The 56366-nt window shown below is 72.9% G+C and carries 47 protein-coding genes and 4 pseudogenes (1 of these 51 running past the window's edge); 18 read left to right on the top strand and 33 right to left on the bottom strand.

Annotated elements, in window-relative coordinates:
* On the bottom strand, positions 1-378 hold the beginning of the coding sequence (locus ACRWND_RS13945; RefSeq protein ID WP_431949057.1) for a PP2C family protein-serine/threonine phosphatase. 942 nt of this gene lie to the left of the window's left edge; the window shows 378 of its 1320 coding nt (coding positions 1-378); it begins with the start codon at positions 376-378; the stop codon falls past the left edge of the window.
* A gap of 378 nt (positions 379-756) precedes the next feature.
* Here ACRWND_RS13945 and ACRWND_RS13940 point away from each other — a divergent pair, with 378 nt between their 5' ends.
* Entirely contained in the window at positions 757-2349 is a 1593-nt protein-coding gene (locus ACRWND_RS13940; protein WP_431949056.1) for an MFS transporter, read from the top strand.
* A 261-nt stretch (positions 2350-2610) separates the two neighbouring features.
* Here the strand turns inward: ACRWND_RS13940 and ACRWND_RS13935 are convergent, their stop codons facing one another.
* The 16 genes from ACRWND_RS13935 to ACRWND_RS13860 form a co-directional block, all read right to left on the bottom strand.
* Positions 2611-3072 (bottom strand): DUF5709 domain-containing protein, encoded by a 462-nt coding sequence (locus tag ACRWND_RS13935; protein ID WP_431949055.1) that lies wholly within the window; start codon positions 3070-3072, stop codon positions 2611-2613.
* Between the two features lie 220 nt (positions 3073-3292).
* Complete coding sequence (locus ACRWND_RS13930) at positions 3293-3754, bottom strand: hypothetical protein (RefSeq protein ID WP_431949054.1); 462 nt, start codon at positions 3752-3754, stop codon at positions 3293-3295.
* A gap of 955 nt (positions 3755-4709) precedes the next feature.
* Positions 4710-5795 carry a hydrogenase expression/formation protein HypE gene (gene hypE, locus ACRWND_RS13925; protein WP_431949053.1) on the bottom strand — a complete coding sequence of 362 codons (1086 nt, stop codon included), beginning with the start codon at positions 5793-5795 and terminating at the stop codon, positions 4710-4712.
* A complete protein-coding gene (gene hypD, locus ACRWND_RS13920) occupies positions 5788-6912 on the bottom strand; it encodes a hydrogenase formation protein HypD (protein ID WP_431949052.1) in 1125 nt (374 codons plus the stop codon). The genes hypE and hypD overlap by 8 nt, the downstream gene beginning before the upstream one ends.
* Entirely contained in the window at positions 6909-7205 is a 297-nt protein-coding gene (locus tag ACRWND_RS13915) for a HypC/HybG/HupF family hydrogenase formation chaperone (protein ID WP_431949051.1), read from the bottom strand. Before ACRWND_RS13915 ends, hypD begins: the two co-directional genes overlap by 4 nt.
* Positions 7205-9580, bottom strand: a complete 2376-nt coding sequence (gene hypF, locus ACRWND_RS13910) for a carbamoyltransferase HypF (RefSeq protein ID WP_431949050.1) — start codon at positions 9578-9580, stop codon at positions 7205-7207. The genes ACRWND_RS13915 and hypF overlap by 1 nt, the downstream gene beginning before the upstream one ends.
* Complete coding sequence (gene hypB, locus ACRWND_RS13905) at positions 9580-10425, bottom strand: hydrogenase nickel incorporation protein HypB (RefSeq protein ID WP_431949049.1); 846 nt, start codon at positions 10423-10425, stop codon at positions 9580-9582. Before hypB ends, hypF begins: the two co-directional genes overlap by 1 nt.
* Positions 10426-10430: 5 nt before the next feature.
* Positions 10431-10829, bottom strand: a complete 399-nt coding sequence (locus tag ACRWND_RS13900) for a hydrogenase maturation nickel metallochaperone HypA (RefSeq protein WP_431949048.1) — start codon at positions 10827-10829, stop codon at positions 10431-10433.
* Between the two features lie 165 nt (positions 10830-10994).
* Positions 10995-11099 carry a DUF6893 family small protein gene (locus ACRWND_RS13895; protein ID WP_431949047.1) on the bottom strand — a complete coding sequence of 35 codons (105 nt, stop codon included), beginning with the start codon at positions 11097-11099 and terminating at the stop codon, positions 10995-10997.
* A gap of 66 nt (positions 11100-11165) precedes the next feature.
* The gene (locus ACRWND_RS13890) at positions 11166-11684 is read right to left on the bottom strand and encodes a hydrogenase maturation protease (protein WP_431949046.1); all 519 of its coding nucleotides are present in this window, start codon (positions 11682-11684) and stop codon (positions 11166-11168) included.
* On the bottom strand, positions 11681-13045 hold the full coding sequence (locus tag ACRWND_RS13885) for a hypothetical protein (protein ID WP_431949045.1): 1365 nt from the start codon (positions 13043-13045) through the stop codon (positions 11681-11683). The genes ACRWND_RS13890 and ACRWND_RS13885 overlap by 4 nt, the downstream gene beginning before the upstream one ends.
* On the bottom strand, positions 13042-13689 hold the full coding sequence (locus ACRWND_RS13880) for a DUF6084 family protein (RefSeq protein WP_431949044.1): 648 nt from the start codon (positions 13687-13689) through the stop codon (positions 13042-13044). Before ACRWND_RS13880 ends, ACRWND_RS13885 begins: the two co-directional genes overlap by 4 nt.
* Entirely contained in the window at positions 13686-14357 is a 672-nt protein-coding gene (locus ACRWND_RS13875; protein ID WP_431949043.1) for a DUF5947 family protein, read from the bottom strand. The genes ACRWND_RS13880 and ACRWND_RS13875 overlap by 4 nt, the downstream gene beginning before the upstream one ends.
* Positions 14354-14875: a hypothetical protein gene (locus ACRWND_RS13870; protein WP_431949042.1), complete on the bottom strand. Its 522-nt coding sequence runs from the start codon at positions 14873-14875 to the stop codon at positions 14354-14356. The genes ACRWND_RS13875 and ACRWND_RS13870 overlap by 4 nt, the downstream gene beginning before the upstream one ends.
* Positions 14872-16656 (bottom strand): nickel-dependent hydrogenase large subunit, encoded by a 1785-nt coding sequence (locus ACRWND_RS13865; RefSeq protein WP_431949041.1) that lies wholly within the window; start codon positions 16654-16656, stop codon positions 14872-14874. Before ACRWND_RS13865 ends, ACRWND_RS13870 begins: the two co-directional genes overlap by 4 nt.
* A 65-nt stretch (positions 16657-16721) precedes the next feature.
* On the bottom strand, positions 16722-17807 hold the full coding sequence (locus ACRWND_RS13860; protein ID WP_431949040.1) for a hydrogenase expression protein HypE: 1086 nt from the start codon (positions 17805-17807) through the stop codon (positions 16722-16724).
* Positions 17808-18164: 357 nt separating this feature from the next.
* Here ACRWND_RS13860 and ACRWND_RS13855 point away from each other — a divergent pair, with 357 nt between their 5' ends.
* Together ACRWND_RS13855 and ACRWND_RS13850 are read left to right on the top strand one after the other, a co-directional pair.
* Positions 18165-18410, top strand: coding sequence for a plasmid mobilization protein (locus tag ACRWND_RS13855; protein ID WP_431949039.1), 246 nt, complete (start codon positions 18165-18167; stop codon positions 18408-18410).
* The gene (locus tag ACRWND_RS13850; RefSeq protein ID WP_431949038.1) at positions 18407-18781 is read left to right on the top strand and encodes a fic family toxin-antitoxin system, toxin component; all 375 of its coding nucleotides are present in this window, start codon (positions 18407-18409) and stop codon (positions 18779-18781) included. Before ACRWND_RS13855 ends, ACRWND_RS13850 begins: the two co-directional genes overlap by 4 nt.
* A gap of 337 nt (positions 18782-19118) precedes the next feature.
* On the opposite strand, the gene ACRWND_RS13845 is transcribed toward ACRWND_RS13850, so the two are convergent.
* Positions 19119-20831, bottom strand: a complete 1713-nt coding sequence (locus ACRWND_RS13845; RefSeq protein ID WP_431949037.1) for a hydrogenase maturation protein — start codon at positions 20829-20831, stop codon at positions 19119-19121.
* Positions 20832-21416: 585 nt separating this feature from the next.
* Here ACRWND_RS13845 and ACRWND_RS13840 point away from each other — a divergent pair.
* Positions 21417-22611 (top strand): annotated as a pseudogene (locus ACRWND_RS13840) (alginate lyase family protein).
* Positions 22612-22822: 211 nt separating this feature from the next.
* Complete coding sequence (locus ACRWND_RS13835) at positions 22823-23182, top strand: nuclear transport factor 2 family protein (RefSeq protein ID WP_431949036.1); 360 nt, start codon at positions 22823-22825, stop codon at positions 23180-23182.
* A gap of 90 nt (positions 23183-23272) precedes the next feature.
* Here ACRWND_RS13835 and ACRWND_RS13830 read toward each other — a convergent pair whose 3' ends face one another.
* From ACRWND_RS13830 to ACRWND_RS13820, 3 genes are all read right to left on the bottom strand, one after another.
* Positions 23273-24154, bottom strand: coding sequence for an alpha/beta fold hydrolase (locus ACRWND_RS13830; RefSeq protein ID WP_431949035.1), 882 nt, complete (start codon positions 24152-24154; stop codon positions 23273-23275).
* Positions 24155-24497: 343 nt separating this feature from the next.
* The gene (locus ACRWND_RS13825) at positions 24498-25232 is read right to left on the bottom strand and encodes a PhzF family phenazine biosynthesis protein (protein ID WP_431949034.1); all 735 of its coding nucleotides are present in this window, start codon (positions 25230-25232) and stop codon (positions 24498-24500) included.
* 13 nt (positions 25233-25245) lie between these two features.
* Entirely contained in the window at positions 25246-25848 is a 603-nt protein-coding gene (locus ACRWND_RS13820; protein WP_431949033.1) for a DUF4328 domain-containing protein, read from the bottom strand.
* 338 nt (positions 25849-26186) lie between these two features.
* Between ACRWND_RS13820 and ACRWND_RS13815 the strand changes: the two genes are divergently transcribed.
* Positions 26187-27521, top strand: a complete 1335-nt coding sequence (locus ACRWND_RS13815; RefSeq protein WP_431949032.1) for an MFS transporter — start codon at positions 26187-26189, stop codon at positions 27519-27521.
* Between the two features lie 506 nt (positions 27522-28027).
* Positions 28028-28654, top strand: a complete 627-nt coding sequence (locus tag ACRWND_RS13810) for a TetR/AcrR family transcriptional regulator (RefSeq protein ID WP_431949031.1) — start codon at positions 28028-28030, stop codon at positions 28652-28654.
* A gap of 173 nt (positions 28655-28827) precedes the next feature.
* Here the strand turns inward: ACRWND_RS13810 and ACRWND_RS13805 are convergent.
* Positions 28828-29087, bottom strand: a pseudogene (locus ACRWND_RS13805) (transposase); the annotation flags it as partial.
* A gap of 640 nt (positions 29088-29727) precedes the next feature.
* Between ACRWND_RS13805 and ACRWND_RS13800 the strand changes: the two are divergent.
* The 5 genes from ACRWND_RS13800 to ACRWND_RS13780 all read left to right on the top strand — a co-directional run bounded on the left by ACRWND_RS13800 (position 29728) and on the right by ACRWND_RS13780 (position 34648).
* Positions 29728-30567: an oxidoreductase gene (locus ACRWND_RS13800; protein WP_431949030.1), complete on the top strand. Its 840-nt coding sequence runs from the start codon at positions 29728-29730 to the stop codon at positions 30565-30567.
* Between the two features lie 108 nt (positions 30568-30675).
* On the top strand, positions 30676-31557 hold the full coding sequence (locus ACRWND_RS13795) for an SDR family NAD(P)-dependent oxidoreductase (protein WP_431949029.1): 882 nt from the start codon (positions 30676-30678) through the stop codon (positions 31555-31557).
* 264 nt (positions 31558-31821) lie between these two features.
* Entirely contained in the window at positions 31822-33273 is a 1452-nt protein-coding gene (locus ACRWND_RS13790) for an aldehyde dehydrogenase (protein ID WP_431949028.1), read from the top strand.
* Between the two features lie 453 nt (positions 33274-33726).
* Positions 33727-33981, top strand: a complete 255-nt coding sequence (locus tag ACRWND_RS13785) for a hypothetical protein (RefSeq protein WP_431949027.1) — start codon at positions 33727-33729, stop codon at positions 33979-33981.
* Between the two features lie 280 nt (positions 33982-34261).
* A complete protein-coding gene (locus ACRWND_RS13780; RefSeq protein WP_319134278.1) occupies positions 34262-34648 on the top strand; it encodes a carboxymuconolactone decarboxylase family protein in 387 nt (128 codons plus the stop codon).
* 244 nt (positions 34649-34892) lie between these two features.
* Here the strand turns inward: ACRWND_RS13780 and sbnA are convergent, their stop codons facing one another.
* The 6 genes from sbnA to ACRWND_RS13750 all read right to left on the bottom strand — a co-directional run bounded on the left by sbnA (position 34893) and on the right by ACRWND_RS13750 (position 46236).
* Positions 34893-35987: a 2,3-diaminopropionate biosynthesis protein SbnA gene (gene sbnA, locus ACRWND_RS13775; protein WP_431949026.1), complete on the bottom strand. Its 1095-nt coding sequence runs from the start codon at positions 35985-35987 to the stop codon at positions 34893-34895.
* A gap of 226 nt (positions 35988-36213) precedes the next feature.
* Positions 36214-37284 (bottom strand): 2,3-diaminopropionate biosynthesis protein SbnB, encoded by a 1071-nt coding sequence (gene sbnB / locus ACRWND_RS13770; RefSeq protein ID WP_431949025.1) that lies wholly within the window; start codon positions 37282-37284, stop codon positions 36214-36216.
* Positions 37281-38315, bottom strand: coding sequence for a TauD/TfdA family dioxygenase (locus ACRWND_RS13765; RefSeq protein WP_431949024.1), 1035 nt, complete (start codon positions 38313-38315; stop codon positions 37281-37283). Before ACRWND_RS13765 ends, sbnB begins: the two co-directional genes overlap by 4 nt.
* Positions 38312-41569: a non-ribosomal peptide synthetase gene (locus ACRWND_RS13760; RefSeq protein WP_431949023.1), complete on the bottom strand. Its 3258-nt coding sequence runs from the start codon at positions 41567-41569 to the stop codon at positions 38312-38314. Before ACRWND_RS13760 ends, ACRWND_RS13765 begins: the two co-directional genes overlap by 4 nt.
* A gap of 31 nt (positions 41570-41600) precedes the next feature.
* Positions 41601-44207, bottom strand: a complete 2607-nt coding sequence (locus ACRWND_RS13755) for a Pls/PosA family non-ribosomal peptide synthetase (RefSeq protein ID WP_431949079.1) — start codon at positions 44205-44207, stop codon at positions 41601-41603.
* A 1714-nt stretch (positions 44208-45921) separates the two neighbouring features.
* Positions 45922-46236 (bottom strand): hypothetical protein, encoded by a 315-nt coding sequence (locus tag ACRWND_RS13750; protein WP_431949022.1) that lies wholly within the window; start codon positions 46234-46236, stop codon positions 45922-45924.
* A 1093-nt stretch (positions 46237-47329) separates the two neighbouring features.
* Between ACRWND_RS13750 and ACRWND_RS13745 the strand changes: the two are divergent.
* The 4 genes and pseudogenes from ACRWND_RS13745 to ACRWND_RS13730 all read left to right on the top strand — a co-directional run.
* Positions 47330-47458 (top strand): annotated as a pseudogene (locus ACRWND_RS13745) (HAD family hydrolase); the annotation flags it as partial.
* A 135-nt stretch (positions 47459-47593) separates the two neighbouring features.
* A complete protein-coding gene (locus ACRWND_RS13740; RefSeq protein ID WP_431949021.1) occupies positions 47594-48295 on the top strand; it encodes a TetR/AcrR family transcriptional regulator in 702 nt (233 codons plus the stop codon).
* A 149-nt stretch (positions 48296-48444) separates the two neighbouring features.
* Positions 48445-48981 carry a hypothetical protein gene (locus ACRWND_RS13735; protein WP_431949020.1) on the top strand — a complete coding sequence of 179 codons (537 nt, stop codon included), beginning with the start codon at positions 48445-48447 and terminating at the stop codon, positions 48979-48981.
* 5 nt (positions 48982-48986) lie between these two features.
* On the top strand, positions 48987-49685 hold the full coding sequence (locus tag ACRWND_RS13730) for a DedA family protein (protein WP_431949019.1): 699 nt from the start codon (positions 48987-48989) through the stop codon (positions 49683-49685).
* A 395-nt stretch (positions 49686-50080) separates the two neighbouring features.
* Here the strand turns inward: ACRWND_RS13730 and ACRWND_RS13725 are convergent, their stop codons facing one another.
* Positions 50081-50515, bottom strand: a complete 435-nt coding sequence (locus ACRWND_RS13725) for a DUF2267 domain-containing protein (RefSeq protein ID WP_431949018.1) — start codon at positions 50513-50515, stop codon at positions 50081-50083.
* Positions 50516-50756: 241 nt separating this feature from the next.
* Here ACRWND_RS13725 and ACRWND_RS13720 point away from each other — a divergent pair, with 241 nt between their 5' ends.
* Positions 50757-51356 (top strand): hypothetical protein, encoded by a 600-nt coding sequence (locus tag ACRWND_RS13720; protein ID WP_431949017.1) that lies wholly within the window; start codon positions 50757-50759, stop codon positions 51354-51356.
* Between the two features lie 153 nt (positions 51357-51509).
* On the opposite strand, the pseudogene ACRWND_RS13715 reads toward ACRWND_RS13720, so the two are convergent.
* Positions 51510-51874 (bottom strand): annotated as a pseudogene (locus ACRWND_RS13715) (aldehyde dehydrogenase family protein); the annotation flags it as partial.
* A gap of 248 nt (positions 51875-52122) precedes the next feature.
* On the opposite strand from ACRWND_RS13715, the gene ACRWND_RS13710 reads away from it, so the two are divergent.
* On the top strand, positions 52123-52668 hold the full coding sequence (locus ACRWND_RS13710) for a TetR/AcrR family transcriptional regulator (RefSeq protein WP_431949016.1): 546 nt from the start codon (positions 52123-52125) through the stop codon (positions 52666-52668).
* A gap of 27 nt (positions 52669-52695) precedes the next feature.
* On the opposite strand, the gene ACRWND_RS13705 is transcribed toward ACRWND_RS13710, so the two are convergent.
* From ACRWND_RS13705 to ACRWND_RS13695, 3 genes are read right to left on the bottom strand one after another with little or no spacing between them, the layout of a single operon-like run.
* Positions 52696-52953: a response regulator transcription factor gene (locus ACRWND_RS13705; protein WP_431949015.1), complete on the bottom strand. Its 258-nt coding sequence runs from the start codon at positions 52951-52953 to the stop codon at positions 52696-52698.
* A gap of 49 nt (positions 52954-53002) precedes the next feature.
* Positions 53003-55876 carry a SpoIIE family protein phosphatase gene (locus ACRWND_RS13700; protein WP_431949014.1) on the bottom strand — a complete coding sequence of 958 codons (2874 nt, stop codon included), beginning with the start codon at positions 55874-55876 and terminating at the stop codon, positions 53003-53005.
* Positions 55877-55913: 37 nt separating this feature from the next.
* On the bottom strand, positions 55914-56189 hold the full coding sequence (locus ACRWND_RS13695) for a hypothetical protein (protein ID WP_431949013.1): 276 nt from the start codon (positions 56187-56189) through the stop codon (positions 55914-55916).
* Between the last annotated feature and the right edge of the window lie 177 nt (positions 56190-56366).

The raw sequence follows: 56366 nt of genomic DNA, 5'->3' as shown, positions 1-56366 counted from the left end.
CGCGCGAGGATCCGCGGCCACATCCGCCACCCGCAGCGGCTGCTGCTCGTCCACCATCGTGTGCAGCAGCCCGTGACCCTGCGGCAGACCCATGGCGGCGCACGCCCGCGGGTCGTCGACGCCCACGGTGATCAGGTCGACGACCTCGCCGCTCTCGGAGAGCACCCCCAGCGCCCCGTAGCGCGCGGCGACCAGGTCTGTGGCGGCTTCCACGATGCGCTGCAGCACCGTTCGGGTGTCCAGGTCGGCGCTGACCGCACCGACGGCGTCCAGCAGGTGCCGCAGCCGGCACCGGTCCAGGGCGCGCTGCGGCACCCGCACGGCCACGCCGTGCTCGGCCTGGCCACGCCCCCGCCTGTGCCGCCGGCTGTGCGCCATGGTGCTTCCTCCCGGCGCCGACGGGCGCCGTCGTCACGTCACCCTGTCACGTCACCCTACGCGCCCGTCTGCCCGGAAGCACCGGAGCGGCGTGCGACACCGGTCCACCGCGCGCGTCCTGTGGGCGACGGCGCCGCGGCGCGTATCCCGTGCGCGGGTGCCTGGACGACTTCTCGCACCCGTGCGGCGCCCTGCCCGGGGGCACCGGAGCGGCGTGCGACACCGGTCCGGTGAAGCCGCGCCGTCCTCCGGCCGAAGGGCGCGACGGGCCTGCGACGACGCCGTGCCACGGACGCTTCGCACCCCCACGCGACCGCCGTGCCCCCGGGGTAGATTCGGTGAGGACCGCGGGTCACGGCGGGGATGGCGGAGGCTGCGATGACAGAGGCCGCGAACACAGCGGGCCGGACCGGGACGCTGACGCTGGGCGGGGCGGAGGGACGCTGGGTCCTCGTGGCGGTCGTCCTGGGATCGGGCATGACGCTCCTGGACAGCACCGTCGTCAACGTCGCCCTCCCGACGATCGGCAAGGATCTCGGCGCCACTCTCGCCGGCCTCCAGTGGACGATCAACGCCTACACCCTCACCCTCGCCGCCCTCATCCTGCTCGGCGGCTCGCTCGGCGACCGCTTCGGGCGGCGCAGGCTCTTCATCGTCGGCACCGTGTGGTTCGCGCTGGCGTCGCTGCTGTGCGGTGTCGCGCCCGGTATCGAGGTGCTGATCGGCGCCCGCGCGCTGCAGGGCGTCGGCGGGGCGCTGCTCACCCCCGGCTCGCTGGCGCTGATCCAGGCGTCCTTCGCGCCCCAGGACCGGGCTCGCGCGATCGGCGTGTGGTCGGGCCTGGGCGGCATCGCGGGGGCGCTGGGGCCGCTGCTCGGCGGGTGGCTGGTCGACGCCGTCAGCTGGCGCTGGGTGTTCTTCATCAACCTCCCGCTGGCGGCCCTGGTCGTCGCCGTCGCCGCCCGCCACGTCCCCGAGAGCCGCGACGAGTGCGCCACCGGTGGATTCGACGCGGCCGGCGCCGTGCTCGGAGCGGTCGGGCTCGCGGGAGTCACCTACGCCCTGATCGCCGCGGGCGGCAGCCACCCGGACGTCGCGGCCGTGTCCGTCGCCGCCACCGTGGGCCTGGCGGCGTTCGCCGGATTCGTGGTGACCGAGCGGCGCAGCCCGCACCCGATGCTGCCGCCGAGCCTGTTCGCGAACCGCCAGTTCACCGCGGCGAACCTGGTCACCTTCGCGGTCTACGCGGCACTGGGCGGCCTGTTCTTCTTCCTGGTGCTGGAGCTGCAGACGCAGGCCCGTTACTCCCCGCTGGCCTCCGGGACGGCGCTGCTGCCTATCACGGTCATCATGCTGGCGCTGTCCGAGCGTGCGGGCCGACTTGCCGAGCGCATCGGTCCTCGCATCCCCATGACGGTGGGCCCGGCGGTCTCCGCTGTCGGCCTGCTGCTGATGCTGCGGATCGGCGCCGACACCTCCTACGCCGCCGACGTCCTGCCCGCAGTGTGCGTCTTCGCCCTGGGCCTGACGGCCACCGTCGCCCCTTTGACCGCCACCGTCCTCGGCGCGGCCGACGTCCGGCTCGCGGGCACGGCGTCCGGGGTGAACAACGCCGTGGCGCGGGCGGCGGGCCTGCTCGCGGTGGCGGCCCTGCCGCTGCTGGCCGGACTCTCCGGCGACGACTACCGGGACCCTGCCGCCTTCGGCCGCGGCTTCCGTGTCGCCGTCGTGATCTGCGCCGGGATGCTGGTGGTGGGCGCGCTGCTGGCCTGGTTCGGCATCCGCTCCGACGTGCTGCGTGAGACGCCAGGGGAGCCGGCGGAGCCGGTCCCGGAGTGCAGGCACTACTGCGCGATCGACGGGCCGCCGTTGGAGAGCGGTGAGGCGCCCGTGCGTGGAACGCCGCCCGCGCGGGGGAAGGCGCCGGGCGGTGGGAGCGGTGCGGGGAAGGGCGGCCCTGAGGTCGGGTGAGCGGGCTCTCCGGCGAGACCACCGGGATCGGCCTGGTCGGTCTCCGGGTCGGATGTGCTGCGTGAGACGCCAGGGGAGCCGGCGGAGCCGGTCCCGGAGTGCAGGCACTACTGCGCGATCGACGGGCCGCCGTTGGAGAGCGGTGAGGTGCCCGTGCGTGGAACGCCGCCCGCGCGGGGGAAGGCGCCGGGCGGTGGGAGCGGTGCGGGGGAGGGCGGCCCTGAGGTCGGGTGAGCGGTGCGCTGCCTGGACGGGACGGGGTCAGTAGTCCTCGGACTCCGGGAGGAGGTGCATCGCGGCCTCTTCGGCGGAGGCGGCCGCCCCGTCGATGCCGATGTCCTGGGCGACCAGCCCTTCGGTGTCGTAGTGGGTCCCCTCGTCGGGGGCGAGCAGCCGCCCGGCGCGGGGCCCGCCGACCTCGCCGTCGATCAGCTCCCCGTCGGTGTCCCAGGTGTCCCCGATGCCGTCGCCGTCGGGGATCGGCAGGTCCGGGAGTTCCTCGGCCAGGCGTTCGTCGAGTGTCTCGCCCCGCAGGCGGCCCGCCGCTGTGGTGGCGGGCTTGTTCACCGCCCAGGGCCGCTCCGGCGGTGAGTAGCCCTCGTCGAGTATCTGGTCGACACCGTGGTAGTCCAGGGTGTCCTCAGGTTCCAGCAGCCCGGCGTCGTCCTGGACCTCTGACCCGTCCGGCTGGTAGACCTCGTCACCCATCTCGTTCTCTCGCATGTCCGTCTCCTCGTTCACGCGCCGCCACGACCGCGGCGGGCCGCCTCGCGGGCCGCGCGCCCCCTCTTTCCTCCACATTCATCCGTCCGGACGCCGATCGCCACCTGGAAGCGTGAAAGATGTCGGTGCGGGGTGTCCGCGCGGGCCCCGCCGCCCCGGCCGCGCCACCGTCTGGGTGCGCGGCGGCCGGGGCGGCGATCCGAAGAGCCGGGCCCCTTGATCAGCGACCGCCGGACCGCCGGCCGGCAAGGCCGAAGTCGTCGCAGTCGAGGCCGGAAAAGCCTCGGCCCGAACCCGAGAAGCCGCGGTCCAGGCCGGAGAATCCGCGCCCGAATCCGCCGACCACGCGGAAGGACGCCTTGGTCTGGATGCGCGGCGGGCACCGCACCGTCACGGTGTACCAGCCGGGCCGGGTGTTCTTCGGCACGCGGAAGCTGCCCGCCAGCAGGCCGCTCCTGCCCAGGGGCAGCAGGTTGACCTGGCCGCCGGCTTCGGACTGGCCCTTGGAGTAGTTGGCGTCGCGACCGCAGGCCGTGGTCGTGACGGTCAGCCGCATGCCGGGGACGGCGTAGTAGGGGGTGACCCACGCATCGGAGATGTCGCTGGCGGAAGCAGAGGGAACAGTGACACCGATGAGGGCCGCGGCCATGGCGACACCGCCAAGAACGCGTGTTGTAGGCATGAGGCAGCCTCCGAGTCGAAACAGTGGGAGAGAAGAGCCGTCCCGTTGACGGGCGGCTCACGCGGAGCAAAACAGCGGCCCGCTCTGCGCGCCACTCGAGGACGACGCCGTATCCCACCCGCACAGCCGAGCGTGCCTGCCGGCGCCGCGCGTCCCTCCAGGTCACACGCGTGCCTGGGCATCGCCGGCAAGCAAGCGGGGGCTTCCGGCGTACAGGTGACGCGGTGCCAGATCCGCGACGACGAAGGACTGACGCACAGTCACGAGCGTGTCGGCCGACCCGTCGCCCCCGCCGCGCCGTCCCACCGCATGCCTCCCGTGCCGCGCGGGTGCGGCGCGCGGCGCGCGTGCGCCGAGGGCGTCGCCGGGACGGACGCCGCCCGCCCGGTCGCTTCGGTCCGGCTACCCGGTCCCCCTCCGCTGCCGCCGTTCTCGTGGGGCCCCTGGGATACGTCCCCGACGGCGCGGACGCCCCGGCTGACCCTTCGGAACCCACTGTCCACGCCGTTGATCGCCATGCGGAACCCGCTCAACACCATGACGGCAAGCCGGAGTTGTTCCGCATCGGGGCGGGGCGAGGGCGCGGCGACGAGGACCACGGCGATCCCCAAGGAACGTGCCGTGCCGCGATCCGCGGCTCAGGCCGCCCGCTCCGCCGGCCATCGGGCCCCCGGTCCGGAGCAGTGCCTTCCTCAGGCGCACGGAGTCCCCGCGGCCCTCAGCGCGCGCACCGGCGAGATCGTGCCCGAGGGGCGGTGGGCGCCCTCGGGGCCTGTCGCGATGGCCGGCGTCCCGTTGGGGGAGGGGCGGCCGTCGGCAAGGGAGACCACCCGGTTCCCCCGGTCTCCGGCGGCGCGAGGAGCCCGCGACGACCCGGCAACACAAAACGCAGGGGAGGGCCGGGCGGGGACGGCACCCGCCCCCGCCCGGCCAGGGTGCCCGCGTGGCGGGAGCGTCAGCAGATACGGGGCAGCTGCTCGCCCAGCGGCAGGTCCACCACGCGCGTCCCGCCCAGGCCCGTACGGGCGACGACCATGCCCGCGTGCTCCGCCACGCACTCGCCGATGACGGTCGCGTCGGCCCCCAGGGGGTGCGCGCGCATCGCGGCCAGCACCTCGTCGGCCACCGCGCGGGGCACGAAGGCCACGAGCCTGCCCTCGTTCGCGACGTACATCGGGTCCAGACCCAGCACCGCGCAGGCGTTGGCGACCGCGGGCGGCACGGGCACCGCCCGCTCCTGCAGGGCCACGCCGACGCCCGAGGCGGCCGCGATCTCGTTCAGGGCGGCGGCGAGACCGCCGCGCGTGGGGTCACGCAGCACGTGCACGTCCTTCGTGACGCGCAGCACCGCCTCGACCAGGCCGCCGAGCGCCGCCGTGTCGCTCGTGATCTCGACCCCGAACTCCAGGCCCTCGCGCACACTCATCACGGCGACGCCGTGCGCCCCGATTTCCCCGCTGACGATGACGACGTCACCCGGCGCGGCCCGCTGCGGACGGATGTCGACCCCCTCGGGGACCAGCCCGATGCCCGCGGTGTTGATGTACAACCCGTCCCCGTGACCGGCCTCGACCACCTTGGTGTCCCCGGTGACGACCTCCACCCCCGCGGTGCGCGCGGCCGCGCCGAGCGCCTCGGCGACCCGGGCCACCACCGGCATCTCCACGCCCTCCTCCAGGATGAAGCCGCAGGAGAGGAAAGCGGCCCTGGCCCCGCTCATGGCCAGGTCGTTGACGGTGCCGTTGACGGCGAGGTCGCCGATGCTGCCGCCGGGGAAGAACAGTGGCCGCACCACGTACGAGTCGGTGGAGAACGCGATCCGGGCCCCGCCCAGCGTCACGGTCGCCGAGTCGGCGAGCGCCGACAGCGCCTCGCCGCCGAAGGCCGGGGCGAAGACGTGCCGAACGAGTTCCGCAGACAGCACGCCCCCGCCGCCGTGGCCCATCACCACCCGCGGCTGGTCGCGCAGCGGCACCGGGCAGGTCCAGCCGGAGAAGTCCGGGGCCGCGGGGGTCCTCGCGATGTCGACGCTGTCAGCCAACGGGGCTCGCCTCCAAGGGTGTGGTCGTCCCGCCGAGCCGGCGGTAGAGGTAGTACGCGGCACAGGCCCCCTCGCTGGAGACCATCGTGGCGCCCAGCGGGGTGCGCGGGGTGCAGGCACCGCCGAACGCCTCGCACTGGTGCGGCTTGATCAGCCCCTGCAGCACCTCGCCGCTGCGGCAGGCCGCCGGTTCCCTCGTGGTGATGCCGGTGACGGAGAACCGGTGCTCGGCGTCGTACTCCCGGTAGCGCTCCGACAGCCGCCAACCGCTGTCGGGGATGACGCCGATCCCGCGCCAGGCGCGGTCGGTGACCTCGAAGACGTCCGCGAGCATCGCCTTGGCCGCGGGGTTGCCCTCCGGGCGGACGGCGCGCGGGTAGGCGTTCTCCACCCGGAACTCACCGCGCTCCAACTGCCGCACCGCGCGCCGTACGCCCTCCAGGATGTCCAGCGGCTCGAAGCCCGTGACGACGATGGGCACACCGAAGCCGTCCGCCAATGGCGGGTACTCCTCCGTCCCCATCACGCTGCAGACATGACCGGCCGCCAGGAAACCCTGCACGCGGCAGTCCGACGAGCGCATGATGGCCTCGATGGCCGGGGGGACGCGGACGTGGGAGACCAGCATGCTGAAGTTGCCGATGCCGAGCTTGCGCGCCTGGTACACCGTCATCGCGTTGGGCGGGGCGGTGGTCTCGAAGCCGATGCCGAAGAAGACGACCTGCCGGTCCGGGTTCTCCCGGGCGATCCGCAGCGCGTCGAGCGGCGAGTAGACGACGCGCACGTCACCGCCCTCGCCGCGGACGCCGAACAGGTCGCGCCCGGTGCCGGGGACGCGCAGCATGTCGCCGAAGGAGCAGAAGACCACCCCGGGGCGGGAGGCGATCTCCAGCGCCTTGTCGATGACCTCCAGCGGGGTCACGCAGACGGGGCAGCCGGGGCCGTGGATGAGTTCCACCTCCTTCGGCAGGAGCTGGTCGATGCCGTGCCGGATGATGGTGTGGGTCTGGCCGCCGCACACCTCCATCAGCGCCCAGGGCCTGGTCACCGTCGCGTGGATGTCGTCCAGCAGTCTCCGCGCCAGCTCCGGGTCCTGGAACTCGTCGATGTACTTCACCGCTCCGCCTCCGCCGTCGTTCCCGCCTCGGCCGACGCCTGCTGCCAGGCGTCGCCGAACTCCTCCTCCAGCAGCCCGAGATCGCCGAAGAGGGCGAGCGTCTGCCGCGCCGACTCCTCGTCGAGCCGCTGCAGCGCGAAGCCGACGTGGACGATGGCGTACTCGCCGACCCGCAGGTCGGGCAGGTACTCCAGGCACACGTCCTTCACCACGCCGCCGAAGTCGACGGTCGCCATCCTGGTGCCGTCACGATCCTCGATCTCCAGCACCTTGCCGGGTACCGCCAGGCACATCAGCTGTCTCCTCGCTGTGGGTGGGGGGTCGGGCGGCCGCCGCGGGCCGCGACGACGAGCTGGCCGAGCGCCAGACCGCCGTCGTTGGGCGGCACGAGCCGGTGCCGCAGCACCGTGAACCCGTCGGCGCGCAGATCGCGCGCGCACGCGGAGGACAGCGGCGCGTTGGCGAGGACACCGCCGCTGAGCACCACCGTCGAGACGCCCTCGCGTTCCCGCAGGGCGGCGCACACACCGACGACCAGGTCGGCCACCGCCCGGTGGAAGCGCCCGGCGATCACCCCGGCGGGCACTCCCGCGGCCAGGTCGGCGACGACAGCGGCCAGCACCGGCCCGGGGTCGCAGGCGGTGGCCCCGGCGGCGCCGGCCCCGGAGCGCAGCGCGAAGGCGTAGCCCCCGGCGGGCAGCCCGCCCGCCGCCACGGCCGCGGCCTCCAGCTCGACGGCCGCCTGCGCCTCGTAACCGGCCTCGTGGCACACGCCCGCCAGGGAGGCGACGGCGTCGAAGAGCCGGCCCATGCTCGACGTCGGGACGCAGTGCAGTCCGCGCTCCAACTGAGCTGCCAGAATCACGCGTTCGGCCTTCGGGCAGGCGTCCGCGCACGGCAGGCCGGGCGACCACGGCAGACCGGCCGCCCGCAGATGAGCCAGCGCCATACGGTAGGGGCGGCGTACCGCCGCGTCCCCGCCGGGCAGCGGCACATACGCCAGGTGCGCGGGCCGCCGGAAGCCGTCGTAGTCGGCCAGCAGGAACTCGCCGCCCCACACCGCGCCGTCGTCGCCGTATCCGGTGCCGTCGAAGGCGACCCCGATCACCGGGCTCGTGCCGTCCAGCCCCGCCTCGGCCATCGCCGCCGCGACGTGCGCGTGGTGGTGCTGCACCTGCCGCAGCGGCCGGTCGCCCGCGGCGCGCCGCGCCCAGCCCACCGAGCGGTAGCCGGGGTGCCGGTCCGCGGCGAGCAGCGCCGGCCTGACCCCGGTGATCTGCTCCAATTGGCGTTCGGCGGCGGTGAACGCGCTCAGGGTCGCCAGGTCGTCCATGTCGCCGACGTGGGCCGACAGCCAGGCGTGCCGGCCCTCTCCCACGCAGAAGGTGTTCTTCAGGTCGCCGCCCACGGCGAGCGCCGGCCGGACGGGCACGGGCAGCGGCACCGGGAAGGGGGCGTAGCCGCGTGAGCGGCGCACGGGCAGTTCCTCCCCGTCGCAGATCCGCACCACCGAGTCGTCGCACGGCACGTGGATGGGCCGGTCGTGCGCCAGCCACGCGTCGGCCAGGCCCGCCAGCCGCTCCAGCGCCTCCTCGTCGTCGGTGACGATGGGCTCCCCGCCCAGGTTGCCGCTGGTCATCACCAGCAGCCGGGGCCCCGGGGGATCGCCCGGCAGCCCCAGCAGCAGATGGTGGACGGGCGTGTACGGCAGCATCAACCCGAGATCGGCCACCCGCGGCGCCACCGCCTCCGCCACGTCGCGCGCCCCCGCGCGGCGCCGCAGCAGGACGATCGGCCGGCGGGCGCCGGTCAGCAACGTCCGCTCCGCCGGTTCCAGGTGGGCCAGCCGCTCGACGTCCGCGAGCTCCCGCGCCATCAGGGCGAACGGTTTGTCGCCCCGGCCCTTGCGCCGCCGCAGCAGCCGCACGCTCTCCTCGTTGTCCGCGTCGCAGGCCAGGTGGTAGCCGCCCAGGCCCTTCACCGCGACGACGGCGCCCGCCGCCAGCAGCCGCCGCGCCCGCGCGACCGGATCCCCCTCCTGCCCGGCACGTTCCGCGCCGGGCAGGACGAGCCGCAGGCGGGGACCGCAGTCGTGGCAGGAGATCGGCTGCGCGTGGAATCGGCGGTCGGCGGGATCCTCGTACTCGGCCCGGCACCTCGCGCACATCGGGAAGCGGGCCATCGTGGTGTGGGGGCGGTCGTACGGCAGGCCGGTGACGATGGTGAAGCGGGGGCCGCAGTGCGTGCAGGTGATGAACGGGTGCCGGTGGCGGCGGTCGGCGGGGTCGCGCAACTCGGCCAGGCACGCTTCGCAGGTGGCCGTGTCGGGGGAGACCAGGGTGCGGGAGGACGCTCCACCGGGGCGCGAGGCGCTGATGGTGAAGTCCGTGCCGCCCGCCGGGGGGAGCGGGCGGTGGGACACCGACTCCACCACCGCCAGCGGCGGCGCCTCCGACCGCAGCCGGTCGCAGAAGGCCGCGACGGCGGCGGGCGTGCCCTCGACCTCGGCGACCACCCCGTCGCCGGTGTTGCCGACATGGCCCGCGAGCCCCAGCTCACGGGCGAGTCCGAACACGAACGGCCGGAAGCCGACCCCTTGCACGACCCCCTGGACCAGCACCTGGCGGCGTTGCGCGCTCGGGGCCGCGGACTCCGGCTGAGCCGGCATCAGTTCGTGTGGCCCGGAGAGCGGGTGGGGTCGACGACGTCCCCGTGCGGGCGCGCGTGCGGGTGCCGGTGCTCCTGCGGGTGTGCATGCCCGTGTCCGTGCTCTGTATCGTGCGCGTCCCCGTGTCCGTGGGCCTGCCCGTGGCCGTCGGCCACCGCGGTACGCGCCATTACCGGGCGGTGCACGGGTGCTCCCGCGTGGACGGCCAGCGCCCGCTCCAGCAGCACACCCGCGCCCTCGCCGGCCCGCGAGGACGTGAGCACCACCTCCACACCCGGGTTGACCTGGGCCACGGCCCCGCGGAAGGCCGCCTCGTCGAAGCCGACAGCCTCGGCGATGTCGTACTTCGTCACGACCACCAGATGCGCCAGGCCGAAGGCCGTGGGGTACTTCAGCGGCTTGTCCTCGCCCTCGGTGACCGAGGCCAGCACGACGCGCAGCGACTCCCCGAGGTCGTACGAGGCGGGGCAGACGAGGTTGCCGACGTTCTCCACGAACAGCAGGCGGGTGCCCTCCGGCAGCCAGGTGTCGACGTGTGCGCGCACCATCGCGGACTCCAGGTGGCACAGCCCGTCGGTGAGCACCTGCCGCACAGGCGCGCCGGAGCGGGCCAGCCGGGTCGCGTCGTTCTCGGTGGCGAGGTCGGCGGTGAGTGCCGCGACGGGTACCCCCCGCAGCCGGGCCAGCCCCAGTTCCGACTCCAGCAGCGCCGTCTTGCCGCTGCCGGGGCTCGATAGCAGATTCACCATCACGGTCCCGCGGGCGGCCAGTTCCTGCCGCAGTGCCTGAGCGCCGCGGTCGTTCCTGGCGAGCACGGACTGGCGCAGATCGGTCACCTTGCACATGGCTCTCAGCGCTCCTCGGGGAGTGGGGCGGCCGGCCGGCTCCGCTCGGCCCACCGCACCTCGGTGATCCGCAGTTCGCGGCCGGACAGCAGCTCGGTCGCCGCGCCGTCACAGCCCGGGCAGCTCAGCCGCGGGGGCATGCCGGTGGGCCAGACCCGTGCGCAGCGCGTGCAGCCGGCCCGGCCCGCGACGGTGTCGGTGGTGAGGGCCGCGCCCTCCAGCACGGTGCCGGCGCAGGCGAGGTCGAAGCTGAAGAGCAGGGCGTCCGCCACGACTCCGGCGAGTTCCCCGACCTCCAGATGGACGGACTGTGCACGGGGAACCGCACCCGTGTCGTCAGCGAGCCGGGCGGCGGCCTCCTCGACCTGCTCCACCACCGCCACTGCGATGGACATCTCGTGCATCGGTCTCTTCTCCGGTGTGCGGGGCCGGCCGGACCCCGGCTGCCGGTGGCCGGCGGGCGGTCCGGCGTGCGGTGCCGGCGGCTCACGCGGCTCCATTGAAGGCCCGCCGGCCGGGGGCCCCGGACCGCCACGCCGCCGGGCCGGCGACGGCCTACCCGTTCGGCCTCACATCGACCGGATGTGCAGGTAGCGCTTGACGTCCGGCAGGACGCGCGACACGGCGAGGGCGGCCACGGCCGCGCCCACCACGCCCAGGGCGATCTTCCACATGGCGGGGTGCTCCTTTCTGCTCGTCGCTGGTTTGCGATGTCCGGGTTCCGCTGCCGCGGCGGCCGCTCAGGCCACCGTGTGCGGGTCCGCGGGCCGGCCGCACTCCTCGCCGACGACCCGCAGCACCAGGCGCACGGCCTCGTCCACCGCGGCGGCGACGGGGGCGCTCAGGCCGATGCCTTCCTCCAGGCAGGCCGGCTCGCAGCCCACCACCAGGACCCGCGAGGGCTTGGGGGCGCCCGTTCCGGCGCTGAGGGTGTCGAGCAGCGCCAGCACGGTGTCCGGGGTCATCCGGTGCCCGTCGACGAGGAGGTCGCCCGGGCCGTCCGCGCCCGGCGGCGGCGTCTCGATGACGTGCAGTGTGCCGGGGGCGCCGCCGCGCGCCACGGCGTCGACCAGGACGACGCTGCGGTACCCGTCGAGGAGCTGGTACGCCAGGTGCACGCCCCGTACGCCGGTGTCGGTGACGCGGACGCCGTCGGGCAGCGGCTGCCGCGACAGCCGGCGCACCACCTCCACACCGAAACCGTCGTCGCCGAGGAAGATGTTGCCGATGCCCGCGACGAGCACGCCTCCGGCGCTCATATGTCCTCCAGGGGTGCGAGTTCGTCCGGCTGGAAGTAGAGGAAGCGGCCCTGCTCGCGCCGGATCTCCGCGCCGGGGTCGCCGTCGACGGTGACCGCGAGGTGGACCCCGCCGTCCACGTCGTGCAGTACGGCCTCCACCTGGGCGCTGCGCCCCTGCAGGAAGAGGTCCTGCGCGTCGGTGCGCCGCAGTCCGGGGCGCAGCACGACCCGGCTGCCGGCCGACACCCAGGTGCCGCCGACCAGGGCGCGGTCCCGGAGCGGGTCGGCCGAGCCGTCGGCGCCCGGGTCCCACCAGGGGGTCTCGGGCACCGCGCCGGAGGGCGTCTGCGCGGTGGCGACCGCGCGCCGCCCGCGCACCGCGCCGTGCAGACGCTCCATCACCTCCGGCGGCATCGAGTCGGCGAGGTCGATCACCGCCGCGGCGCGGTCGTCGGTGCCGCGCGCCTGCAGCTTCTCCTCGTCGGTGAGGGCGGCGGTTCGCAGGGCCAGGATCTCGTCGATCTCGGTGGCGTCGTAGAGCGCGCCCGGGCTCTCCGGTGCGATCCGCGGATGGTCCTCGAGGATGATGGGGGAGGACAGCACCACGTTCGCCGCGGCGTCGTCCCCCGCCAGCACCGGCCAGGTGTTCTCGTTGCGGCACTCGGCGACGGCGGCCTTCGCCCACTCCGGCGGGTCGGTCATCGACACGAAATAGCCCGCGGTCAGCCCGAGCATCAGATGGGCCGAGACCAGCGCGTGCGGCAGCGCCTCCTCCCGGCAGGCTGCGACGGCGCCCCCGGTGTTCTCGGCGACCGCGGTCAGCCGCAGCACCCGGTAGGGGCCGGGCAGTTCCTCCGCGGAGATCCGCAGGACGCCCTCGAGAGGGGCCCGGCGGCGCATGACGCGCCCGGCGGTGAGGCCGTAGGCGTCGGTCAGGAGCTCGGTGTCCTCCGTCGCCGGGACGGTGAAGGGCAGGACGACGTCCTGCGCGGTGAGCGCCGCGATGTCGACGGACACGTCGACGCGTTCCTCCACGCCCTCGTCCCAGGGCACCAGCACCCGGTCGGGCAACCGGAGCTCGTCGGTCGGCTCGAACTCGCCGTCGAGCAGCATCCGTTCCACCGTGCGCCGCTGGGCGTGCAGGAAGCGCAACTCCGCGTGGAGCACGGCGTCGGCGCGCGGCTCCATGAGGATCTGGGTCCGCTGCAGGACGGGTTCGCCGGACGCTGCCGCCCACGCCGGGGGCATGAGCACCCCGAACTGCCAGCGCATCCGGTTCTTCGCCGCGGACGCCCGGTACGGATAGAGCACATAGCCCTCGAACAGCACGGCGTCGGCCGCCTGGCGGGCGGTCGCGAAACGATCCTCGGCGGCCGTCACCGCGTACCCCCGGCCGTAGCCGCGGCGCGGGCGAGCAGGGCGTCGACGGTCGCCTCCCACGAGGGCAGGGCGTGCGCGCTGCGGAAGGAGCGCAGCGACTCCAGCGCGGCGCGGGGGAGCCGGATCCAGCCGCACCCGGGGAAGTGGGCGTCGATCGCCTCGCGCCACACGGCCACCGGCATGCGGCACACGGCCTCCTTGTCCCAGGGCACCGGCCGCACCTGGAAGCCGCCGGGCCCGGCGAAGGCCGTGCCGGAGAAGAGCAGGAGCAACGGCGCCTCACCGTCCTCCAGGGACTCGAAGTACTTCGTCGAGGCGACGTCCATGTCGTAGGTGCACGGCACCGGCAGGTCCACCTCGGTCTCCCCGGTGAAGCCCGGCACCATCAGCGCCACCTGCGCGAACTGCAGCGGCTGCAGCGTGCTGCCCCACCGCTCGCGCCCGCCGAACAGGTCACGAAGACCCCGCTCCTCCGTGTGGCCGTACGCCCGCTGCGCCGGCTCGATGCGCAACTGGCAGCGCAGCGCGAGGGCGTGCACCCGCTCCCCGCCGTGCGCGGTGATCCGCAGCCGGAAGACCAGCGTCGGTCCGGCGGCGTACGGATCGGCCCGTACCCCCGTGCAGCCGAAGTCCAGCTCGGTCACGTCGGCAACCCCTCCCGCGGCGCCGAGGCGGCCCGCTCTCTCACGTCGTCGAAGAAGGCGGCCAACTCGGCGCGGGCGCCGGAACCGCCGTCGAATCCCTGCCAGTTCAGACGGAGCCGGCCCACCAGCTCATAGGCCCGGTCGACCGGGAGGAGGAAGCACTCGCCGGAGCCACCCGTGCCGCCGCTGTCGTCTCCGCCGCCGTCGCGGTCCCGGCGGACCAGCAGCGCCTCCACGTCCGGTCGCAGCGCGTCGGCCAGCGGCGAGCCGCCGAATACGGCCCGCCAGGTGTCGGGGTCGACCTCGCTCTCGGTGGCGCCGGCCGGGCTCGGGTAGAGGACCACGGGCCGGTCGAGCGCCGAGTTGTGGAAGAAGAAGGCGACCGAGACGGGGATGCGCAGCCGCTGCCATGAGGCCGCGTCGGGCACCGAGCCCGGGTCGCTCAGCACCCGGTCGGGCACCGAGGCGAAACGCCCGCCGCCCGCCCCGGGCCGTTCGAACAGCAGCGCGCACGGGACGCAGGCGCAGGCCAGCGCGCGGTTGCCGGTGTCGACCAGATGCCGGTGCGGGCCCGTCAGCTCCACCCCGCACAGCTCGCAGCGCTCGGGCGCGGGCTGCCGGGGCGTGACGAAGCGGCGCAGTCCTGTTCCGCGGGCCCGCCCGCTCACGGCGCCCCCGGCGGACGGTCGCCGATCTGCAGCAGCGCGGGCTCTCCCGCCGCCGGACCGGAGCGCGGCATCTCGACCACCGCCACCTCCGGGGCGAAGCAGGACAGCGCGGCCTCGATGCGCTGCCGGGTGGCGTCCATGGTGCTGGGGCAGCCGCAGCCGCCGTCCTCGCGGGCACTCAGCCGCAGCGTGCCGGTCTCCGGGTCGAAGTGCTCGATGCCCACCGTCGCGCCGGCACGGGCCGCCTCCACGGCGCGCCCGACCCGGGTGAGGGTGTCCTCGGGGTGCAGGTCGTGCAGGGTCAGCAGCCCCGCCACCATCTCGTCGGCCATCAGCACGGCGAGCGGGTCGGCCGCCCCGTTCTTCAGCAGCGAGACCGCGCGGGTCAGGCCCGCGCCGTAGAACTCCATGAGGGTGCGCACCAGTTCCTCCGCGGCGCGCGCCGTCTCGTCGTCGCCAGTGGCCGCGAACGCGTCGAGGATCTCCTCGACGCGCCGCGCCGTCTGCTCGGCGCTCATCCGGCCATACCGCTCAGGCCGGTGGGGACGTGGAGCTTCTCCACGGTGCGCCCGCCGCCGACGTACATGTGCACGCCGCACGGCAGACACGGGTCGAAGCTGCGCACGGCCCGCATGATGTCGATGCCCTTGAAGTTCTCCGGCGGGTTCTCCTCGAAGATCGGCGTGTTCTGCACCGCGTCCTCATACGGGCCCGGGGTGCCGTAGCTGTCGCGGACGCTGGCGTTCCACGGGGTCGGCGGGTACGGGTGGTAGTTGGCGATCTTGCCGTCGCGGATGACCATGTGGTGCGAGAGCACACCGCGCACCGCCTCGGTGAAGCCGACGCCGATGCTCTCGTCCGGGACCTCGAACTTCTCCCACGTCTGGGTGCGGCCCGCGCGGACCTCCTCCAGACCCTTCTCGGCGAAGTGCAGGGCGCAGGCGGCGGCGTAGGCCTGGAAGTAGGTGCGGGCCCGGTTGCGCTCCAGGGCGTTGCTCCACTGCGGGATCTTCCACTCGAGGGTGGTCTCCGGCTTGGTGAGCGTCCGGGGCAGGTTGATGACCACGCTGTGGCCGGTGGCCTTCACATAGCCCAGGTCGACCAGGCCGTTGAGGGCGGTCGACCACAACCGGGCGAGCGGGCCGCCGCCGGTGTCCAGCGCCAGGTGGTCCTTGCCGTCGAACCAGCGCGGCGACATCACCCAGCTGTACTTGTCGCCGAAGTCGCGCTTCTGCGGCGCGGGGATGGTGTGCTGGTTCCAGGGGTGCCGCGGGTCGACGGCGTTGCCGAGCGGGTCGTGGGTGACGAACTGCTGCTGGCCCTCCCAGTCCTGGTAGTAGGAGCTGCCCAGCAGGATGCGGATGCCCAGGTTGATCTGCGTGAGGTCGTTGGTGACCAGTTTCCCGTCCACCACGATGCCGGGGGAGACGAACATCCTCCGTCCCCAGTCGGTCATGTTGGCGTAGGTGAAGTCGCAGTGATCCGGGTCGTTGAACGCGCCCCAGCAGCCCAGCATGACGCGGCGGCGGCCGACCTCCTCGTAGCCCGGCATGGCCTCGTAGAAGAAGTCGAAGAGGTCGTCGTGGAGCGGCACGACGCGCTTCATGAACTCCACATACCGCATCAGGCGGGTGAGGTAGTCGGTGAACAGCTGCACCGACGCGATGGTGCCGACACCGCCCGCGTAGAGGGTGGAGGGGTGGACGTGCCGGCCCTCCATCAGGCAGAACATCTCGCGGGTGTAGCGGCTGACCTGCAGCGCCTCGCGGTAGAACTCGCCCTCGAGCGGGTTGAGCGAGCGCATGATGTCGCCGATGGTGCGGTAGCCGTGGTCGGCGGCGTGCGGGGCCTCGGTGCGGTCGGCCTGCTCCATGACACCCGGATTGGTCTCGCGGACCATCTTCTCGCAGTAGTCGACCCCGACCAGGTTCTCCTGGAAGATGTTGTGGTCGAACATGAACTCCGCGGCCTCGCCGAGGTTGATGATCCACTCGCCGAGGTGCGGCGGCTTCACCCCGTACGCCATGTTCTGCGTGTAGACCGAGCAGGTGGCGTGGTTGTCGCCGCAGATGCCGCAGATGCGGCTGGTGATGAAGTGCGCGTCGCGGGGGTCCTTGCCCCGCATGAAGACGCTGTAGCCGCGGAAGACCGACGAGGTGCTGTAGCACTCCGCGACGCGCTTCTGCTTGAAGTCGATCTTCGTGTGGATGCCGAGGCTGCCCACGATCCGGGTGATCGGATCCCAGGACATCTCCATCAGGCCGCTGCCGTCTCCGGCCGTCCTCGTCTTCGGAGCCATGGTGTGTGCGTGCCCTTCGTCAAGCGGGGGAGGTGGGTGTCAGCGGCCTGGGCGGTGCCATGGGCTCACCAGGGAGCCTTGTAGCCGGTGGTGAGCTTCCGGCCGGTGTGGCGCCACTTGGGCTCCTTGTCCACGGTCCTGGCCGTGATGGAGCGCAGCCGCCGGATCGCCGCGCCGTACGCGCCGCTGGCGGCGCTGGACAGCCGCGCGCCGGGCGGCTCGTCCATGAACGGCATGAACATGTCCGGGAACCCGGGCATGGTGCAGGCGATGCAGATGCCGCCGACGTTGGGACAGCCGCCGATGCCGTCCATCCAGCCGCGCTTGGGCACGTTGCACTTGACGACCGGGCCCCAGCAGCCGATCTTGACCAGGCACTGCGGCGAGTCGTAGCGGTCGGCGAACTGGCCCTGCTCGTAGTAGCCCGCGCGGTCGCAGGTCTCGTGCACGGTCGCGGCGAACAGCCACGCCGGGCGCAGCTTGTCGTCGAGCGGGATCATCGGCGCTGAGCCGGCCGCCTGGTAGAGCAGGTACGTCAGCGTCTCGGCGAAGTTGTCGGGCTGGATCGGGCAGCCGGGCACGCAGACGATCGGGATGCCCGCCTTCGACTTCCAGTCCCAGCCCAGGTAGTCCGGCACGCCCATGGCGCCGGTCGGGTTGCCCTCCATGGCGTGGATGCCGCCGTAGGTGGCGCAGGTGCCGATGGCGACCACGGCCAGGGCCTTGGGCGCGAGACGGTCGATCCACTCGCTGGTGGTGATCGGCTGACCGGTCTCGGGGTCGTCGCCGAAGCCGCACCAGTAGCCCTCCGCCTTGATCGCCTCATTGGGGATGGACCCCTCGACGACCAGGACGAACGGCTCGATCTCGCCTCGTTCGGCCTTGAAGAACCACTCGATGAAGGTGTCGGCGCCCCCGACCGGACCGCACTCGAAGTCGATCAGCGGCCAGTGCACCTGGACCTTGGGGAGGCCGGGAAGGCCGCCCAGGGCGATCTCCTCGATGCTGGGCAACGTCGCGGCGGTCAGCGACACCGAGTCGCCGTCGCAACTCAGCCCCGCGTTGATCCAGAGGATGTGGATCGGGGCTTCCTCGTCTCCGGCTGCCGGGGTCCGCGTGGCGTCGTTCTGGGTCGAAGCAGTCGCACCCATCGGGATGCCTCCTCATCGAGCGACAAATGCCACATAAAGGCATCTATTCCCCTTCATAGCGAGTGGCTCGCCGGGACGGGACGTCGAAGAGGGCCAATACGGTGACCGCACCGCGATCGCGGGTCTCGCCGGTCGGCCTGCTGCTCTCTTTCCGCCGGTACGGCGTCGCTGTCGGGCCGCCGTTCCCGGCCGGGGGTGCTCCGCACCGCGCGGTCACCGGTCGGCCGGGCGTGAGGCCGGCGGAACGCGAGGCTGTGCCGGGGAGACGCAGCGAGCTTGGCAGTGGTGCGTCCAGCACGGGGAGAGCACCCGCCGAAAGCCCATGTAGCGGCGCGTACCAGCCGCTACTGTGGGCGCATGAGCAGCCAGAGGCAGATCAATGTGCGGGTGGACGCGGAGACGGCCGCCGGGATCGAGGCGCGCGCGGCGGCCGCCGGTATGAGCGTGACGGAATACGCCCGGCAGGTTCTCGCGGACGAGGCGAACGATCTGCGGCACCGGTTCCTCGGCGCGGGCGCGCACTTCGCCGATGCCTGGGGCGACACCTTCGCCGAGCAGTTCGGGCACCCCAAGGCCGGAGACGATGCCGGGGCCGCCGCGTGATCGTCCACATCGACCGGGCGTGGCTGCTGGACCTCACCCACCGGAACATGCCCGGTGACCCCGACGTGACCGACTTCGGGTCGATGGCGGCCGCGGTGGCGAGACACGCGGACAAGGTGATGGACACCCCGGTGTACGCGGAGGCGCACCATCGTGCGGCCGCGCTGATGCACCAGCTCATCCGGGTGCCGGCGCTGGAGCACGCGAATGAGCTGTTCGGTGCTGTGGTCGCGGCGGCGTACCTGACGGCGAGCGGGGCGATCGTGACGGTCGGCGCGAAGGAGGCGGCGGAGCTTGCGGCACGCATCGACCGGGACGCCCTGAATGTGCGGGCGGTGGCGGAGGCCCTCCGAGGGTGGGTGGCGGCGTAGGAGGGCGCACTGGGTGAGCGAGGAAGACACGTCATCGGCATCGACAGCGGCCGCCGCGCAGTCGGCGACGTGTGGCCGGACGGTCACGCGAGCTCGGCTCCGGTCGCCGTGCTGCAGGCCTGCCTCCGCGCGTGTGCTCGTCCTTGCCGGGAGGGTCCAGGTGCTGCCCGCGACGATGAGGTCGGGGTCGGTGAAGTGGCGGCCGGCGGGCAGGACTTCGAGCCGGTTGACCGGCTGGAGGCGGAGCCGGCTGACGGCGGGTGGGTCCTGGTGGTCGCGACTCGGAGAAGCGTGTCCTTGAGACGGCCCCCTGAAGACCCGACCGGGCGGTGCGTGCTCACGGGCAGGTGGCGTCCGGTGCGGCGCGCAGGTGGGGCGGGGTGCCGGCGGGCGCGCGGCGGTGCACGAAGGCGGAGCGCAGCGCGTGGTAGGGGGAACCGGGGTCGAAGAAGGCCTCGCGCATGCGGGCGAGTTCCGTCGCGCGATGGTGTGCCAGGGGGCGCTCTGCCTCACGGCGGTCCGCCTCCGCCTTCTTGGCGGCGATCCTGGACTGGATCCCGGCCGAGCGGGCCAGGCGGGCCGCGAGGCGGGCGACGTCGGCGCCGAATTCCTGCGGGCCGCACATCAGCAGCCGGTCCACCAGGCCGATCCGCAGGGCGGCGGCCGCGCCGACCGGAAGGGCCTGCTCCGTCAGGCGTGCGGCCGTGGCGGGGCCGACCCGGCGGGGCAGGGTGTACGTCCAGTACTCCGAGCCGTACAGGCCCATCAGCCGGTAGTGCGGGTTGAGCACCGCGCCCTGGCGGCACCAGACCTCGTCCGCGGCCAGGGCGAGCATCACGCCGCCCGCGCCCGCGTTGCCGCCGAGTGCGGCGACCACCAGGCGGTCGGTGGTGGTGAGGACGGCCTCGACCAGGTCGTCGATGGCGGTGATGGCGGCCCAGGACTCGGCGCCCGGATCGGCGGCGGCCTCGATGGTCTTGAGGTCGATGCCGTTGGAGAACACGTCCCGGGTGCCGCCCAGCACCAGCACCGAGGTGGGCCGTGTGCAGGCGTGGCGGTACGCCGCGAGGAGCCGGCGGCTGTCGGCGGCGGACATGGCGCCGCCCGGGAAGGTGAACGACAGGACGCCTGCCGTGCCTTCCTCGCGGTAGCGGATGTCGGCCCAGGTGTCCCGGTCGCCGGCGGACTCCGGGGGCAGCGGGTCCTCCGGCAGCGGCGGCAGGCGGTCGCCGAGAGCGGTGACGGCGGGCAGCGCGAACGTGGGCGGGCCGTCCGGAGCGGGGCGGGGCCGCAGACGGGGGATCCACACCGCGCCGTCGCGGGTGGCCCGGCACACCGCGCCCGAGCGGGTGGCCAGCAGTCTTCCGGGTGCGCCGCGCAGCCGGTCCTCGGGGTGGCCGCCGTGCAGGAACCACGGGGCGCCGAGGAGTTCGTCCAGGACGCCAGGCCTGGAGTCTGCGGCGCGTAGCTTGCGCAGCACGGTCGCGGTCGGGTCGGCGGTCCAGTCGATGCGCCGCTCGTCCTGCCGGAGCGGGGGCCGGACGCTCACGACCGCCCTGAGCGCCGGGTCGTCCTGCTGTCTGGGGACGTACGCGCCCGAGGCGAACCGGTCGACGGCCAGCAGGACGGCCTCCATCGCCGCGTCCGACACCTCGCCCCGGTACAGGTCGCTCTTGCCGACGGGCGGCACCGCGCAGTCCACCGAGGCCCACACCGGGCCCGCGTCCATCTCCTCCTCGGCCTGCAACACCGTCACGCCCCAGACCGCGGCGCCCTCCTGCACGGCGCGGTCGAGCGAGGACGGGCCGCGGTCACCGGGCGGGCCGGGGTGCACGATCAGGCAGGTCCGGGCGGCCCGGACGTCCGCGGGGATCGCCGTCGTGAGCATGGGCGCGACGACGAGTTCCGGCTCGTGGCGGGCGACGGCCGTGCGCATGGCGTCGGCGTCCGGGGTCACCTCCACGGCGACGGTGTGGCCGAGCTCGCCGAGTTCCGCGTAGGCGCGCTGCGTCAGGCTGTTGAACGCCGACGCCATGAGCAGGATGTGCATGACGACCTCCCGGGCCGCCCGGCACGATCGGGGAGGGGGAAGCACCGGCCCCGGCCTCCAGCGATGATGCCCGTCCGGAGGGCGACCGGGGGTGCGGCCCGGCCGCCGGTTCACCCGATCGCCGCCTGGGGTGCCGCTTCGGGGCCGCGGGACCGGCGTCGCCGGGCGGGCGCCGAGGGCGGCGGCGCCGCGCGGCCTGCCGTACGGGCCTGCGTGGTCGCGCGGTCGGCGCCGCGAGTTCCGCGTGGGCGCGCTCGGTGACCTGGGTGAGGACGCGGCCGGTGGCGGCCAGGTCCACGGCGGGTGTCCCGCCTCCGGACGCGGGGGTCGTGGGTGCGCTCGCTCAGGCGGGGACGACTCCAAGGCGCGCGGGCGGGGCCCGCGCCTCAGCGGGACGTCACGCGCCCGGCCCCCTGGCGGCACGGCGGGACCTGCGTCGCGCCGTCACGGGTCATCGGCCGTGTGTGCAGGGAGGCTTGACGGGGCATTGGTCTAGTCCTACCGTCGTTTCTTCATCGCCATGTTCACAAGGGCACCCATCATTCACGCTTGTGAACGCGCCGTCTCCTGGGAAGGCGTCCCCCCATGCCCCTGAGAGCACGAGGTCACCTCACCAAGGGCGTCATCGCCCTCGTCGCGGCGCTGGTCGCCGCCCTCCTGACCGCCCTGCCCGGCGGCGGCCGTGCCGAGGCCGCGCCGGCCGCCTTCAGCCACCCCGGCGTCCTGGTCAGCCGCGCCCAACTCGACTTCGTCCGCGGCAAGGTGCAGGCCGGAGCCCAGCCGTGGAAGGGTGCGTACGACCAGATGATGGCGTCGCGGTACGCCTCGCAGTCGCGCCCCCAAGCCGCGCGCCATCGTCGAGTGCGGTTCCTACTCCAACCCCAACAACGGCTGCACCGACGAGCGCGAGGACGCGATCGCGGCCTACACCAACGCCCTGGCCTGGTACATCACCCGCGACGCCAGGTACGCGCAGAAGGCGATCCAGTTGATGGACGCCTGGTCGGCCACCATCGCCGACCACACCAACAGCAACGCCCCACTGCAGACCGGCTGGGCCGGCTCCGTGTGGCCGCGCGCCGCGGAGATCATCCGCTACACCTACACCAGTTGGCCCAATGTGAACCGCTTCGCCACCATGCTGCGCGACGTCTACCTCCCCGAGGTCGCGGGCGGTTCCAGGAGCAACGGCAACTGGGAGCTCACGATGATGGAGGCCGCCGTCGGCATCTCCGTCTTCCTCGACGACCGCACCTCCTACGACAGGGCGGTCACCCGCTACCTCAACCGTGTCGCCGCCTACGTCTACCTGGACACCGATGGCGCGCTGCCGAAGACGGTGCCGGGTAGCGGGCTCGACACCCGCGACGAGATCATCAACTACTGGCAGGGGCAGTCCACCTTCGTGACCGGTCTGAGCCAGGAGACATGCCGCGACTTCACGCACACCGGCTACGGCATCTCATCGATCGCCCATGTCGCGGAGACCAGCCGCATCCAGGGCGAGGACCTCTACCCCCAGGTCGGCGAGCGGCTCCGGCACGCGCTGGGCTTCCACGCCAAGTACCAGCGGGGTGAGGCAGTGCCGTCCTGGCTGTGCGGCGGGCGCCTGACCCTGGGGCTGGGGCCGGTCACCGAGGTCGGCTACAACGCGATGCACAACCGGCTGGGCTACGCCATGACGAACACCCAGGCGCTCACCGAGTCCCAGCGCCCGGCCGGCACCAACAACCTCTTCGTCGCCTGGGAGACGCTGACCCATGGCGACAACCCGGCCTGAGCCGGGTCGAGTTGATCGGCGTCGTCAGCCGACCGGCGCGGACCGTCCAACGGGGGCCGATCCGCGCCGGTCACCCGGCCGACCCGCGGCCACCCCGACTTCCGTGGAGGTCACCGCCGCGCCGGCCGGCGCGGCGCACCGCTGTGGCCTTCGCTCGTCCGACTCCGGCGTCAGCGTCGACCGGCCCGCGGGCCTGCGGCAGACTGCAGCCATGACGCCGACCGACGCCACCGCGGTGGTACACGCACACGTGCGGGCCTTCAACGACCGCGACCTCCACGCGCTCATGGCCGGGTTCACCGACGACGCCGTATGGGTCACCGGCACCACGACGGTGAGCGGCCGCGCCGAGCTCACCGCGCTCTTCGCCGAGGCCATGCGCGGGCTGCTCCCCACCCTGCAGATCCACCACCTGATCACCGGGGGCGACCGCGCCGCCTGCGAGATGACCGAGACGCTCACCTACCACGGCGAGCGCCGCACCTGCCCCATCACCGCCTTCTACCGGCTCCGCGACGGCCGGATCGCCTCGGCGAAGGTATACCGCGAGGGCAGCGCGGACGTGGTCTGACCGGCGTCGTCAGGGCGGTGCGCCCTACCTCCACGGCCCGCGGCGACCGCGGAGCTCAGCGCGTGTTCCCGGCCCGGCGGACTGGTGACGTCATGGTGTGACGTCGGCGACGAACTCGCCCAGCACGCGGGCGAAGTCCGCCGGTGCCTCGACGTGCGGCGCGTGCCCGGCACCGGTCATGACCTGCACCGCGCCGCGCCACAACGAGGGCGCGGCGACCGCGCGGAGATAGTCGAGGCTGACCAGCTGCTCGCCCTCGCCCTGCACCACCGCCAGGGGCTGGGCCAGCCGGGACACGATCTCGACCTCGTCGGTGAAGTCGCCCGACCCCAGGCAGGCCCACAGGCCCACACGGGCCGCGCCGTCCGTGGCGAGGATGTCCGCGACGAGTTCGGCGGTCGGGACGTCGGACCCGGGAGCCAGAAAACTCTGGGCGTAGGACAACGCCGTCGCGGCGTCCACGTCACCGGTGAAGCCCGTCTGCACGGCGGGATTCGGCAGGAACGCCTTGCCGAAGTCGGCGAGGCCGCCGACGGGCGGGGCGCCGAAGAGGAAGAACCCGGCGGCCTCGGGCAGGCGGGACGCGGCCTCGAGCACGATGTGCCCGCCCAGGCTCCATCCGGCGACCACGGCGTCCCGGGCGTCCAGGGCGGTCGCGAAAGCGGCGAGAAGCGACGCGTAGGACCGGATCGAGTAGTCCTCGGGCCGCTCGTGGCGGGCCGACCTGCCGTGGCCCGGCAGATCCAGGGCCAGGCAGCGGTACCGCTGACCGAAGGGGCCTTCCAGCAGCGGGCGCCAGACCCGCGAGGACGAGGAGTTGCCGTGCACGAGGACGACGGCGCGTCCCGTGCCCTCGGATTCCGCGTAGGCGATCTCCTGCTGGGCGATGGTGATGGTGCGTTCCCTCACGATGCTTCCCTTGATCGTGGACAGGGCTGTCGGCAGCATGCGCCGCCGGCTGCGCTGACCCATGGTGTCGTCGTCCCGTGCGCCCGAGCCGCTTCCGCCGGTCCCGGCCCACGGACCCCGGCCCGCCCCGTCCGCACCCACCGGTACCTCGGGAGCGCGCGGTCCGCCCGCAGGTGGTGCGGGCGCGCGGAGGCGTCTTGATCATAGATGGCACATGCGCTCTATGCGCACGGGCCCACGGTCGCGGTTTCGCGGCAACACCGTTCATCGGGCCGCGAGTTCGTGACCGGTGGCGTGTGCGGTCGCCTCCGTTCCGGGGGAGCGGGCGCGGGCGATCGGCTCGGCGGTCGCCGCATGGGCGGGGTCCGGCGAGGGGCGCACCGACGCCGGATCCGCCCGGCGCGGGTCAGAGGTCGAGCAGATGGATGCGGCGGCGGGGCGATGCCGGGCTGCCGAGGGTGATCGCCGGACGAGTGGCGGCGGAGGCGCCGGGAACGGCGCGTTCGAGGTGGACCCGGCCGGCGAGCTCGACCAGGCCGTCCCGTCCGGGGGCGGTGAGGACCTGGGAGCCGCGGCCCTGGGAGATGTTGAGGGCGCGATGGAGGCGGTCGGTGAGCAGGAGCGCCGCCGAGCCGGTGGCCTCGACCTCCTCGACGCCGTGGCCGCGGCCCGGGAAGCCCCGGGCGCGGACGCGTCCGGCGGGTTCGTCCTCCCAGGCCCAGGCGCAGACCCACTCCCCGGGCGGCGGCACGGGCAGCGCGTCCACCTCCCCGGGTGAGTCATACTGCCGCAGCGTGCGGGGCGGCGCCCAGGAAGGGCGGGCCTCGAGCCAGGTGAACTCGCCGTCGAGGCGGACGCCGACGACGCCGGCCGGCGTGATCAGTTCCGGGGCGTCCAGCAACCAGGCGGCGCCGATGCAGGGGGCGCCGGCGAAGGGCAGCCGTCCGTCGCCGGAGTGGATGTCGATGACACCCCGTTCGGGGTCGTCGACGAACACGGTCGCGGTCAAGCCCGACCGCCGGGCGAACGCGACGCGGTCCTGCTCGCCGGTGACGGCGCTTCCGTCACGTACGACGGCGATCCTGTCGCCGCCGTCGCCGTCGGGTCCGCAGAAGACCCGCACGATGTCGTAACCGATCATGGTTGAGCCTGCCTCACGCCTGCGCGACGGGGGAGGAGGGAGCCGGGGCGGCGAACGCGGCGCCTTGGAGCGTGGTGATGCGCTCGATGACGAGGCACAGGAGCCCCCCAGCGGCGAGCATGAGCGCTTCGGTGACTGCCAGGGCGGCCCGGGAACCCGGGGCGGCCTGGGTGGTGAGCGTAAGGGCGATTCCGTGCCCGACCCAGGCCGCCCACCAGAGGTTCACCAGTGCGGAGTCGCGTCCCGGGTTCCAGGCCGGTGAGCTCGCGCGCCCGATGCCGAGGACGAACCGCCGGGGCACGAAGAGGTTCACCACGGGGATCAGCCAGGCCCCGATCAGCCAGCCGCCACCCGGGAGCGCGGCCTGCGGTGCCAGCGCCAGGGCATTGCGCCGGGACCGGGCCAGCCACACGAGGAAGAGCACGACCGCGAGTGTCATCAGATAGACGAAGATCTGGGACACGGAGCCGGAAGTGTGCAGGGTCGCGGCCGAGGGATGGATCCGCCGGTTCTGGACGGCCACCGCCCGGAACACGTCCAGGACGGCGGCCGCGGCTATCGCCGCCTGCGCGCAACGAGCAAGGATCAACGGGGATCCGGGGGGTTTGCTGGACATGGTGGAGGGCCTGTCTCGGGTCGTGCACGGCTCTGGTGGACACGGGAGCGGAGTGATCATAGGGGCTGAGGGGGGCACGTGCGTGCGAGTTCGGGTCTTCGGGGATCAGTGGTCACCGGATGCTGTCGCCGAGGCTGCCGAGGCTGCCGAGGCTGCCGAGGCTGCCGAGGCTGTCGAGGCTGTCGAGGGTGCGTCGGGGGTCGCCGCCGGTCGTGCCGTCGCCGCCGGTCGGGCCGGTGTCGCCGAGCGGGGCCGGTGCGAGGGGTGGGAAGAGAACGCGGCGCGGCGGCGTTGGGCGATAAGTGAACAGACTGGTCTACCTGGAGAAGGATGGTCGCATGCAGCCCGCCCCGCAGGACCACCACGGCGTCATCACCCTGGCATCCGGCACCGGCTCGGCGGGCGGTAGCGAGCGTCCCGCCGGCAAGCGGCCCGGCGGGCGGGGACGGCACGCATCGGCGGAGCGCCGCGGAGGCGTCGCGGGCGTGCTGCCTCAGCGCGCGGCCTTCTACCTGCTGGCCTCGATCGTCGTGTCGTTCCTGGCCGGCTCGAGCGCCCCCACCCCGCTGTACGCGGTCTACCAGGCGGAGTGGGGCTTCGGACCGGTCACCACCACGCTGGTGTTCGGCGTCTACGCGATCGCCGTCCTGGTCGCGCTGCTCACGATGGGACGGCTCTCGGACCACCTGGGCCGCCGCCCGGTGCTGCTCGGGTCGCTCGCCGCACAGGTGGCCGCGATGGTGGTGTTCGCGACAGCCCACGGGGTGCCGGAGCTGATGGTCGCCCGCGTGATCCAGGGCCTTTCCACCGGTGCGGCGCTGGGTGCGGTCGGCGCGGGCATGCTGGACATCGACCGCCTCCGCGGCACCGTCGCCAACTCCTTCGCCCCCGGTGTCGGCACCGCCGCCGGTTCCTTGGTGTCGGCCTTCCTGGTGCAGTACCTGCCCGCCCCGACGCACCTGGTCTACCTGGTTCTGGCCGCCGTGATGGCGTTGCAGGCACTGGGCGTGGTCCTGATGCGAGAGACGGTCACACCCGAGCGGGGAGCGCTCGGCTCGATGGTCCCGGACGTCAGGCTGCCCGGAACCGTGCGGCGCGCCGTCCTCACCGCGGTCCCCATGCTCATCGCGGTCTGGGCGCTGGCGGGCTTCTACGCCTCCCTGAGCCCGGCGCTCGTGCGGACCCTCAGCCACTCCACGTCCGCCGTATACGGCGGCCTGGCCCTGTCCGTCCTCGCAGGGGTGGGCGCCGCCACCACCCTCCTGCTGCGCTCTGCGCCCGCGCGCGGTGTCATGTTCACCGGGATCGCCACCACCGTCGCGGGCGTCGCCGTGACCCTGGTCTCGGTCCAGAACGGCTCGCTCGCCCTGTTCTTCGCCGGTTCGGTCATCGCCGGCATCGGCTTCGGCGGCGGCTTCCAGGGCGGCATCCGCACGGTGATGCCCCTGACCGCCGCCCATGAGCGCTCCGGGGTGCTGTCCCTGCTGTACGTGGTGTCCTATCTGGGCATGGGATTGCCCTCGGTGATCGCCGGCTACCTCGTCGTCCACGCGGGCGGCCTGATGGTCACCGCTCGCGAGTACGGCACTGCCGTCATCGTCCTGGCGCTGCTGGCCCTGATCGGACTGCTGACGGATCGGCGCGGCGGCCGCTCGCGACCCGTCATCGTCTGAGACGGGCCAAGGGGGCCGGGGAGCGGCGCCGGCCGAAGGGGGCGCGACGGCGATGGGGCGCGCGACACGCACCCCGGTGGCCGGAGCGCCGGCGCGGGGCTTCGTCAGGCCCGAGAGAGCGGCTCACTCCGGTGCGCCGCCCTGTCAGGCGGTCGGTGACCCGCAGGGCCCGCGTGCTCCGGCCGGATCCCCGCCGCCCTTCCGTCGCCGGGTCGGCTTCGGCCTCCTGCGGAACGAGCACTGCCGGCAAACCTGCGGCATCCCGATGGGACAGCCACGAGCCCTGCTGAAGCCGTTCCGCTGCCTGAGCAGGGGTGTCGTAGTAGCCAGGCTCCTCCGGCTCGTCGTCGGCTGCGAACGGAAGGGGCCGAGCAGATCAAGGTGCACGCCCGATGCTGAGGCCGGATGGGTCATCGCCCCCGCCGGTGGGCGGCTGAACGGAGCTGTCGAGGGAGCCCTTCCCTGAAGTAGAATGAACAGACCTGTCTGCGGGAAGGGTGCTTGCCATGTCAATCAAGACTGCGGCCAAGGTGTCTGCGCGTGAGCGACTGCTCGAGGCGGCTGATGAGCTCTTCTACGCCGAAGGCGTGCGGACCGTCGGCATCGACCGGGTGATCGAGCGTGCCGGGGTGGCCAAGGCTTCCCTGTACAACAGCTTCGGCAGCAAGGAAGGCCTGGTCTGCGCCTACCTCGAAGAGCGCTTCGCGCGCCGGAAGGACCGGGTCGCCCGTACCCTTACCCGCTTCCGTACCCCGCGCGAGAAGCTGCTCGGCGTCTTCGACGCGTTGGGCGAGGCGACCACCGAGCCCCGCTACAACGGCTGCCCCTTCGCACGGGCCACCTCCGAGATGCCTGTCGACAGCGCCGTCGGCAAGGTCGCCGACGACTACCGTGTCTGGTTGCGCGGCCTGTTCGCGGAACTGGCCGGCGCGGCCGGATGCGCCGACCCCGGGACGCTGGCCGTCCAGCTCCTCATGTTGTACGACGGTGCGGGGCAGGCGGCACGCATGGACCGTGATCCCTCCGCCGCCACGACCGCCCGCGCCGCCGCGGCCATCCTGCTGGACGCGGCACTGCTCACCTCGGCCGCGCCCGCGGACTCGATCCGGCCGACCACGAGGTCGTCGGTGTAGGAGGCCACACGGATAGGCGGGCCGGCGTCGCGGGTCGATGGCTCTCGCCTGGCGGCGTTGTCGTCGGTCGCCGCAGCTCGGCTGCGTCTTTCTTCTCCACCTTGCCGGACTCGGCCCGGTCACGTCCGTTGGAGGGGTGTATCGCCGGGCACTCGGTGATCTCTTCTTTGACGTCATGCGGTGAGTGCGGTGGGCAGGACGGTGTCGTCGGTATCTGACTCGATCGGGTGGAGCCGGGCCGTGGCCGGCAGGTCGCGGCCCATGTAGCGGCGGGCCTCGGTCCGCTCGTCGTTCTGGTCGGTCAGGACCGCGCCGACCAGGCGGATCACGGCGGTGCGGTCGGGGAAGACGCCGACCACGTCGGTGCGGCGCCGGATTTCTTTGTTCAGCCGTTCCGGGGGGTGTCGGACCAGGTCTGCCGCCAGACGCGCTGTAGTGGGTGTTGAGGTAACACTCCCGGTCACCACCCGCCTCGCCGTGGATGGTGGAGTGGATCTGCTGGGTGTGGGCGCCGGTGTCGGCACGAAAACCCGGGCCCAGCCGTTCAGGTTCTGGCCGAGCGTCCAGGTTCCGGTGACGGTCATCACTCCGTTGTCGCCGCGGAAGGGCGTCCAGGAGCGTGACGCCCGAGTCCTTCAGCTGGGTGCCGACGGGCTCCCCGGCGAGGAACCTCTGGCCCTCGGTGCCCTGGCGCAGGTCCACATCACCGAGCTTGCCGGGGGCGATCACCGAGTAGGACAGCCACCGGCCGCGGGCGGACAGCCATGCGGCCCGCCGCTCCACCCCTCCCGGCGCACCCCTGCCCGCCCCGTTCGGCCTCGGCCCCTTCCGCTCCCGGCGGGGCCGCGGCGGCGGCCGGGGCGTACGCCAGGACCACGAAGGGGCTGCCAGGGAGCACGCATGGGCGCCTTGACGTCCATGTTTCTGCCGCACTTATACCCACTTAACTGCAATGTGAGATGTAGTACACCACTTCAATGCAACACCAGCGTTGCATTTCCAGGGACTTTGTCTACAGTGAAGTTGCCGCCCCAATCGGGCGGCGCGCGAAACGACGAAACGAGGAACACTCAATGTCACGGAATTGGCTGATCACCGGTGGCTCGCAGGGGCTGGGCAGGGCTCTGGTTCTCGCGGCCCTCGATGCCGGCGACCGGGTCGTGGTGACCTCCCGCAAGCCCGGCTCCCTGGCCGACCTCCAGGCCGAGTACCCCGAGCGCCTGTCGGCCGTCGCCCTGGACGTCACCTCCCCGGCCCAGGCCAAGGACGTGGTGGCCGCCGCGGTCGAGCGCTTCGGCTCGATCGACGTCGTGGTCAACAACGCCGGCTACGCCACCAGCGGTTCCATCGAGGACTTCCTCGAGGACGAGTTCCGCGCCCAGATCGACGCCAACATGTGGGGCGTGATCAACGTGACCCGCGCCGTGCTTCCGGTGATGCGCGGCCAGCGCTCCGGCCACATCGTGCAGATCTCCTCCATCGGCGGCCGCGTCGGCGGGACGCCGGGCCTCAGCGCCTACCAGACCGCGAAGTTCGCGGTGGAGGGCTTCTCCGAGGTGCTGGCCAGCGAAGTGGCTCCCTTCGGCGTGAAGGTCACCATCGTCGAGCCGGGCGGCATTCGCACCGGATGGGCGGCAGGCGCCGCCGAGCCGTCCGGTCCCATCACCCCCGACTACGAGCAGACGGTCGGTGCCTGGCTGGGCAACTTCGCCGAGTACGCGGGCAACGAGCCCGGCGACCCGGCCCGCATGGCCCAGGCGATCATCGAAGCGGTCGAGGCCCCGAAGCCGCCGCGCCGTCTGCTGCTCGGCAGCGACGCCCTGGGCATCGCGATCGCCTCCGAGGAAGGCCGCCTCGCCGAGGCCAACGAGTGGGCCGAGGTCAGCCGTTCCACGGACTTCCCGAAGGCCTGACACACGAGCACGGCACCGGTCGGAACGCTCGCCGGACCGACCGGCGCCGGACCCGCGGCCCGCGGCTCGCGGGCGACCGGGGCCCCTGAGTACTGAGGGCAGGAAGCAATGACCAAGACCTTTCTGATATCCGGCGCGGCCGGCGGCCTCGGCGGTCGGGTCGTGGAAGCGGCTCTGGCCGCGGGCCACAACGTGGTGGCGACAGACCTCGCGCCGGACGCCGTCACCGTTCCCGTCGAGCACCGCGACCGACTGCTGGTGCGGGCCATGGACGTGACCGACCTGGCAGCCGTACGCGGCGCGGTCGCCCACGCGGTGGCGGAGTTCGGCACGATCGACGTGCTGGTGAACAGCGCCGGCACCCGCGGCGTCGGCTCGATCGAGGACATGTCCGAGGACGAGTTCCGCCGCAACGTCGAGGTCAACTTCTTCGGCGCGGTGAACACCGTGAGGGCGGTGCTCCCGGTGATGCGGCCCCGCCGTTCCGGCAGCATCGTGAACGTCTCCACCATCGGCGGCCGCCGCAACCAGCCCGGGCTCGGCGCCTACCAGTCGGCCAAGTGGGCGCTGGGCGGCTTCACCGAGATCCTCGCCCGTGAGGTCGCCCCCATCGGTATCCGCGCCACCCTGGTCGAGCCCGGAGGCATTCGGACCCCCTGGGCGGCCGCGCCGATGCCGGTGCCGGACATCCACGCGGAGTACGAGGAGACGGTCGGCAGGTTCGCCCGTACCTACAGCAACAACCCCGACGTGCAGCGCGGCGACCCGGCAAAGATGGCCGCCGTCATCCTGCGGCTCACCGAGGAACCCGAGCCGCCGGTGCGGCTCCTGCTCGGCTCCGACGCCGCCTGGATCGCCCCGCAGATCACCGAGGCGCGGGCCGCGGAGGACGCGGCCTGGCGCGAGGTCAGCGCCTCCACCGACCTGGACGGACTCGGCGACTTCGCCGACACCGAGGTCGCGCGGATGGTCCGCCCCGCCGGGAACTGAGCCCCGCCCCGCACGGGTGAGCCGGGCACGCCGCACGGCGGACGGCCCGCCCCCTTCACGGACTTCTGCGTGCGTCCGGGCGTGCGCCTCAGCGCCTGCGACCACGGACCCGGACGGCGGCGCAGACACCCGGTCGCACCGGCAGACCCCCCCTCCAGCCGGTGAGACTTCGCCCGGCGCGCGCATCTCACGGAGTGCGCGCCCCCCGATATCACCCCTCCACATCCTCACCCCCCACGTTTCACACGAAGGAACCGCAAAGACATGTCTGTTCGCGACAAGCTCTACATCGGCGGAGCCTGGCTCGCCCCCAGCAACCCCGACATGCTGCTCGACATCCGCTCCCCGCACGACCAGTCCGTGCTGGGCAGCGCCGCCCAGGCCGCGCCCGCCGACGTCGACGCGGCCGTCGCCGCCGCCCGCAAGGCCTTCGACCACGGCCCCTGGCCGCACACCACCCCCGAGGAGCGCCAGGCGATCGTCCGCCGTTACGACGAGCTGCGCGCCGCCCGCGCCGACGAGGTCGCTCTCGCCATCTCCGTCGAGAACGGCTCGGCCCACTGGTTCACCAAGGTCGGCCAGCCCTTCCTGAGCCGCCAGGTCAAGGCGTACCTGAAGGCGGCCGAGGAGTTCGGCTGGGAGGAGATCGTCGAGCCCTCCGACGACTCCGTCGCCTTCGACACCATCGTGCGCCGCGAGGCGATCGGCGTCGTCGCCGCCGTCATCCCGTGGAACTCCCCGTTCTCCGCCGCCACCGCGAAGTTGGTCCCGGCCCTGCTGGCCGGCAACACCGTGGTGCTGAAGGTCTCCCCGGAGAACTCCCTCAGCATGGCGCTGCTCGCCGACCTGTGGCATGAGGCCGGTCTGCCCGAGGGCGTCCTGTCCGTCCTGCCCGCCGACCGTGAGACCAGCGAGTACCTCGTCTCCCACCCCGGCATCGACAAGATCTCCTTCACCGGCTCCACCGGCGCCGGCCGCCGCATCGGTTCCATCGCCGGTGACCACCTCAAGCGGGTCGGCCTGGAGCTGGGCGGCAAGTCCGCCGCCGTCATCCTCGAGGACGCCGACCTGGAGGCCGCGATGGGCGGCCTGCGCTTCGGCTCGCTCGGCAACAACGGCGAGGCCTGCATCCTGCAGACCCGCATCCTCGCCCCGCGCAGCCGGTACGAGGAGGTCGTCGAGGCCGTCAAGACGATGGTCGAGTCCCTCAAGGTCGGCGACCCGGCCGCCGCGGACACCTTCATCGGCCCGATGATCCGCCGCGACCAGCAGCAGCGCGTCATCGACTACATCAACATCGGCATCGAGGAAGGCGCCCGCCTGGTCACCGGCGGCCCGCAGATCCCCGAGGGCCTGGAGAAGGGCAACTACGTCACCCCCACCGTCTTCGCCGAGGTCGACAACTCCATGCGCATCGCGCAGGAGGAGATCTTCGGCCCGGTCCTGGTCGTCATCGCCTACGAGGACGAGGACGACGCCGTCCGTATCGCCAACGACTCGGAGTACGGCCTGTCCGGCGGTGTCTGGAGCGCCGACCCGGACCACGCCCTGGCCGTTGCCCGCCGCCTGCGCACCGGCACCGTCACCATCAACGGCTCGTCCATGAGCTTCGACGGTCCCTTCGGCGGCTTCAAGGCCAGCGGTCTGGGCCGTGAGTACGGCAAGGTCGGCCTGACCGGCTACGTCGAGCACAAGACCATCACCCGCAACCGGTGACACCGGCGCCGTCCATGTCGAGCGGCGGCGTCTGTCGGGAGGGGCTCGGGTGTGCCCCTCCCCACCCCTCCAAGGCGTCCCGCGCGTGCCGCACCGTGCGCGGGAGGCCACTCTCCCCCGAAGGAGACGACCATGTCCGACCGAGGGAGGTTCCTCTGCCGCAGGGTCCTCGGTGAGCTGCGGTTCCACGCCCTGGGCATGTCAGGGGACGAGCCGCTCCCGGCACGCGGAACCGAGCCGCCGGCCGGCGGTCCCGGCGGCGGCCCCGCCCGGCGGTCCCGGCCGCGGCCCCGCCCGGCCGGCCGGCCGTACCGTCACCACCCCGTCCGCCCCAGGTTTCGCCGGCCTCACCCGTACAGCTGACGCCTGGTCGCATGACCGCTGCTGAGACCCTCTTGCCCCGCCACCGTACCGCCCTGTCCACCGGGCGGTCCTGACTGAGGATTCCACCCCATGCAGTCCGTACCCCCCGGCCGTCCACGGCTGCGCCGCGTTCGCCTTCCCGGCACCGTGTCCCTGCCGGCGCTCCCGCGCACCGACGACCCGCGCACCGACGACCCGCACTCCGGGCACCGCGCCGGCGACAAGCCCGCGCGCGGCACGGCGGGTGGGACGGACGTACGCCACGCATGCCGGGCGGGGCCGTCGACCACCGACCCGTTCCCCGACGGACCTCAGCCGTTCTCCGAGGCTCCTTCGATCGGGTGAGGCCCTCGGTGCAGGCGGCGTGTGGCGGATGCGCTCCGTCGGACATCCGTGCGAGGGGAGGGGGGAGGGATGTGGCGCGCCAAGAGCCGAGCCGTCGCTGCGTGTCTGCACTGCGGGTACGGCGCTTGCGGCACCCGGAGGGCCGGGAGTCACCGAGGTCCGGAGCGACGGTTGCGCGCGGCTTCGGTGCGGTAACGATCGCGAGTGCGGGCGGTACCGGACGCCGGGGCACCCGCTTCCGAACGGCTCACCGGAGAACCCGATCGAGGAGAGGTACAGGATGAGTGCCGACGAGGAGTACGAGACCGCGCTCGCGACCGCCGGGGAACTTCTGGGGCAGCGGCTCGAGTTGCCGCTGGCACCGGGTGAGCCCGCGGCGGGGGCCGACTTCCGCAAGGTGGCGACGGTGCACGCCTTCGCCGACTCCTGGACGCGCACCGCGCTGTCCACGCATGACCGGTCGCTGGTGTCGGTCGCGATCGCCGCGACGCTGGGCGCGGAGGAGCCGCTGCGCGGCCAGTTGCGCATCGCGCTCAACAACGGGGTGACCAAGGAAGAGGTCGTCGACCTGTTCATCCATCTGGCCGTCTACGCGGGAGTCGCCCGCGCCTTCGAGATGTACCAGGTGGCCGTCGCGGTGTTCGCGGAGCACCCCTCCGGCTCCTGAGTCCGCGCCGCCCACCGGATCCTCCGGTCCCGGGCAGGCGGCATCGTCACTCCGGCCGCCCCTGTCCCGGGGCGGCCGTACGGCGTTCAGGGGGTCCTTGGCACCGGCGAGCAGACCGGCGGCCGAGATTCCACGATGCCCCGCGCGCAGGCGGCGGCGGAGGTGGACGCGGACGTGCTGCTGCGGCGGTCGGGGACCGCCGCAGCAGCATGGGGCCGACGGGGGCGGCGGTGCCGCCCGGCCGTCAGTGCAGTTGGCCGTCGGGGGAGACCGACGGCGTCGTCGCCGGTTCGGCGGTGCCGGTCGCCGAGGGCGAGGCGGCCCAGGCGGCCTCGGCCGCCGCCGCCCACGCGGGGTCGGCCCAGGAGGCGTCGGCGCGTTCGTCCGGTTCGAGGACGTCCTCGCCGTACAGGTCCTGCAGCCAGTTGCTCTGGTAGATCGTGTCGAGGTAGCGCTCGCCGAGGTCCGGCGCGATCGCCACCGACGTGAGGCCGGGCGCGCCGTTCTTCTCGAGCCAGCTGGTCGCCCCGCTGACCACGGTGCCCGTCGAGCCCCCGAACAGGAAGCCGCGGCGGGCCAGCCGGTGGCAGGCGCGGATGGTGTCCGCCTCCTCGACCAGCACGACCTCGTCCACGAAGGACTCGTCGAGCAGCGGCGGATGGACGCTCATGCCCAGCCCGGGGATCATCCGGCGGCCGGGTGCCCCGCCGAAGGTCACGGAGCCGACGCTGTCCACCGCGACGACCTTGACCGGCCGGGACCACTCCCGGAACCAGCGGGCGCAGCCCATCAGGGTCCCGGTGGTGCCGGCCCCGACGAACACGACGTCGACCTCGGGGAACTGGCGCGCGATCTCCGGAGCGGTCGTCCGGTAGTGCGCCCTCCAGTTGCCCGGGTTGGTGTACTGGCTGAGCCAGACGTACCGGTCGTCCGAGGCGCACAGCGCGCGGACGAAGTCCAGCCGCGCGCCGAGGTAGCCGCCGTGGGCGTCCGGCCCGGAGATGATGTGCACCTGGCTGCCCAGGGCCTTCATCAGGAGCCTGGTCGACAGGTTGCACCGTGCGTCGGTGACGCACAGGAACCGGTAGCCCTTGCTGGCGGCGATCATGCTCAGTGCCACACCCAGATTGCCGGACGAGGACTCGACCAGGATCGAGTCCGGAGTCAGGATCCCCTCCCGCTCGGCAGTCTCCACCATCTCGGTCGCGGCTTTGAGCTTGATCGAACCGGCGAAGTTGAAGCCCTCGCACTTGAGGAAGAGTGATTGCCCGAAGATCGACTCGAGGTCGACGAAGAGCTGTTCCTCGTTGAAGGCCTGGGGAACGGATATGACTGTCACGATGGCCTCCTCATCTGCAGCGCCTGTCCCGTCCAGACGGGGGAGCAGCGCGTCAGCGGCCGCTGTGTCCTGCACTGATGAGCTTGCGTGGCTGGACCGTTGGTCTTTCCCGGAGGTACTCCCGCATGCGGCTCCTTGTGGTCGGTCGCCGTGGCGCCCGCGCCGGTGTCGGGGGCCCTGGCCCTGACCCGGGGGCCCGATGTCGTGGGGGCGGGGTCGCGGCTGTTCATCCGAACCGGCGCAGTTCGTGGAAGAAGTCGTCGACGACCTGCAGCTCGCCGGAGCGCGCCACCTCGTCGTAGACGTACTTGCCGACAGCGAGGTCGAGGACCCCGAGGCCGAAGGGCGAGAACACCACGGGGCGGTCCTCGCGGAGCGCCACCCGTCCGGCGATCACGTCGTCCAACGTGCCGGTCAGGAAGTCCCGGTTGCCCGTGAGCTGCTCCGCCAAATGCGGCGAGGTGTCCGCCTTCAGGCAGTGCTCGACGTCGTCGACCACGTTGGTCGAGCCGAGCACGATCTCCGGCGTGAGGTCGCGCAGCGACATGTGCAGCACGAGCGGCTTGTGCCCGAACCAGGTCATGTCCCGTACGTGGGGCTCGCCCGCGACGGTCGCGAAGACCACCAGGTCGCTCGCGCGGATGACCTGCTCGGGGTCCTCGTACAGGGTGACCCGCCCCGGGGCGTCCGTCTGCTCGAGGTAGCCGCAGAAGCCCTTGGCGCTCTCGGCCGACAGGTCGTGCACGCCGACCTCGTCGAAGTGCCACCCGTTCCCCACCAGGTAGGTGTGGATGTAGCGGGCGATCAGGCCCGTCCCGAAGAAGCCCACGCGCCGGGGCCGGCGGTCGGGACGGCTCAGCCGGTCGGCGGCCAGGGCCGCCATCGCCGCCGTCCTGGTGGCGCTGATGATGGAGCTCTCCAGGCAGGCGATGGGGTAACCGGTGTCGTGGTCGTTGAGGATCAGCACCGCCGAGGCCCGCGGGATCCCGGCCGCCACGTTCTCCGGGAAGCTGGAGATCCACTTCAGGCCGTCCACGCGCACGTCGCCGCCGATGGAGGCCGGCAGGGCGATGATCCGCGCCGACGGGCGGTCGGGGAACCGCAGGAAGTACGACGGCGGGTTCACCGAGTCGCCGGCGGAGTGCAGCCGGTAGGTGGACTCCACCAGCTCCGTGATCTGCTTCTCGCGCCCGTGCAGCGCGCGCTGGACCTGGACACCGGGCACCACCGCGAACGGCGGTACGGTGAGCGGCCCGGAGGGCGCGGAGCCCTGGGCGGCGGAGCGGTTGCTGGTCATGCGGTGGTCACCTCGACGGTCGGGGAGCAGTCGGCAAGGCGCACCGCGTCGGCCATGCCGACCAGCACCTCACGGGAGCCCTCGTAGGACTCGCGGCTGTGCGCGGTGCGGATGTTGTCGACGAGCATCAGGTCGCCCGTCTGCCACGGCTCGCGGGCGGTGTTGGCCTCGTAGACGGAGTTGAGCAGCTGGACGACGTCCGCGCCGATCGGGTCGCCGTTGCCGAAGCAGGTGTTGAACGGCAGGCCGTCGGATCCGTACATGTCCACGAGGTACTCGTGCACCTCGGGGTCCATCGTCCATTCGTTGAGGAACGCGATCTGGTTGAACCAGCAGCGCCGACCCGTGACCGGGTGGCGGACGACGGCGCTGCGCCGCTGGCGGGTGCGCAGGGCCCCGTCCGGCTGCCACTCGAAGGCGATGGCGTTGGCGCGGCAGTAGTCCTCGACGGCGGAGCGGTCGTCCGTGCCGAAGGCCTCGGCGACGGTCGCCCCGATCTCGTCGTTGTAGCTGCGGGTGAGCAGCCAGCCCTCCCGCTCGAAACGCTGGACCAGTTCGGGCGGCAGTGCCTCGAGCACGGTCGGCGCGTCGGCCACCGCGGTGGCCCCGCCCTTGTCCGGCGCGGTCAGGCAGGCGAACATCATCAGGCCCGGGAACTCGAGGCGGTAGCTCAGCTCGTGGTGCATGCACATCGGCTGGTTGGGCGGCCAGGTGGAGGAGGAGTACAGGCCCTCGGCGTAGGTCCGCCGGGACGCGAAGGCCTCCTTCTCGGCGGTCAGTCGGCCGGCCAGTCGCCGTACGACACCCGCCGCCTTGTCCGCGTCGGTCAGGCCGAGGCCGCGGATCAGGACCGAGCCGTGCTCGGCGACGACCGCGCGCAGAGCGTCGCGGTGCCCGTCGGCCCAGCCCGCCGGGTCCGCGACGGCCCCGGTTCGCAGAATCGGGGGTGAGCCGGGCCGCAGCTCGAGATCGAGCAGGGACGGAGGGGAAGCTGAGGTCGACAACTGCGTCTCCTCTCGGTTGCCGTTCATGGGGAGGCCAGAAGTTCGGCGGCGCGCAGGACCGCCTGCGCCACCTCGTCCGGGCAGGTGCGGGGGAAGTGGTGACCGCCGCGGGGGAGCTCGTACAGCTCGACGTGCTCGGCCAGCAGCAGCCACTCGCGGTACCGGCGGGAGTGATCCGCCGTGTACGGGTCGTCGGCGGCGACGACCACGGTGACCGGCGCCGACAGCCGCACCGGCGGTGCGGAGTCCAGGGCGTCGGCGAAGTATCGGTTGGCCGCCACGCAGTCGTGGCGGTAGGCGGCGGCGACGTGCTCGGCACGCGCCCGGTCCAGCTCGGCGAGCTGGCCGTAGCCGCCGTCTGCGCTCAGTTCGGCGGCGATCTCGGCGGCCCCGCGGGCGGCCAGTTCCTCGGCCGCTGCGCGCCGCGCGGCGGCGTCGCCGAGCAGTTGCGCGCCGAGGAACACACGCTGGACCGCCACGCCCCGCTCCCGCAGCCGCCGGGCGGTCTCCACCGCGAGGGCGGTGCCCGAGGAGTGGCCCCACAGCAGGATCCGGGAGAGCCCACGGTCGACGATCTCCTCGACCACCGCGTCGACCACCCGCTCCATCGGGACGAACGCCTCGTCGCGGGCGGCAGGGTCGTGGCCGGGCAGCTCGACGGCGTGGACCGCGCAACCCGATGGCCGCAGCGCCGCGGCCAGCGGCCGGAAGTTCACCGCGTGGCCACCGGCGTACGGGAAGCACACCAGGGTGGCGTGCGGTTCGCCGTCCGGCTCCGACAGGGTCTGCAGCAGTCCGAGCCGGCGCGCCGTGCGGCCGTCGACCACGTCGGCGAGGTCGGCGAGGACCGGGTGGGCCGTGACGTCCTTGAGGGAGATCGCGCGGTCCAGCAGGATCGCGAGCCGTACCGCCGACAGGGAGGTGCCGCCGCGGTCGAAGAAGTGGTCCAGGCGCCCGATCCGCTCCTGCGGGATGCCGAGCACCGTCGACCACGCCTTCGCCAGGCGCCGCTCGGCGGGGGTGGAGGAAGTCTGCCGGCCATCCGGCTCCGCGGCGCTCTCCTCGGGTCCCTGCTCCGCGGCGAGCGCCGTCAGCGTCTTTCGGTCGATCTTGCTGTTGGCGGTCAGCGGCAGGCTTTCCCTCCAGTGGAAGGCCGCGGGCACCATGTAGGCCGGCAGGGACTCCGAGAGGTGCTCGCGCAGCGTTTCCACCGCCACGGGCTGCGGGCCCGAGTAGAAGGCGACCAGCTGGTCGCCGTCGGCGCTGACGACGACCGCGCCGTCGTGCACGCCCGGCGCCCGCACCAGGGCGTTCTCGATCTCGCCGATCTCGATGCGGAAGCCGCGGATCTTGACCTGGTGGTCCTTGCGGCCGAGGAACTCCAGCGTGCCGTCCGGGTGCCAGCGGCCGTAGTCGCCGCCGCGGTACAGCCGTTCCCCGGCGTGGTGGGGGTCGGTCAGATACACCTGCCGGGTGCGCTCGGGGTCGTTGACGTAGCCGCGGCCCACGCAGACCCCGGAGAAGACGACCAGGCCGGGCGCGCCCAGCGGCACGGGGGACAGGTGCTCGTCGACGATGTACACGCGGACGTTGTTGACGGGCGGTCCCAGCGGAACCCAGTCGGTGTCCGGGACCCGTTCCATCACCGCGTGGTTGGTGTCGTCGCTGGTCTCGGTCAGCCCGTAGGCGTTGACCAGCTTCACACCCGGCCGGGCGGCGAACCAGCGCTTGACGAGGTCCATCTTCAGGGCCTCGCCGGTCACCGACACGCAGCGCAGGTCCGGCAGTTCGCGCGGCTGGCGCTCCAGGGCGGACAGGACGACGTCCAGGTAGGAGGGGACGAGCTGCACGACGTTCGCCCGTTCCTCGGCGATCCTGTCGAGGAAGCGGTCGGCGTCGAGGATCGTCTCCTGCTCCACCAGCAGGGTGCGCCCGCCCACGAGCAGCGCCGAGACCAGCTGCCACAGCGAGATGTCGAAGCACTGCGGGGCGGTCTGCGCGACCACCTGCCCCTCGCCGATGCCGAGGTCGTCGATCTTGGCGTAGAGGTGGTTGAGGAAGCCCGCGTGCTCGCACATCGCGCCCTTGGGCTCCCCGGTCGAGCCGGAGGTGAAGTAGATGTACGCCAGCTGGTCGCGCGCGACGGGCACGCGGGGGTCCTCGCCGGGGTGGTCCTCGGCATAGGCGTCATCGACCGGCAGGCGGTGTACGTCGGGCAGCGCGGACAGGGCCTCGTCCAGCGTCGCGGTGCTGCCGTGCTCGGTCAGCACCAGCCGGCACTCGGCGCGGGCCAAGGTGGTCCTGATCCGCCCGGCCGGGAAGTGCGGCTCGATCGGCAGGTAGGCGCCGCCGGCCTTGAAGACCGCCAGCACGGCTGCCAGCCAGTCCAGGTTCCGCTCGGTCACCACCGCGACCACGTCCTCGCGCCGCAGACCGCGCGCCAGGAGTGCGTGGGCCAGGCGGTTGGCGCGGGCGTTGAGCTCGCCGTACGTCCACCGGCGGTCCCCGTGGACGGCCGCGACCGCCTCCGGGTGGGCCCTGGCCCGCTCCTCGAAGAGCTCGTGCATCCGCCGGTCCGGCAGCTTGCGGCGCGGTCCGGCCATCTTGTGCAGTTGCAGCCTGTTCTCCTCCGCGGACAGCAGGCTCCCGCGGGTGTGCTCGGCGTCCAGGTCGGCGGCGATCCGGGCGAGTGCGGCCAGGTGGTAGCCGGCGACACGGGCCGCGGCGTCCTCGTCCATGACGTCGGTGGCGTAGCGCAGCCGCAGCGAGAGGCGGCCGTCGCGGTCCGAGACGCCGACCCACAGCACGGTGCCGGGGGCGAGTTCGACGCCGCCGCCGGACAGGTCGAAGACCGTCTCGAAGAGCGGCTCGGCCAGGTCGAGCTCCTTGCGGAGCGCGTCGACCGGGAAGTCCTGGAAGGCCAGTACCTGCTTCTCCGCATCGCGCGCGCCCTGCAGCAGGGAGCGCCACGAGCCGGGGCCCGCCGACAGCCGGCACGGCAGCACGGCTCCGCCCGCCGCGACGTAACCGGTCACGACGTCGGTCTCGCCGCAGAGCACGGCCAGCACCTTGGCGTGCGCGGCCAGCAGGACCGAGCCCAGCGGGACGGCGACCTCGTCCGCCACCCGGCGCACGGACGCCGTGAGGCCGTCGGGGACCGCCACCACGTGCTCGGCGGCGCCGGTGACCGCCGCGGAGGTCCAGCGAGGGATCGCGGTGAAACCGCCCCCGAGGAGCACTCCGCGCCAGAAGTCCCGTCCGGCCTGCGCTGCCATGTCCATCGACCTGCCTCCACTCGCGGTTTCCATGGGTCTACACACCGCTGATCAGTGCGGTGGCGCGATCGCCGCCGCTGTTCGGGTGCTTGGGGTTCTCCGGCATCTCCCGTGCGGGATTGCCGCCCCACCGGGCGTTCGCGGGCAGTTCCTCGCCCTTCATCACAAAGGAGTCCGGGGCGATCACGGCGCCGTCGCCGACGGTCACGCCGTAGTGGACGAGGGCGCCGACGCCGAGGGTGCAGCCGGCACCCAACGTGCTGTGGTCGGACTTGAAGGCGCCGTCCTCCTGGGAGTGGCTCTGGATGACGGTGCCCGCGTTGAGCGTGCAGTCGTCGCCGATGGCGGCCAGCGAGCGCTCCGGGAGGAACAGGCCGTCGTCGAAGACCCGGCGCCCGATCCGCACGCCGAGCAGACGCCAGACGACGTTCTTGTACGGGGTGCCGTTGAAGAGGTTCAGGTACTCCGTCGCGGCCGTCACCTTCCAGTAGCGCTCGTGCCGCCAGAAGTCCGGGTCGTAGATCGAGCAGTACAGCGGCCGCAGACCCTGGAACCTGGTCACGACGCGCTCGCCGAGCACGATGTAGGCGACAGTGACCACCAGGACCACGACGTTGGCGAGGGCCACCGCGGCGGCACCGTAGGCGGGGTAGAAGTCGGCCGCGCAGGACGCCGTGAGCAGCACCAGGAACAGCAGCAGCCACTGGAGCAGCAGGTGCAGCAGCGCGGTGCCGGTGTTGTGCCTGTTCTTGGCCGACAGCAGCCGGCGGAACGCCTCGCCGTCCTGCTTCAGGTGGTCGAACCTGCTGTCGCGGTCCACTGTGCGGGGAATCTCGAAGCTGGGCGAGCCCAGCAGTCCGACGTTCTCCCGGATCGGACCCTCGACGGGGACCATGACCTTCGTGGCGAGCAGGCAGTTTTCGCCGGTCCTGCCCTGCGGCGGGTAGGCGACGTGGTTGCCCAGGAAGTTGTGCGGGCCGATCGCCGTCCGGGTGACGCGGAAGGAGGTGCTCGAGTAGTCGGCATTCATGAGGGACAGCCCGTCGGCGACCATGGTGCCGGTGCCGACCTTGCTCAGGAACGGGTTCTCGTGCTTCACCTCGGTGCCGAAGTTCGAGCCGGTCTGCTCCACCGGCGACAGGTCGTACCCGATGGCGCGCAGGTAGTGCACGACGGCGGAACTGTCGCCGAACAGGACGCGGAAGAACTTCCGGTTGGTGAGGAAGCCGACGGTGCGGTGGACCCCGTAGCGGAAACCGTAGAGCGGGTGGACCATGTCGGGCTTCACGAGCGGGTGCAGCAGCCGCGGCACGGTGACCGCGGTCAGCAGGCTCAGCAGCACAGCCCCGCAGAAGAGGACGAAGGAGGCGGCTGCGGCGTCGACGTAGAAGTTCCAGCTCGTCATGGCCACGGGGCCCGGCTCCAGCAGGGAGGACAGCCGCGGGACCACCGCGAGCAGGATCGCCACACCGCCGACCGCGAGCGGTATCCAGAGGCCCAGCAGGAGCAGCAACTGGGTCAGGCAGTAGGTGACCCGGCGGCTCCTGCCGCACTCCACCGGCGCCACCACGCGGTAGTCCGCGGCGCCCGGCTGGGCCGGGGAGCCGTGCCACCGCTCGCCGGCCGGGACCGACTGGCCGGTGTGGAGCGAGGAGGAGTGGCCGAGCTGGGCGCCGTCGCCCATGCAGGTGCCGATGTCGAGCACGGTGACCTCGCCGATCAGCACGTCCTTGCCGATGGTGACCGGGCCGGTCTGGATCGCGGACGAATGGCCCCGGTAGCAGGAGAAGTACGAGTCCTTGCGGATCACGGTGCCGTCGCCGATGGTCAGCAGGTCGGTGCAGACCGGGACGTGCTTGGAGAAGACGGCCACGCCGCGGCCTATTCGCGCGCCGAGCGCCCGCAGGTACAGCACGTACAGCGGGGAACCGACGAACAGGACCATGGGGTTCGACCGGATGAGGGTCCGCACGCACCAGAACCGGAAGTACGCCAGGCTCCAGATGCGGATCTCCTGGGGCTTCCACCGTCCGACCAGGAGCCACTTGCCCACGACGGGCAGGAGGCAGACGCCCGCGAAGGCCGCACTGCCGAACGCCACGGAGCGCAGGTAGCTGTCGTACGCGCCGCTGCCGGCGGCGATCCACTCCGCGCCGCTCGTCAGCACGAGCGCCGCAAGATAGGAGTAGCCCAGGAAGAACAGGGCCTGCAGCACGCCGCAGACGAGATAGCGCGGAGTGCCCCGGGCCGCCGCTGCCTCGATGGCCTCCGGGACCGCCACGCCTGCGACCGCCGACGCGGCCACGGCGGCCTGGCCGGCGGCCGGCGGGGATTCCGCCAGGGCCGTTGCGAGGCTTCTGATCGTCGGATACCGGTAGATGTCCTTCATCGACACCGACGGCAGATCCTGGTGCTTCCTCACTCGGGCGCAGAAATGCGCCATCACCAGGGAGTCGGCACCCATTTCCGTGAAGAAGTGGCTGTCGACCGACACCCGGTCCTTGTGCATGATGCAGGCCAGGATGTCGGCGAGGATCTTTTCCGTGCCGTCGGCCGGGGCGGTGTGAGGACGCCCTGTGGTTGAAGATTCATCGGGATCCGAAGCGGGGTCGGACGCCAGGACCTCTGAAGATTTTTCCACGATGTGAGCTCCTTGAGGAAAAGTCGACCACGGGCGGCTGGTAAGGCCGGTACCCGGTGTCCCTCGCGCTCCGGCTGGGCCGGAGCGAGTAATCCGGAAGCCATGCGGTCGTGAGCTCTTCTTCTCGCCATACAACCATATGTCGCTCCTCGTAGTCTCCGCCGTCCTCGTTCGGAGTGCCACTCGAAGATGATCGAAGTGGCACTTCGTGGCCGTGGACTGCGCAAATGCTCGAGAAGGCCGGGCGAATCGACGGGTACCGTTCCGGAAAGCCGAAAAAACCATCGATTCGCAGGGTTGCGAGAAAGGCGCCGGGATGCGATAGGCGCTACCGAGCGTGTTCGGCCCGGTCAAGTGAGTTAAAAGAAAACGTATATTCGCTGAAGCACCGTCATATGACCGGGGAGGCCCGTCCGCAGACCGCGCAGGCCTTGGCGGACCCGGCGGTCAGGGGCAGCGGTAGGTGAAGTCGTCGTGACGGTGCGGTGACCCGGGGCGGCGATGCGCGGTTCCGCCCGCGCCCGGCGTGTGCCCTGCCCGCGGAGGGTCCACAGCGGGTGCGGCCGGGCCTCTCGGCGGCCGCGGGGGACCTCCTCGAGCAGCATGGCGCAGGACGCGCCGTCGTTGCGTGGTCAACGGTAACTGATCGTGCCCGGGCGGTCGTTGGGCGTGACCACCGCGACCAGGTCGACTGTGGTGTCGCAAGGGGGCGCCGTCGGGGACGCCGTCACCGTCACGTCCCGCACCCCCGAGTAGGCGCTGCCATACGAGGAGGCCGAGTACCGACGCCGGCAGCGGCGCCATCGGCGCATAGCGCCCGGTCCGGGAGGGTGTAGGCCCGACCGCGGGCTCCGGCTCCGCCTCCTGCGGTGCGGACGGCAGGGCCCAGTGCTCGGCGAGGACGGTGGCGTTGTACCCGGGGTCCTGCGCGGCCCGCGCCGGTTCGGAGTCCCGCGGAGCGGCTTCGTCAGGCGGCGTGTCCGCGGGGCGATGCGAGGCGCGTTGGCGGGGCAGAGGCGGAAGGTGCCCTCCGTCGCTCAGGGGGAGGTCGGGTGAGCCGTTCATGCGACCACGCGCTGACGGGTGAGGATGCCGGAACGACGGTCTCCGGCCGCCGCCGGGTCGGCGGTCGCGAGCGCCCCGTGCCAACAGCCGCCGCCCCGCGGGAAGATGTGCTCGACCATGAAGGGCTGCGAGGTCGATCCGCTGTGCGTGAAGGTCTGCCTGCCGTCCGTGGTGCCACGCTCGCGCCCTCGGCGTCGCTCGAGTACCAGGTCGCCGTGACGGTCACGCCGTGTGTCACCGGTACGCAGCGCGATAGTGGCCGCCGCGGCCGAATGCACCCGTCTGGGCGAAGGAGGTCACGGAGACCTCGCTCACGCGCACCGGGGTGTCGCCGACGCGGGGGCGACTCGGCCGACGAGGGGGCGGCGCCGGCGTCGCGGGGGCGGCGACCGTCGCCGGCGGTCATGGTCGGCGTCGGCGATGTGGTCGCACCGGGCGTGCCCGGCGTGATGCCCGCGGTGGCCCCGGCGGAGGACCGGGACGCGCTCTGCGGCTGCGGGGGCGACGGACTCACGGAGGCGAGGGACCACTTCCCAGCGGAGCCGTCGGCCCCGGCGCGGCAGCGCTGCCGTGCGGGATCGCTGTCGTCGTTTCCCCTGTCCAGTTGGGGTAGTCCGCCGTGGGAGCTCCCCCGAAGCCACTGCGGCGAGGGTCAGCAGTCCGGGTGGGCGCCCTGTCTGGAAAGGCGCCCCGCGCCGCCCCGGACCGCCGTCGCGGCGAGGCCGGCCGTACCAGGCCGCCCGTCCTGCCGAGGCGCGGCGACGCTGGTGACCGCGGTCATCGCGCCCGCGCACATGAGGTCGATGGAGAAACCGGGGAGGGAGCAGCGGCACCAGCGCCGCCGGCGCTGAGCTCGCGCCGACCCGCTCCTCCCGTCGCTTCCGCAGACCACTCCCGCGATCACCTCCAGTCCCGCGACGAGGGCCTCGGCGTCCGCCCAGGCGCCGCGCACCAGGGTCTTCGCCATCCCGCGCAGGTGTGCGGAACGTCGCCGACGCCGCGTACGCGTCCGCGGCCGGTGGGGCGCCCGTATTACTGCTCGGGGGCCGTGTGCGGCGGTCCCAGCCACCGCTTCGACGGTTCCGCTCCGCACGGCGACGCCGAAGTGACCGGCTTCGACGTTCTGCAAGCGCGACCAGGACGTTCTCCGGTTCGTAGTCGCGGTGCACCACCGGTGCGGTGAGCGGCGGCGAGACCGAGCGACGGCCCCTGCGGCACCGCGAGTGCCGCCTCGGGTCAGTGGCTCCTTCCTGGCGGAGCACTGCCCGCAGGGCTACGCCGTCCACCAGCTCCATGACGATGGCGTCGCCCCGCGAACCCTCCACGTACTCGTACGGACTGACGACATACGGTGTTGTGAGACCTCCCAGCAGCTGTGCCTCGGCACGGAACTCCCGTGGGAACTCCCGGTCGGTCGCTGAAGGTACTGCCGCGACGGGAGTTGACGTGGCGTCATGCAACGCGTGCACCAGCACCCGCCGCTGCCCGAGCCCTGTTCCCGGCCTCGGTGTACCCGGGGGCTCTCCAGCCGTTCATTCACTTGTCCACTGCGTGTGGCGCGGTGCCGGCGACCGCGTCGACTTCTCCTCAAGAGACACGATTCCTCCCTGGCCCGTGCCGGGGGAACCCCCCACCCGGCTGAACACCCCCCGCCGACCGTCCGTACTCCGGGGGCGTCCGCCTCGAGGTCCTGCCGTCGCTCCGTGTGCCCGGCCTCGTCGTCGCAGGTCGGCCGCCGAGCTTCGGCGGCCTCGGGCGGTGTCCCGCGGTGTGCGCATGCGGATGACCGCACGCGGGGACGGCCGGCCGCCGGCCAGGCCCGCCGCGGCCCCTGCGGCCGCCCGATCATTGCGCGGGGGGCGGTCCACCCGCGGACGGCCGTCCCGCGGCCGTCGGGAGCGTGCTGCCAGGGCGCGTGCGCTTCCGGTCCCCTGGAGCGTGCCGTCCCGCTCGGCGGCTCGGCGGCATCGTCCTCGTTTCGCCGTCCCCGCCGCCGCGCTCGCCTGGTGCCCGGAGTCGCCGGAAGGCCGTGCATCCCCCGCGCGGTGTACTCGTCGGATTCCCAAGCCCGCCGGCCGGGCTTGGGCCCCGGCTCGTGCGGAGCCGTCGGTGACAGCCGTTCCGACCTTCCGCTGTTCGCGTCCGTCGGGTTGAGCGCGGCGTTCAACGCCTCCGCGGGAGCGCGCGCACTGGGACGCATGGTCTTCGCCGCCCGCTGACAGCCCGGCGGACGGCCTCCGGCGGTCGGAGTCGGCGGAGCGCGCATGGTGCTCCGCGGACCGCGGCGCATCCGGAGAAGACTCTCCGCTCGGTAGGGTGGCCTCATGGCAGCGACCGAGAGCCGCCGATCCGCCGAACGGGGACTGCGTGCGGATGCCCTGCGCAACCGGCAGCGGATCGTGGCGGCCGCGCGCGCCATCTTCGAGGAGCGGGGCCTGGACGCGCCGTTGGACGAGGTCGCCGAGCGCGCCGGCGTCGGCGCGGGAACGCTCTACCGGCGCTTCGCCTCGCGCGAGGAGCTGGTCGAGGCCGCCTTCGCGGAGGAGCTGGCGCAGGTGGAGGCCATCGCCGAGGAGGCGCTGCTCTGCGAGGACCCGTGGACCGGCTTCAGCACTTTCGTCGAGCGGCTGTGCGCGGCCATGGCGGCCGACCGCGGCCTCAGCGACCTGCTCGTCCTCAGGCTCCCGACGTCGACGATGGGCGCTGCCTTCTGCGACCGCCAGAACCGCGCCCTGGCCCGGCTCGTGCGCCGGGGGCAGGAAGCGGGAGCGCTGCGCGTAGACGTCGTCCCGGAGGACGTCCTGCTGTTCCTCATGGCCAATGCGGGCGTGATCGAGGTGACCCGGGGCGCCGCCCCGCACGCGTGGCGGCGCCTGGTGGCGTTCCTGCTGGAGGCCTGCAGGCCGGTGCACACAGGTGCCCTGCCGGCCCCGCCGACGCCACTGCAGACGCAGCGCGCCCTGCTGGGGAACGCCGAGGCCAAGGGACTGCGAGCGCCCGGCCGCGCGGGCCCCGCCGCCGACTGACCGGACAGCCCCTGCGGCGGGACTGTGAGGTGCCGCTGTGAGGTGCGTCACCGGGGAAATAAGCGGAGATTCAGGTCCGTTTTGCTCTCCGGAAGACGATGGCGACGCGCCGCAGGGGCGACGCGGACCCGGCTGATCAGGAGGCCGCCGTGAACCCACCCCCATCCCCGGGAGATGGCTGGACGGCGCTGGGGCAGGACGCGGCGCATACGCTCGATCGGGTCCATGCCGTGGTGCCATGGCCGCTGATGGCGGTGACCCTGCTCTGGCTGGCTCACCGGCACCCCGCGGTCTACGTCCGCGTCGCGGTGGCCCTGCTGCTGTCCAGTGCGGCCGGGCTCGCCCTGTGCGCGTCGATGGGACGAGTGCCGTTGCGCGGAACGTCCCCCGCCCGTGACTACCTGGCGGACTACTTCGGGCTGCCCGGCGCGGGTGCGGGCTGGTACCTGCTGATCGCGCTGGCGGCGATCGCCACCGTCCCGGCCGTGTGGGCGCGGATCGCCGTCGCGGCGGTCGCGCTCTCCTCGGTGGGTGTGGCGGTGGCGACCGCGGACGACCCGGTGGCCGGCACCCTCCTGGCCGCGGGTCTGCCGGTGCTCGCCTGGTTCACCGCACGCCTCGTGCCCTCCCGGCGGGGGACGGCGCGGCGCGCGGCCGACGCGGCGCCGCTGCGGCAGGCGGGCTGACGGCCATGCACCTGGACGGACTGGACGGACTGATCGAGGCGGCCGGCTGGTGGACGTACATCGTCGTGTTCGCCGTGACGGCGGGGGAGACCAGTGCGTTCGTCGGCCTGCTGCTCCCCGGTGAGACCGTGATCCTCCTGGCCTCGGCCATCGCCGGCCGCGGCGACCTGCAGCCGCTGCTCCTCGCCGCCGCCGTCGTCACCGGCGGCATGGTCGGCGACAGCCTCGGCTACGCGCTGGGCCGGACCTGCGAGCGCCACCCGGGCACCTGGCTGCACCGGATACGGCCCGACAGCGGGATCGGACGCGCGCAGCACTTCCTGGTGCGCCACGGCGGGGTGGCGGTGTTCACCGGGCGTTTCGTTGGTTTCGTCCGTACGTTCCTGCCGTTCGTCGCGGGGGCGTCCGGGATGCCGTACCGCCGCTTCTTCCTCTACAGCAGTGCCGCGTCGCTCGTCTGGGGCGTCGGCAATGTGCTGCTCGGCTACTTCGCCGGTGCGGCGGCCTCCGAACTGCTCCACCGTGCCGGTGTCGTCGCGATCCCCGTGCTGGTGGTGGCGGGCGGGGCCGTCCTGCTCGGCATGCGCCTGCTCGGCCGCCGCCGCGGGACCGCGCGGGCAGCCTCGCGGATCGTGGCGTCGGGCGGGGCCGGGCGGACGCCGGAGCAGGATCCGGCCGCCCACACCTCCGTACGGGGGTCCTGAGCCCTCGGGACAGCGCACCCGCCCCCCGGGCCCGGCCGGCGCCGCAGGGTGATGCGGCTCCTATGACCCGGTTCCGCCGGGTCGCGCCTGTGGGGACTGCGCGGCCTGACCGTTCCGGCATGGCCGGCCGGTCGGTGTGGGCGTCGTAGGCGTAGTCCGTGGCCTGGAGCGCGAACCGCTCGCCGAGCGACACGCAGTCCTCGCCTTCATGGCGCCATCCGCGCGCGGGCATCGGCGCCCGCACCCGGTTCCGGGTACGGCGTTTCCCCACACTGGTGCGTATGTCGTCTCCGGAGGCCGCGACCCGGTCGAGATCGGCCGCGAGCGGGACCAGGACGTGCACGCCGAGTCCAACCCGTGGATGCGGCACGAGTGGCCGCCCCGGCGCGGCCGGTTCAGGCGGCGCCCACGAGTCCGTCGCGGCCGAAGAGCGGAGCGTAGTCGCACGGCAACTGGTGCAGGATCCGGGTGATCAGTTCCGGACCGGCCAGCCCGGCGACCACGGCGAGCACGGTGCAGCAGTCCCACCGCGCCGTGGTGGTCGTGCCGCCGGTTCGGGCGGCAAGGTCCTCGACGAAGGCGCCGCAGGTGATGGGACGGAGCTCGGGGATCTCGGCGGTGAACACGAGTGCCGCCTCGACGGGCAGGCAGGCGGCCAGCGCGACGCGTTCGTCGCCGATGAGCCTTCGGCCCAGGGCGCCGAGCACCGCCCGTACGGCTTCCTCGGCCCGTTCCCGGGTGGGATGGACGCCGTCGTACCGCACCCGCTCCACCATGTGCTCGAACGTCATGGACGCCGTGGGCCGAGCCGGTTGAGGCTGGAAGGACATCGCTGAACCTCCGCGGTGCGTGCGTGCCGACCGGTGCGTCCGGCCGTTGCTGCCGCGCCTACCCCGAAAGCCGCGGTGTATGGCCGCCGATTTCACCGCCGCGTCTGCCCGATCCTGATGGTGTTTGTCGCTTGGGTGGTGGATTGGCCTGTTCGGGGGGTGTGGGGTGATGCTGGGATATGTGAGTACGGGTGTTCCTGCGGATTCCGCTGCTCCTGCCGTTCTGCCCGCGTGGTCGCCGATGCTGGCGGTGGCGGGGCCGTTGCCGGGGCCGGAGGTGGAGGCGGAGTACGGGTTCGAGCCGTTGTTCAACGGGGCTCGGGTGCTGGTGTATCTGCCGGGTGACGGGCAGGTGCGGTTGGTGTCGGCGGTGGGGCAGGACGTGACGGCGGGGTATCCGGAGTTGCGGGGGTTGCCGGGGGTGTTGCCGCCGGGGCTGGTGGGGGTGCTGGACGGGGAGATCGTGGCGTTGGGGAAGCATGGCGGGGTGTCGGTGGAGCGGTTGCAGCGGCGGATGAGTCTGCGGCATCCGGTGGCGGTGGCGGAGGCGTCCGAGGCGATGCCGGTGCAGTTGGCGGTGTACGACATCCTGCACTTGGGGGAGCCGGTGCTGCATTCGCCGTTCACGGCGCGGCGGGCGTTGCTGGATGATCTGGGGGTGGCGGGGCCGCATGTGGTGGTGCCGCCGTACTGGCCGGCGATGGCGAGCGAGGCGTTGCACTACATCCGGCAGGAGGGGTACGACGGTGTGGTGGCCAAGCGGTTGACCAGTACGTATCTGCCGGGGCGGCGCAGCCGCGACTGGATCAAGGTCAAGAACCTCCACCCCGACGGCTCCTGACCCGAGAGCCCCGCACGCGACGGCTCGCCACCGCGACATCACCGACTGCCGCGTCGCGCCCCGGCGTACGCGTCCCTGTGACGCCTCGCCCCCGTGACGCCTTGACCGCGTCCCACCCCGGTGTTTTCGCCCCCTACGACGGCCGACCGGTGGCCCGAGGCCCGGCGCGGGTCGTCGCCGGGCCCGGGGCGGTGCGACGTCACCGCCTGCGGGTGACCGTCTTGTGCTCGACGTAGCCGGTCAGGCCGACTGCCGTACTCGCGGGCCGGCGGGCGACCGCCATCGCGCGCTCGGGGTCCGCGCTCCACACGCCTCCACAGGCCGTACTCGGAGTCGTTGGCGATCCGCACGGCGTCGTCCTCGTCGTCGTAGGCGATCACGACCAGCACCGGACCGAAGATCTCCTCCTGGGCGATGCGCATGCCGTTGTCGACGTCCGCGAACACGGTCGGGGTGACGTAGTTGCCCTTCTCCAGTCCATCCGGCCCGCTGACCAGGCGGGCGCCCTCCTCGATGCCGGGCCGTGGGGTCCGTTGAGCGACGGCACGCCCCTGGCCCTGCGATCCCCTGGTGATCACCCGGTATGCGCCATGGGGTTCCTCCTGCCAGGCGACGGGAAACCCCCATGACCCCGGGGAGGGAGGCGAGACCACAGTGGAAACTTGTTCGATAAGTGCAACATTGCCGCGGCATTGCCAGTCCCTAGTGCACCTTCTGCTGGGGTGATATATGTCTAACTGCCCAGTGGTGCTACGATGCCGCCATTATGAGAGCCGATGCCGCACGCAACCTCGCCGTGGTCCTGCGCACCGGGGCCCGGCTGCTGGCCGAGGACCCGAGCACCTCGATGTCGGCCATCGCCGGCGCGGCGGGGGTGGATCGCACGACCGTCCACCGCCGCTTCGCCACGCGCGAGGCCCTGCTCAGCGCCGTCTTCCACGCGAAACTCGACTCCGCCGAGCGGGTCCTGGACGAGGCTCGGCTCACCGAGGCGCCCGTGCCCGTCGCCCTGCACCGCTATGTGGAGGGGATCGTCCCCGTCAGCCGTGAGTGGCCCGTCGACACGCGCCGCATGATGCGGCAGGACCCCGACGCCGACCGCCGGCGAGCGGAGCAGAGTGCGCGACTGGACGCCTTCCTGCGGCGCGCCGCGGAGGAGGGTCATCTGCGCCCGGGCGTCCCCGAGGAGTGGGCGAGGGCGGTTCTCGACCAGTTGGTGGACGCCGTCGCCCACCGCTTCCCCGAGGTGGCGCCCCCGCGGGCGGCGGATCTCGTGGTGGACACGTTCCTCAACGGCTTCGGCCGGTCCTGATCCGGATCGCGTACGAAGCGCGGGGGGTCACGGTCCGAGCGCGACGGCCGTGCGGGTGAGTTCGGCGGTGCCGGAGATGCCGAGCTTGGCGCGGATGCGGCGCAGGCCGGCGTCGACGGTGTGCTTGGACAGTCCCAGGTGCCGGGCGGTCCGGCGGCAGGTGCGGCCGGCGGCGGGTCTCACGCTCGCGGGGGCGAGGTCGGGGAGTCCTGCCGCGGTGGTGGCGGCAGTGGCGTCGGGGCCCGTGGCGGCGCCGGTCCGGGGCGTGGTGGCCGCGGCGCTCATGGGGGTGTCCTTGGTGACGCCGATGCCGCGACCCGGGCCCGCCGGCCGGTCAGCCGAGAGGCGGGACCGCCTCGACGTCGAACGGCTCGGCGAGCGGGGCTCCCGCGCCGCGGTCCGGCAGCTGCTGCGCCGTCCAGATGCACTTGCCGTTCGGGGTGTAGCGGGTGCCCCACCGCTGGGACAGGGAGGCGACGAGCTGCAGTCCCCGTCCGCCCTCGTCGGTCTCGGACGCGTGGCGGATGCGTGGCATTGTCAGGCTGTCGTCGTAGACCTCGCAGACCAGGTCCATGTCCCGCAGCAGCCGCAGCGTCATGGGGCCCTTCCCGTGGCGCACGACATTGCCCACCAGCTCACTGGCGAGCAGTTCCGTGGTCGGTGTCAGCTCCTCCAGGTGCCACGCGGACAGCTGCTCCCGTACGTGCCGGCGGGCCGTTCCCGCCGCCCGCGGGTCCTCGGGAAGCCGCCAGCTGGCGATCCGCTCGGGAGCGAGCGCGTGGACGCGGGCGACGAGCAGGGCGATGTCGTCGCTGGTCGTCCCCCCGGCGGGGAGCAGCCCGCGGATGAGGGAGTCGCAGAGCGTGCCCAGGTCGGCGGTTTCCTCGCCGATCAGCAGTCGCGCCAGGTCGTCGAGCCCCTTGTCGATCTCCCGCTCGGAGGACTCGACCAGCCCGTCCGTGAACAGCACGAACAGGCTCTCCTCGGGGACGTGCAGCTCGACGCTCTCGAACGGCTGCTCCGCCGCCCCCAGCGGCGGGTTCGGCACGGCCCTCGGGAAGGACACCGATCCGTCGGGACGGACGACCGCGGGCGGCGGGTGCCCGGCGCGGGTGACCGAGCACATTCCGGTGGTCGAGTCGTAGAGGACGTACAGGCACGTGGCGTAGAAGTCCGGGCCGAGCCCGCCGACGATGTCGTTGAGGTGCCCCATGATCTCGTCGGGAGGCAGTTCCAGGCCGGCCAGGGTGTGGACGGCCGTGCGCAGCCGTCCCATGGTGACCGCCTCGGACAGGCCGTGCCCCATCACGTCGCCGATGACGAAGGCCACCCGGCCGGCGGACAGCGGGATCACGTCGTACCAGTCGCCCCCGACGTCCGCGCCCTCCTCCGTCGGCAGGTAGCGGGCGGCGAGCGTGGCCGACGGCAGCCGGGGCAGCTCCTGGGGGAGCATGGCGCTCTGCAGTTCCCGGGAGCGGCTGTGCTCGGCGTCGTAGAGCCGGGCGCGCTCCAGCGCGTGCGCCACCAGCGCGCTGATGGCGCTCAGCAGGGTGCGCTCCTCGTCCGTGAGGCGCCGTGCCTCGTCGAAGGCGAGCACGCACACGCCGAAGGTGAGCCCGGAGGCGGTCAGCGGGAGGAAGGCCCAGGACTCCTTCCCCGACTGCTGCAGGCGGCCGGCCACGGTCGGGTAGCGCGTCGCGTACTCCTCGGCCGAGGAAATGAAGACCGGCCCGTGCGAGATGGCGTCCCACAGCGGGTCCCCGGCAATCGGGTGGCCGCCCTGGAGGTCGTCCAGGATGACCTGCGGATAGCCGACGGAGCCCACGTTGTGCGTCCTGCCGCCCTCGAGGGCCTGCACCAGCAGGCCTGTGGCGCCGAACGGGGGAAGGACGCCCTGGGCGACGGCGTCCACCACGTCGCGCGAGGTCGAGGCCTTGGCGAGGGCCGCGGTCAGCTCGGCGATCCGCGCCGCCCGTTCGCCCGCGGCGCGCTCGGCGGCGGCACGCTCGGCCTCGTGCCGGCGCCGCTCGGTGACGTCGGTGAAATAGAGCGTCACTCCGTCCGACAGCGGGACCAGCCGTATCTGGTAGCGGGAGCCCGTGTCCGGTATCGCGACGTCGAAACTCGTGGGAGCCGGCTCGGCCGCGGCCTTCCGGCAGCGGGACTCCAGGCCGGGGATCTTCCGCAGCGACGGGAGCGTCCAGAGCACCCGGCCGTACAGCTCCTCCTCTGAGGAGCCGAGCAGCTGTTCGGCTTTCAGGTTGACGAAGGTGATGCGCCATTCCACGTCCGCGGAGAGGAAACCGTCGCTCATGTACCGCAGGGCGCGGCTCAGCGCGTCGCGCGCGGACCGGGACTCGTTGCTCTCCCACGCCGTGCCGATCATCCGGTAGGGCTCGCCCTGCTCGTCCACGACCACCGTGGCGCGGGTCTCGGTCCACCCGTAGCTGCCGTCCGGGCGGCGTACCCGGTACTCGGCCTCGAACGTGCCGCGGGTTCGGATCGCCTTCTCGGCGGCCGACAGGGTCCACCGCAGGTCGTCGGGGTGGACGACCTTCAGCCAGGTCTCGAGCCGGGGCGTGAAATCCGCGGGGTCGGTGCCGTAGACGGCCATGGCCGCGTCGTCCCAGGCGAGCTCGCCGGTGCGGATGTTCCAGTCCCACGTGCCCACCTCGACGGCCTTCAGCGCCTGCCGCAGCCGGCTTCCGCTGGGCTCCTCGTGCGCCGGTCTTCTCGGCGGAGGTGCCTGGGCGACCCGTTCCTGCGCCCAGGCGGTCACCGCCTCGAGGAACAGCCACTGCTCCTCGGTGGGCTTCCCGGCCCGGCCGGTGACGACGGTCAGCGACCCGACCGGGCTCACGCCGTCCGTCAGGGCCATGGCCGCCAGACCCGTGCCGGGCCACGGCGTGCCCGCACCGGGCCCGACGGTCCCGGCCGACCCGTAGGCCGCCCACACCCGGCCGCGGCTGCGCGCGGCGCGAGCGGGAACAGCGGGGCTCTCGTAGTCGATGATCTCCCACGGGCGCGCGTACCCCGGTGGCAGTCCGACGGTGGACACCAGGCGCAGCGCGGACATCGGCCCGCGCAGGTGGACCGTGCCGCCCAGTCCGTCCAGCGCGGCGACGGCGTGCTGCAGCGCGAGCCGGAGAACCTCGCCCTCGGCGATGCCCTGCTCGACCTCGGCGAGCAGGGCCAATCGGTCGTCCACTATGCAAATGTACATTCCGGGCGGGACGGGGAGATGGTCACCCATGCCCCGGGGCCCGCCCGGACCGGCGTGTCTGGCCCGGCAGACGGCCGCGGCCGTCCTCGTGCCGCACGTGCAGGAGGAAGAGGGCTTTCAGCACGTCGTCCGACATGCCGGCCAGGACGGCCTCCGGTGTGGTGGCCATCTCGTGCGCGAGATCGCGCACCAGGCGTGCCACGCCGTCGACGCCGCACTCCTCGGCGCGGTGGGCGGGGCCGGGCTGGAGGGCGCCGTGGCCGAAGGGGTCGTGGTAGGGGCTCGTCTTGTCGCTCATGCGCATCTTCCGAACGGGGCGGGGATCGCCGCGGCGGGGGCCGTGCGAGGTGTGATGGACAGGGCCAAGAGTGCGCCAAGGCGGCCGCGTCGACCACGGAACGCTGTTCCTATGCCCAGGACTACCAGGCTGGGGACCGGGGAGCCGTGTTTCCCCCCGAAACGGGGAAAAACCCCC

Source organism: Actinacidiphila sp. bgisy167 (genome assembly GCF_965342175.1).
In the GTDB taxonomy this organism is placed as follows: Bacteria; Actinomycetota; Actinomycetes; order Streptomycetales; family Streptomycetaceae; genus Actinacidiphila.
This window is presented reverse-complemented; position numbering and strand designations above follow the sequence as displayed.

Bases quoted from the DNA above. Each gene is read 5' to 3' on its own strand.
- ACRWND_RS13695 (WP_431949013.1), bottom strand. From the start codon at position 56,189: ATGAGCGACAAGACGAGCCCCTACCACGACCCCTTCGGCCACGGCGCC.
- hypF (WP_431949050.1), bottom strand. From the start codon at position 9,580: ATGCCGGCTCAGCCGGAGTCCGCGGCCCCGAGCGCGCAACGCCGCCAG.
- ACRWND_RS13935 (WP_431949055.1), bottom strand. From the start codon at position 3,072: ATGCGAGAGAACGAGATGGGTGACGAGGTCTACCAGCCGGACGGGTCA.
- ACRWND_RS13825 (WP_431949034.1), bottom strand. From the start codon at position 25,232: ATGATCGGTTACGACATCGTGCGGGTCTTCTGCGGACCCGACGGCGAC.
- ACRWND_RS13915 (WP_431949051.1), bottom strand. From the start codon at position 7,205: ATGTGCCTGGCGGTACCCGGCAAGGTGCTGGAGATCGAGGATCGTGAC.
- ACRWND_RS13890 (WP_431949046.1), bottom strand. From the start codon at position 11,684: ATGAGCGCCGGAGGCGTGCTCGTCGCGGGCATCGGCAACATCTTCCTC.
- ACRWND_RS13730 (WP_431949019.1), top strand. From the start codon at position 48,987: ATGCACCTGGACGGACTGGACGGACTGATCGAGGCGGCCGGCTGGTGG.
- ACRWND_RS13835 (WP_431949036.1), top strand. From the start codon at position 22,823: ATGACGCCGACCGACGCCACCGCGGTGGTACACGCACACGTGCGGGCC.
- ACRWND_RS13940 (WP_431949056.1), top strand. From the start codon at position 757: ATGACAGAGGCCGCGAACACAGCGGGCCGGACCGGGACGCTGACGCTG.
- ACRWND_RS13870 (WP_431949042.1), bottom strand. From the start codon at position 14,875: ATGAGCGCCGAGCAGACGGCGCGGCGCGTCGAGGAGATCCTCGACGCG.
- ACRWND_RS13720 (WP_431949017.1), top strand. From the start codon at position 50,757: ATGCTGGCGGTGGCGGGGCCGTTGCCGGGGCCGGAGGTGGAGGCGGAG.
- sbnB (WP_431949025.1), bottom strand. From the start codon at position 37,284: ATGACCAGCAACCGCTCCGCCGCCCAGGGCTCCGCGCCCTCCGGGCCG.
- ACRWND_RS13740 (WP_431949021.1), top strand. From the start codon at position 47,594: ATGGCAGCGACCGAGAGCCGCCGATCCGCCGAACGGGGACTGCGTGCG.
- ACRWND_RS13865 (WP_431949041.1), bottom strand. From the start codon at position 16,656: ATGGCTCCGAAGACGAGGACGGCCGGAGACGGCAGCGGCCTGATGGAG.
- ACRWND_RS13860 (WP_431949040.1), bottom strand. From the start codon at position 17,807: ATGGGTGCGACTGCTTCGACCCAGAACGACGCCACGCGGACCCCGGCA.
- ACRWND_RS13930 (WP_431949054.1), bottom strand. From the start codon at position 3,754: ATGCCTACAACACGCGTTCTTGGCGGTGTCGCCATGGCCGCGGCCCTC.
- ACRWND_RS13765 (WP_431949024.1), bottom strand. From the start codon at position 38,315: ATGAACGGCAACCGAGAGGAGACGCAGTTGTCGACCTCAGCTTCCCCT.
- ACRWND_RS13780 (WP_319134278.1), top strand. From the start codon at position 34,262: ATGAGTGCCGACGAGGAGTACGAGACCGCGCTCGCGACCGCCGGGGAA.
- ACRWND_RS13855 (WP_431949039.1), top strand. From the start codon at position 18,165: ATGAGCAGCCAGAGGCAGATCAATGTGCGGGTGGACGCGGAGACGGCC.
- ACRWND_RS13710 (WP_431949016.1), top strand. From the start codon at position 52,123: ATGAGAGCCGATGCCGCACGCAACCTCGCCGTGGTCCTGCGCACCGGG.
- ACRWND_RS13725 (WP_431949018.1), bottom strand. From the start codon at position 50,515: ATGTCCTTCCAGCCTCAACCGGCTCGGCCCACGGCGTCCATGACGTTC.
- ACRWND_RS13830 (WP_431949035.1), bottom strand. From the start codon at position 24,154: ATGGGTCAGCGCAGCCGGCGGCGCATGCTGCCGACAGCCCTGTCCACG.
- ACRWND_RS13900 (WP_431949048.1), bottom strand. From the start codon at position 10,829: ATGCACGAGATGTCCATCGCAGTGGCGGTGGTGGAGCAGGTCGAGGAG.
- ACRWND_RS13790 (WP_431949028.1), top strand. From the start codon at position 31,822: ATGTCTGTTCGCGACAAGCTCTACATCGGCGGAGCCTGGCTCGCCCCC.
- ACRWND_RS13820 (WP_431949033.1), bottom strand. From the start codon at position 25,848: ATGTCCAGCAAACCCCCCGGATCCCCGTTGATCCTTGCTCGTTGCGCG.
- ACRWND_RS13760 (WP_431949023.1), bottom strand. From the start codon at position 41,569: ATGGACATGGCAGCGCAGGCCGGACGGGACTTCTGGCGCGGAGTGCTC.
- ACRWND_RS13810 (WP_431949031.1), top strand. From the start codon at position 28,028: ATGTCAATCAAGACTGCGGCCAAGGTGTCTGCGCGTGAGCGACTGCTC.
- hypB (WP_431949049.1), bottom strand. From the start codon at position 10,425: ATGTGCAAGGTGACCGATCTGCGCCAGTCCGTGCTCGCCAGGAACGAC.
- ACRWND_RS13750 (WP_431949022.1), bottom strand. From the start codon at position 46,236: ATGGCGAAGACCCTGGTGCGCGGCGCCTGGGCGGACGCCGAGGCCCTC.
- ACRWND_RS13795 (WP_431949029.1), top strand. From the start codon at position 30,676: ATGACCAAGACCTTTCTGATATCCGGCGCGGCCGGCGGCCTCGGCGGT.
- ACRWND_RS13785 (WP_431949027.1), top strand. From the start codon at position 33,727: ATGCAGTCCGTACCCCCCGGCCGTCCACGGCTGCGCCGCGTTCGCCTT.
- ACRWND_RS13815 (WP_431949032.1), top strand. From the start codon at position 26,187: ATGCAGCCCGCCCCGCAGGACCACCACGGCGTCATCACCCTGGCATCC.
- ACRWND_RS13895 (WP_431949047.1), bottom strand. From the start codon at position 11,099: ATGTGGAAGATCGCCCTGGGCGTGGTGGGCGCGGCCGTGGCCGCCCTC.
- ACRWND_RS13845 (WP_431949037.1), bottom strand. From the start codon at position 20,831: ATGCACATCCTGCTCATGGCGTCGGCGTTCAACAGCCTGACGCAGCGC.
- ACRWND_RS13705 (WP_431949015.1), bottom strand. From the start codon at position 52,953: ATGAGCGCCGCGGCCACCACGCCCCGGACCGGCGCCGCCACGGGCCCC.
- ACRWND_RS13800 (WP_431949030.1), top strand. From the start codon at position 29,728: ATGTCACGGAATTGGCTGATCACCGGTGGCTCGCAGGGGCTGGGCAGG.